This is a genomic window from Streptomyces luteolus (assembly GCF_029968015.1).
Lineage (GTDB): Bacteria > Actinomycetota > Actinomycetes > Streptomycetales > Streptomycetaceae > Streptomyces > Streptomyces luteolus.
On the sequence record NZ_JASCIS010000057.1, the window covers coordinates 1 to 46133 of the forward strand.

At 70.6% G+C, this 46133-nt stretch carries 46 protein-coding genes; 27 read left to right on the forward strand and 19 right to left on the reverse strand.

Annotated features, from left to right (window positions below; translation table 11 throughout):
- Both QIT00_RS34185 and QIT00_RS34190 read left to right on the forward strand, forming a co-directional pair.
- Positions 1 to 874, forward strand: an 874-nt coding sequence (locus QIT00_RS34185; RefSeq protein ID WP_282539378.1) for an acyl-CoA carboxylase subunit beta, incomplete at its 5' end; no start/stop codon positions are given.
- A 57-nt stretch (positions 875 to 931) separates the two neighbouring features.
- A complete protein-coding gene (locus QIT00_RS34190) occupies positions 932 to 1150 on the forward strand; it encodes an acyl-CoA carboxylase subunit epsilon (protein WP_282539379.1) in 219 nt (72 codons plus the stop codon).
- A gap of 236 nt (positions 1151 to 1386) precedes the next feature.
- On the opposite strand, the gene QIT00_RS34195 is transcribed toward QIT00_RS34190, so the two are convergent.
- The gene (locus QIT00_RS34195) at positions 1387 to 2592 is read right to left on the reverse strand and encodes an SGNH/GDSL hydrolase family protein (RefSeq protein WP_282539380.1); all 1206 of its coding nucleotides are present in this window, start codon (positions 2590 to 2592) and stop codon (positions 1387 to 1389) included.
- A gap of 179 nt (positions 2593 to 2771) precedes the next feature.
- Between QIT00_RS34195 and mmpB the strand changes: the two genes are divergently transcribed.
- The 4 genes from mmpB to QIT00_RS34215 all read left to right on the forward strand — a co-directional run bounded on the left by mmpB (position 2772) and on the right by QIT00_RS34215 (position 6224).
- On the forward strand, positions 2772 to 2900 hold the full coding sequence (gene mmpB, locus QIT00_RS34200; protein WP_282517072.1) for a morphogenic membrane protein MmpB: 129 nt from the start codon (positions 2772 to 2774) through the stop codon (positions 2898 to 2900).
- Between the two features lie 104 nt (positions 2901 to 3004).
- A complete protein-coding gene (locus QIT00_RS34205) occupies positions 3005 to 4471 on the forward strand; it encodes a peptidoglycan D,D-transpeptidase FtsI family protein (RefSeq protein WP_282539381.1) in 1467 nt (488 codons plus the stop codon).
- Positions 4472 to 4563: 92 nt separating this feature from the next.
- Positions 4564 to 5181 carry a Maf family protein gene (locus QIT00_RS34210; RefSeq protein WP_282539382.1) on the forward strand — a complete coding sequence of 206 codons (618 nt, stop codon included), beginning with the start codon at positions 4564 to 4566 and terminating at the stop codon, positions 5179 to 5181.
- 107 nt (positions 5182 to 5288) lie between these two features.
- Positions 5289 to 6224, forward strand: a complete 936-nt coding sequence (locus QIT00_RS34215) for an LppU/SCO3897 family protein (RefSeq protein ID WP_282539383.1) — start codon at positions 5289 to 5291, stop codon at positions 6222 to 6224.
- A 79-nt stretch (positions 6225 to 6303) separates the two neighbouring features.
- On the opposite strand, the gene QIT00_RS34220 is transcribed toward QIT00_RS34215, so the two are convergent.
- On the reverse strand, positions 6304 to 6765 hold the full coding sequence (locus tag QIT00_RS34220; RefSeq protein ID WP_282539384.1) for a hypothetical protein: 462 nt from the start codon (positions 6763 to 6765) through the stop codon (positions 6304 to 6306).
- Positions 6766 to 7121: 356 nt separating this feature from the next.
- On the opposite strand from QIT00_RS34220, the gene QIT00_RS34225 reads away from it, so the two are divergent.
- A complete protein-coding gene (locus QIT00_RS34225; protein WP_282539385.1) occupies positions 7122 to 8894 on the forward strand; it encodes an acetyl/propionyl/methylcrotonyl-CoA carboxylase subunit alpha in 1773 nt (590 codons plus the stop codon).
- Positions 8895 to 9057: 163 nt separating this feature from the next.
- Positions 9058 to 9660: a TetR/AcrR family transcriptional regulator gene (locus QIT00_RS34230; RefSeq protein ID WP_282539386.1), complete on the forward strand. Its 603-nt coding sequence runs from the start codon at positions 9058 to 9060 to the stop codon at positions 9658 to 9660.
- A 153-nt stretch (positions 9661 to 9813) separates the two neighbouring features.
- Here the strand turns inward: QIT00_RS34230 and QIT00_RS34235 are convergent, their stop codons facing one another.
- Both QIT00_RS34235 and QIT00_RS34240 read right to left on the reverse strand, forming a co-directional pair.
- The gene (locus QIT00_RS34235) at positions 9814 to 10752 is read right to left on the reverse strand and encodes a DeoR/GlpR family DNA-binding transcription regulator (protein WP_408909910.1); all 939 of its coding nucleotides are present in this window, start codon (positions 10750 to 10752) and stop codon (positions 9814 to 9816) included.
- 221 nt (positions 10753 to 10973) lie between these two features.
- The gene (locus QIT00_RS34240) at positions 10974 to 12452 is read right to left on the reverse strand and encodes an NAD(P)H-quinone dehydrogenase (RefSeq protein ID WP_282539416.1); all 1479 of its coding nucleotides are present in this window, start codon (positions 12450 to 12452) and stop codon (positions 10974 to 10976) included.
- Between the two features lie 164 nt (positions 12453 to 12616).
- Here QIT00_RS34240 and QIT00_RS34245 point away from each other — a divergent pair, with 164 nt between their 5' ends.
- The 6 genes from QIT00_RS34245 to QIT00_RS34270 all read left to right on the forward strand — a co-directional run bounded on the left by QIT00_RS34245 (position 12617) and on the right by QIT00_RS34270 (position 18609).
- Complete coding sequence (locus tag QIT00_RS34245; RefSeq protein ID WP_282539388.1) at positions 12617 to 13054, forward strand: gamma-glutamylcyclotransferase; 438 nt, start codon at positions 12617 to 12619, stop codon at positions 13052 to 13054.
- A gap of 418 nt (positions 13055 to 13472) precedes the next feature.
- On the forward strand, positions 13473 to 14285 hold the full coding sequence (locus QIT00_RS34250) for a purine-nucleoside phosphorylase (RefSeq protein WP_282539389.1): 813 nt from the start codon (positions 13473 to 13475) through the stop codon (positions 14283 to 14285).
- 35 nt (positions 14286 to 14320) lie between these two features.
- Positions 14321 to 15976: a phospho-sugar mutase gene (locus QIT00_RS34255; protein WP_282539390.1), complete on the forward strand. Its 1656-nt coding sequence runs from the start codon at positions 14321 to 14323 to the stop codon at positions 15974 to 15976.
- A 182-nt stretch (positions 15977 to 16158) separates the two neighbouring features.
- Positions 16159 to 17373 (forward strand): hypothetical protein, encoded by a 1215-nt coding sequence (locus tag QIT00_RS34260; RefSeq protein WP_282539391.1) that lies wholly within the window; start codon positions 16159 to 16161, stop codon positions 17371 to 17373.
- A gap of 5 nt (positions 17374 to 17378) precedes the next feature.
- Entirely contained in the window at positions 17379 to 17834 is a 456-nt protein-coding gene (locus QIT00_RS38810; protein ID WP_349017224.1) for a hypothetical protein, read from the forward strand.
- 1 nt (position 17835) lies between these two features.
- Positions 17836 to 18609: a helix-turn-helix domain-containing protein gene (locus tag QIT00_RS34270; protein WP_282539393.1), complete on the forward strand. Its 774-nt coding sequence runs from the start codon at positions 17836 to 17838 to the stop codon at positions 18607 to 18609.
- Positions 18610 to 18675: 66 nt separating this feature from the next.
- Here the strand turns inward: QIT00_RS34270 and QIT00_RS34275 are convergent, their stop codons facing one another.
- Positions 18676 to 19122 (reverse strand): hypothetical protein, encoded by a 447-nt coding sequence (locus QIT00_RS34275; RefSeq protein ID WP_282539394.1) that lies wholly within the window; start codon positions 19120 to 19122, stop codon positions 18676 to 18678.
- Between the two features lie 329 nt (positions 19123 to 19451).
- A complete protein-coding gene (locus QIT00_RS34280; protein ID WP_282539395.1) occupies positions 19452 to 19796 on the reverse strand; it encodes a hypothetical protein in 345 nt (114 codons plus the stop codon).
- A 148-nt stretch (positions 19797 to 19944) separates the two neighbouring features.
- Here QIT00_RS34280 and QIT00_RS34285 point away from each other — a divergent pair, with 148 nt between their 5' ends.
- The 4 genes from QIT00_RS34285 to QIT00_RS34300 all read left to right on the forward strand — a co-directional run bounded on the left by QIT00_RS34285 (position 19945) and on the right by QIT00_RS34300 (position 24121).
- Positions 19945 to 20676 (forward strand): PH domain-containing protein, encoded by a 732-nt coding sequence (locus QIT00_RS34285; RefSeq protein ID WP_282539396.1) that lies wholly within the window; start codon positions 19945 to 19947, stop codon positions 20674 to 20676.
- Positions 20677 to 20818: 142 nt separating this feature from the next.
- Positions 20819 to 21781, forward strand: a complete 963-nt coding sequence (gene deoC, locus QIT00_RS34290; protein ID WP_282539417.1) for a deoxyribose-phosphate aldolase — start codon at positions 20819 to 20821, stop codon at positions 21779 to 21781.
- A 5-nt stretch (positions 21782 to 21786) separates the two neighbouring features.
- Complete coding sequence (locus QIT00_RS34295) at positions 21787 to 23238, forward strand: aldehyde dehydrogenase family protein (RefSeq protein WP_282539397.1); 1452 nt, start codon at positions 21787 to 21789, stop codon at positions 23236 to 23238.
- On the forward strand, positions 23231 to 24121 hold the full coding sequence (locus tag QIT00_RS34300; protein ID WP_282539398.1) for an aldehyde dehydrogenase family protein: 891 nt from the start codon (positions 23231 to 23233) through the stop codon (positions 24119 to 24121). Before QIT00_RS34295 ends, QIT00_RS34300 begins: the two co-directional genes overlap by 8 nt.
- Before the next feature lie 118 nt (positions 24122 to 24239).
- On the opposite strand, the gene QIT00_RS34305 is transcribed toward QIT00_RS34300, so the two are convergent.
- The gene (locus QIT00_RS34305) at positions 24240 to 24653 is read right to left on the reverse strand and encodes a hypothetical protein (RefSeq protein ID WP_282539418.1); all 414 of its coding nucleotides are present in this window, start codon (positions 24651 to 24653) and stop codon (positions 24240 to 24242) included.
- Positions 24654 to 24733: 80 nt separating this feature from the next.
- Between QIT00_RS34305 and QIT00_RS34310 the strand changes: the two genes are divergently transcribed.
- Positions 24734 to 25459 carry a uridine kinase gene (locus tag QIT00_RS34310; RefSeq protein WP_282539399.1) on the forward strand — a complete coding sequence of 242 codons (726 nt, stop codon included), beginning with the start codon at positions 24734 to 24736 and terminating at the stop codon, positions 25457 to 25459.
- 304 nt (positions 25460 to 25763) lie between these two features.
- On the opposite strand, the gene QIT00_RS34315 is transcribed toward QIT00_RS34310, so the two are convergent.
- Positions 25764 to 26513 carry a SigE family RNA polymerase sigma factor gene (locus tag QIT00_RS34315; RefSeq protein ID WP_282539400.1) on the reverse strand — a complete coding sequence of 250 codons (750 nt, stop codon included), beginning with the start codon at positions 26511 to 26513 and terminating at the stop codon, positions 25764 to 25766.
- Between the two features lie 245 nt (positions 26514 to 26758).
- Between QIT00_RS34315 and afsQ1 the strand changes: the two genes are divergently transcribed.
- The 5 genes from afsQ1 (at position 26759) to QIT00_RS34340 (ending at position 30635) form a co-directional block, all read left to right on the forward strand.
- Positions 26759 to 27436 (forward strand): two-component system response regulator AfsQ1, encoded by a 678-nt coding sequence (gene afsQ1 / locus QIT00_RS34320; protein ID WP_282510855.1) that lies wholly within the window; start codon positions 26759 to 26761, stop codon positions 27434 to 27436.
- Positions 27334 to 29019: a sensor histidine kinase gene (locus QIT00_RS34325; RefSeq protein ID WP_349017225.1), complete on the forward strand. Its 1686-nt coding sequence runs from the start codon at positions 27334 to 27336 to the stop codon at positions 29017 to 29019. The genes afsQ1 and QIT00_RS34325 overlap by 103 nt, the downstream gene beginning before the upstream one ends.
- Positions 29016 to 29639, forward strand: coding sequence for a hypothetical protein (locus QIT00_RS34330; protein ID WP_282539401.1), 624 nt, complete (start codon positions 29016 to 29018; stop codon positions 29637 to 29639). The genes QIT00_RS34325 and QIT00_RS34330 overlap by 4 nt, the downstream gene beginning before the upstream one ends.
- A 217-nt stretch (positions 29640 to 29856) precedes the next feature.
- Positions 29857 to 30357 carry a VanZ family protein gene (locus QIT00_RS34335; RefSeq protein ID WP_349017226.1) on the forward strand — a complete coding sequence of 167 codons (501 nt, stop codon included), beginning with the start codon at positions 29857 to 29859 and terminating at the stop codon, positions 30355 to 30357.
- Between the two features lie 77 nt (positions 30358 to 30434).
- Positions 30435 to 30635, forward strand: a complete 201-nt coding sequence (locus QIT00_RS34340; protein WP_282539402.1) for a PspC domain-containing protein — start codon at positions 30435 to 30437, stop codon at positions 30633 to 30635.
- Between the two features lie 114 nt (positions 30636 to 30749).
- Here the strand turns inward: QIT00_RS34340 and QIT00_RS34345 are convergent, their stop codons facing one another.
- Complete coding sequence (locus tag QIT00_RS34345) at positions 30750 to 31073, reverse strand: ATP-binding protein (protein WP_282539403.1); 324 nt, start codon at positions 31071 to 31073, stop codon at positions 30750 to 30752.
- Positions 31074 to 31205: 132 nt separating this feature from the next.
- A complete protein-coding gene (locus tag QIT00_RS34350) occupies positions 31206 to 32360 on the reverse strand; it encodes an adenosine deaminase (protein WP_282539404.1) in 1155 nt (384 codons plus the stop codon).
- 137 nt (positions 32361 to 32497) lie between these two features.
- On the opposite strand from QIT00_RS34350, the gene QIT00_RS34355 reads away from it, so the two are divergent.
- Positions 32498 to 33256, forward strand: coding sequence for a prolyl oligopeptidase family serine peptidase (locus QIT00_RS34355; protein ID WP_282539405.1), 759 nt, complete (start codon positions 32498 to 32500; stop codon positions 33254 to 33256).
- A gap of 257 nt (positions 33257 to 33513) precedes the next feature.
- Here the strand turns inward: QIT00_RS34355 and QIT00_RS34360 are convergent, their stop codons facing one another.
- Positions 33514 to 34497 carry a LysR family transcriptional regulator gene (locus tag QIT00_RS34360; RefSeq protein WP_282539406.1) on the reverse strand — a complete coding sequence of 328 codons (984 nt, stop codon included), beginning with the start codon at positions 34495 to 34497 and terminating at the stop codon, positions 33514 to 33516.
- Positions 34498 to 34559: 62 nt separating this feature from the next.
- Here QIT00_RS34360 and QIT00_RS34365 point away from each other — a divergent pair, with 62 nt between their 5' ends.
- The gene (locus QIT00_RS34365; protein ID WP_282539407.1) at positions 34560 to 35873 is read left to right on the forward strand and encodes an MFS transporter; all 1314 of its coding nucleotides are present in this window, start codon (positions 34560 to 34562) and stop codon (positions 35871 to 35873) included.
- Between the two features lie 145 nt (positions 35874 to 36018).
- Complete coding sequence (locus QIT00_RS34370) at positions 36019 to 37020, forward strand: sigma-70 family RNA polymerase sigma factor (protein WP_282539408.1); 1002 nt, start codon at positions 36019 to 36021, stop codon at positions 37018 to 37020.
- Here the strand turns inward: QIT00_RS34370 and QIT00_RS34375 are convergent.
- From QIT00_RS34375 to QIT00_RS34410, 8 genes are all read right to left on the reverse strand, one after another.
- Positions 36916 to 37299, reverse strand: a complete 384-nt coding sequence (locus QIT00_RS34375; RefSeq protein ID WP_282539409.1) for an STAS domain-containing protein — start codon at positions 37297 to 37299, stop codon at positions 36916 to 36918. The genes QIT00_RS34370 and QIT00_RS34375 overlap by 105 nt on opposite strands.
- A gap of 109 nt (positions 37300 to 37408) precedes the next feature.
- Positions 37409 to 38686: a thymidine phosphorylase gene (locus QIT00_RS34380; RefSeq protein ID WP_282539410.1), complete on the reverse strand. Its 1278-nt coding sequence runs from the start codon at positions 38684 to 38686 to the stop codon at positions 37409 to 37411.
- A gap of 236 nt (positions 38687 to 38922) precedes the next feature.
- Positions 38923 to 39324, reverse strand: a complete 402-nt coding sequence (locus QIT00_RS34385) for a cytidine deaminase (protein ID WP_282539411.1) — start codon at positions 39322 to 39324, stop codon at positions 38923 to 38925.
- Positions 39321 to 40586, reverse strand: coding sequence for an ABC transporter permease (locus QIT00_RS34390; RefSeq protein WP_282539412.1), 1266 nt, complete (start codon positions 40584 to 40586; stop codon positions 39321 to 39323). Before QIT00_RS34390 ends, QIT00_RS34385 begins: the two co-directional genes overlap by 4 nt.
- Complete coding sequence (locus tag QIT00_RS34395; protein WP_282539413.1) at positions 40583 to 41755, reverse strand: ABC transporter permease; 1173 nt, start codon at positions 41753 to 41755, stop codon at positions 40583 to 40585. Before QIT00_RS34395 ends, QIT00_RS34390 begins: the two co-directional genes overlap by 4 nt.
- Positions 41755 to 43383, reverse strand: coding sequence for an ABC transporter ATP-binding protein (locus tag QIT00_RS34400; protein ID WP_282539421.1), 1629 nt, complete (start codon positions 43381 to 43383; stop codon positions 41755 to 41757). The genes QIT00_RS34395 and QIT00_RS34400 overlap by 1 nt, the downstream gene beginning before the upstream one ends.
- A 189-nt stretch (positions 43384 to 43572) precedes the next feature.
- Complete coding sequence (locus QIT00_RS34405) at positions 43573 to 44619, reverse strand: BMP family lipoprotein (RefSeq protein WP_282539414.1); 1047 nt, start codon at positions 44617 to 44619, stop codon at positions 43573 to 43575.
- 233 nt (positions 44620 to 44852) lie between these two features.
- Positions 44853 to 45926, reverse strand: coding sequence for a BMP family lipoprotein (locus QIT00_RS34410; RefSeq protein ID WP_408909909.1), 1074 nt, complete (start codon positions 45924 to 45926; stop codon positions 44853 to 44855).
- Positions 45927 to 46133 lie beyond the last annotated feature (207 nt).

Below are 46133 nucleotides of genomic sequence, written 5' to 3' on the forward strand. Positions count from 1 at the left end.
GGGCGATGAGAAGGACGCGATCGAGTACGTCAAGTCGCTGCTGTCGTATCTGCCGTCGAACAACCTCTCCGAGCCGCCGGCCTTCCCGGAGGAGGCGGATCTTCAGACGGGTGATGAGGACCGTGAGCTGGACACGCTGATCCCGGACAGTGCGAACCAGCCCTACGACATGCACACGGTGATCGAACACGTCCTGGACGACCAGGAGTTCCTGGAGACGCAGGCGATGTTCGCGCCGAACATCGTGACCGGTTTCGGGCGGGTCGAGGGCCATCCGGTGGGTGTGGTGGCGAACCAGCCGATGCAGTTCGCGGGCTGTCTGGACATCGACGCCTCGGAGAAGGCGGCGCGTTTCGTGCGGACCTGCGACGCGTTCAATGTGCCGGTGCTGACGTTCGTGGACGTCCCGGGCTTCTTGCCGGGGGTGGAGCAGGAGCACACCGGGATCATCCGGCGGGGTGCGAAGCTGATCTACGCGTACGCGGAGGCGACGGTTCCGCTGATCACGATCATCACGCGCAAGGCGTTCGGCGGGGCGTACGACGTGATGGGCTCCAAGCATCTCGGCGCGGATCTGAATCTGGCCTGGCCGACGGCGCAGATCGCGGTGATGGGCGCGCAGGGCGCGGTCAACATCCTGCACCGGCGCACGATCGCGGCGGCCGAGGAGTCCGAGCGCGAGGAGGTGCGCGCGCGGCTGATCCAGGAGTACGAGGACACGCTCCTGAACCCGTACACGGCGGCCGAACGCGGCTACATCGACGCGGTCGTGATGCCGTCCGAGACCCGCCGCCACATCGTCCGCGGACTGCGCACGCTGCGCAGCAAGCGGGAGTCCCTGCCGCCCAAGAAGCACGGCAACATCCCCCTGTAGACCCGTGCACCTGGAGACCCGTAGACCTGTAGACCCGTGGACCAGTCAGGAGGACCGATGATCAAGGTCGTACGGGGCAACCCGACCCCCGAGGAGCTGGCCGCCGCGTTGGCGGTGGTGCAGGCGCGGAGCGCCGCGCTGGCGTCCGATGGCGCGGGGGCGGAGGGTTCCGCCCCCGCGCCATCGGACGCGTGGTCCGACCCGGCGCGGGTGGCCCGCCACCGCCTGCCGCAGCCGGGGCCGTCGTCCTGGGCCCGCACGTACTGGCCCGGCTAGGGCGTTCTTCTCCCCTGCCCGCCCCTTCACGAAAGCTTGCAGCAGCTTCGGGGGCTACGCCCCCGGACCCCTGCTCCGTCGTTCGGCTGCCACGCCGCCGTAGCTGGTCGCGCAGTTCCCCGCGCCCCTGAAAACCAGCCCGTCCGGCGTTTGAGGACGAGCCCGAAGGGCGATCGGGGTCCGGGGCGGAGCCCCGGGAGCTGTCCGCAGGACTTCAGGGAAGGGGCGGGGAGGGGCTAGAGCACGCGGGCCAGCTCCCGCGCCATCCGCGCATACCCCGCATCGTTCGGATGCAGCGCGTCCCCGGAGTCGTACTCCGAAGCCAGCCGATCCGGATCGGACTTCGCGGCCAGCGCCTTGTCGAAGTCGACGTACGCGTCGTACTCACCGGACGTGCGGATCCAGTCGTTGACCTCGTCACTGACGCGCGCCGCGTGCGGACCCCAGTGGTCGGAGCCCTTCAGGGGCAGCAGCGTCGCGCCGACCACCCGGACTCCGCGCGCACGCGCCTGGCGGATCAACTCCCGGTGCCCGGCGATCAGTTCGCGGGCGGAGACGACCGGCGCCGGATGGAACGTCGGCCGGTCGTGCCCCTGCGCGTGGGCCTCGCTGAAGCCGATGTCGTTGAGGCCCTGGAGGACCACGGCCGTGGCGACGCCGGGCTGGTCCAGGACGTCCCGGGCGAAGCGCGCCGTGCCGCGTTCGCCGTACCAGGACGAGTCGTTGAGGACGAGGTTGCCGCCGATGCCCGCGTTGAGCACCGGCCCCTCGACGCGTTCGGCGAGCGCGTCGGACCAGCGGCGGTCGGCGCCCGGGGTGGAGCCGAAGCCGTCGGTGACGGAGTCCCCGAAGAGCACCACCGCGCCCGGGCCGGGCGCACCCCCGGCGACGTCGACCCCCGCGAGGTAGTACCAGGACTCGGTCCGCTCGGTGAACGCGTCGCCCGACACGGCGTCCAGCCGGTCGCCCTCGGCCCGGTAGGAGTCCGTGAAGCCCTGCGCGTGGAACGTGGCGGGTCCGGTCGTACCCGCGAAGTACAGCGTGACCGCCACCGGCTCGCCCCTGCCGAGCGGGAGTCGGACCGCGTCACTGGCGATCCGGCCGTACGCGGGGATCTCGGCCGAGCGCGCCCCGCCGAACGTGAGCCGCCCGACCGTGCCGGGCTCGACGGCCGCGCCGCCCGCGCCTCGGGCCACGGTGGCCCCGGTGATCCGCAGCGGCGCCGTGCCGTACGCGTTCGACAGCCGGACGCGGATCTCGTCGCCGGCGTGGGTGACGCGGACGATCTGACGCACGCTCTGGTGCGAGAAGCCCTGCTGCGACCAGTTCGGCGTGAAGCCGGTGCTGGGCGACTGCGGCGCGGCGGTCCAAGCGGCGGCCCAATCCTGCTGCGGGTTGACGAGGTCCCGCATGACGACGTCCTGCATGACGAGGTTCTGCATCACAAGATCCCTATCTCTCATCGGGGAGCCCTAACGGGTCTTGAGTTCCCTTAAGGCGCTCCGTACGGTAGCACCACACCTCGCACTAAAGGAACTGCGTTCCCGTTTAATTGGGTGAGGGCTCAACTGAGTACGCGTACTCAGGCGCCCCCGCCCCCGCAGCCGCGACCATCGACCTCATGCTCTGGTCCGACCCGAAAGACGAGCCACCGGAGGAACTCCGGGAAACTCAGGCGATGTTGAGGCGCGCCGGGCTCGTCCTCGCCCTCGCGATGATCCTGGCGATGCTCGTCCTCGGCGCACCCTGACCGGGACCGCCCCCGGCACGGCCCGCGGGCACCGGCGCAACCAAGGGGCCGTACCCTTCGTCCTACTTCCTCGGGATGGACAGATCGAAAGGGTTCGGTAGCCGGTGAACAGGCCACTGCGGCACATAGCCGTGTTCTGCGGGCTGCTCGTGCTCGCACTGCTGATACGCGCCAACTGGATCCAGTACGCGCAGAGCGAGCCGCTCGCCAAGCACGAGAAGAACCGGCGCGTGTCCATCGAGCGGTACGCGAAGGAGCGCGGCAACATCATCGTCGCCGGCAAGCCGATCACCGGCTCGAAGGCGGTCGAGGGCACGGACTTCAAGTACAAGCGCACCTTCAAGGACGGCGCGATGTACGCCCCGGTCACCGGGTACGCCTCACAGGCCTTCGGCGCCAACCAGCTGGAGGCGCTCAACGACGAACTGCTCTCCGGCACCGACGACCGGCTGTTCCTGAAGAACACCCTCAACATGTTCACCAACGACAAGCCGCGCGGCGGCGACGTCGTCACCACCATCGACCCGGCCGCGCAGAAGGCCGCCTACGAGGGCCTCGGCGACCTCAAGGGCGGCGTCGCGGCGCTCGACCCCGACACGGGCCGTGTCCTCGCCCTCGCCTCCACGCCGTCGTACGACCCGTCCACGTTCGCGGGCATGTCCGAGAAGGACTCGAAGGCCTGGCAGAAGCTCAACAAGGACAAGGACAAGCCGCTCCTCAACCGGGCCCTCAAGGAGACCTACGCGCCCGGCTCGACCTTCAAGGTGCTCACCGCGGCCGCCGCCATCGAGTCCGGCCGGGTCAGCGACATCAACGCCCCCACGGACACCCCCGAGCCGTGGACGCTGCCGGACACCAGGACCGAGCTGCCGAACCTGAACAAGAGCGGCGTCTGCGAGAACGCTTCGCTCAAGGTCGCCATGCAGTACTCCTGCAACACCGTCTTCGCCAAGCTCGCCGCCGAGATCGGCAAGGACGAGATGCGCGAGACCGCCGAGAAGTTCGGCTTCAACAACGGCGAACTGGACATTCCGGTACGGGCCGGCAAGTCCATCTACCCGACCGACATCAACAGGCCGCAGACCGCCCTCACCGGCATCGGCCAGGGCTCCCTGACCGCCAGTCCGCTGCAGATCGCCATGATCGCCTCCGCCATCGCCAACGACGGCAAGCTGATGGAGCCGCACATGATCGACGAGCTGCGCGGCCCGGACACGGACATTCTGGAGAAGACCGACCCCAAGGAGATGGCGCAGCCCATCTCCGCGGAGACCGCGGACAAGGTCCGCGAGGCCATGGTCTTCACCGCCGAGCAGGGATCGGGACAGCCCGCCCTGATCGACGGCATCGAGGTCGGCGCCAAGACCGGCACGGCCCAGCACGGCGTCGACAACAAGCTGCCGCCGTACGCCTGGTTCATCTCGTACGGGAAGAACGCGGAGGGCAAGAAGGTCGCCGTGGCCGTCTTCGTCGACCCGGGGCAGGACATTCCGCGCGACCAGATCGCGGGCGGCAAGCTCGGCGGTCCGATCGCGAAGGCGGTCATGGAGGCCGTCCTGAAGAAGGGCTGACGCCCTCTCGGCACCCACGGACCGGGCGCCCCACGAACCCTCTCGCTCGGGGAGGGAGTTCGTGGGGCGCTTGACGTCGATACCCTCTCCCCATGACCGATCAGCGCCGCCGCCTCGTCCTCGCCTCCCAGTCCCCCGCCCGGCTCGGGCTGCTCCGCCAGGCCGGACTCGAACCCGAGGTGATCGTCAGCGGGGTGGACGAGGACGCGCTCTCCGCGCCCACCCCCGCCGAACTGGCCCGCGTCCTGGCCGAGGCCAAGGCGAGCGCGGTCGCCGGGCGTGCGGAGGCCGCGGGCGCCCTGGTCGTCGGCTGCGACTCGGTGCTCGAACTCGACGGCGAGGCGCTCGGCAAGCCCGCCGACGCCGAGGAGGCCACCGCCCGCTGGAAGTCGATGCGCGGCCGCGCGGGCGTGCTGCAGACCGGGCACTGCGTGATCGACACGGCCACGGGACGCCGCACCTCGGCCACCGCCTCCACCACAGTCCGCTTCGGGGAGCCGTCCGACGCGGAGATCGCCGCGTACGTCGCGAGCGGTGAACCCCTGTACGTGGCAGGGGCGTTCACGCTCGACGGCCGCTCGGCGCCGTTCATCGACGGCATCGAGGGCGACCACGGCAACGTCATCGGCCTCAGCCTGCCGCTGCTGCGCAAGCTGCTCGCGGAGCTCGGCGTCGGCATCACCGAGCTGTGGAGCCCGGCCGCCTCCTGACCGGCCGTCTCCGGGGTGGCCGACCTCCCGGTCACCCCCTCACCCCCTGGATCCGGGTGCGGATAACATCCTCGGGCCAACCGCGTCGCACGTTCCGGGGGAGAAAGATGAGCAACTCGTTCGGCCCGCCCGAGGGCCAGTTCGGCCCGCCTCAGGGTCCGCCGGGACCGCCGCAGGGCGGCTCGGGCTTCGGACCCCCGCAAGGCCCTCCGCAAGGCCCTCCGCAGGGACCCCCGCAAGGCCCTCCGCCCGGCGCGCCGTTCGGCGGCCCGCCGCAGGGGCCGTTCCCGCCTCCGCCGCCGCGCCGCAACAACAACGCGGGGCTCGTCATCGGCATCGTCGGCACGCTGGTGCTCGCCCTGATCGTGGTCGGCGGACTCGCCTTCTGGTTCTTCGTACCCGGGAGCAGTGGCAGCAACAGCTCGTCCGACGCCCCCAGCGCCTCCGCCACCGACAGCACCTCCGGCACGTCCGGCTCCGGCGGCCTCGACTCCAAGCCCGGCACCGACGCCACCTCGGCCGCCCCCGACCCGACCGAGAGCGCCTTCAAGGACGTCACATCCGGCGACTGCCTGCCCCTGTGGGACACCGGCCACGGCGGTACGAGCACCGTCGAGTGGAGCTCCGAGCAGCCCCCGGACCCGGTCTCCTGCAAGAGCGACGACGCCCTGGTCCAGGTCACCGGCACCTCCGGCAGCTGCGACAGCGGTACGAACCAGGCCACCTGGACGTACTCCTCGCCCAGCTCGGGCGAGACCACCCGGCTCTGCCTCTCGCGGGTCTACCACAAGGGCGGCTGCTTCCTGGCCAACCAGAGCAACGGCAAGATCACCGGCATGGGCCCGATGACCGCCGTGGACTGCACGGCCAAGAAGGTGCCCAGCTCGTACAACCAGATCATGCACATCACGGGCGTCTACAACACGTCCAAGGGCACCGACGCCAGCCTCTGCCGACGCGTGCAGAACGACCAGACGACGTACTGGTCCTGGACCGTGGACGACGGCGACACCCTGCTCTGCACGATGGTCTACCAGGGCTGATCTCTTCGCAGGGCGATCAGGTCTCTGCGCAGGGCGATCAGGTCTCCGCGCAGGCCGATCAGGTCTCTTCGCAGCCGACTCAGGCGGGGTTCGGGCCGTTCACGGCGGCGGTCGCCTGCGTACCGTCCGAACCCTCCTCGTCCGCCCCGGCGCCCTTCCCGTACGCGACCAACGTCAGTACGAGCAGGCCGAGTACGACCATCAGGAACGCGAAGGCCGTCCAGCCCACCAGGCCCACGGAGAACGCGCCGAGCACCGCGTGCAGCACCGCGGCCGAGATCAGCAGGACGCGGCCGACGCCGCCGGGTGCCCGGTCGCGTACGCCCGTACGCAGCAACACCAGGCCGCACAGCAGGAGATAGAGCCCCATCAGGCCGCCCGCCACCCACGAGCCGACGGTCATCGCGTGCGGATCAAGGCCGGCCAGGGACATCTTCTGGTTGTCCACGACCAGCCCCAGGAACCAGTTCAGCCACGCGATGCCGGCCGCTTCCACGACGAGCACGAGCGCGGCCACCAAGGCCACCGGTCTGCGCGCCACCGCGCCCCACCCACTTCCCCACGCCGTTACCCCCGGTAGGTCCGAGGGCGCCGCAAACGCTACTAACGGGTAAACCGCGGGACAAGACTCCGCGGAGGGGCAAAGATTGCTACCGCCATTCGTAGGGACTCCACAAAGAAACCAGATCGGCCCTTGCTCTCGCAGACAGAGACCTGCGCCACACCGTCCCGTTACTGTGCGGTTCAGGATCCCGTCGTACCGTGGTGCGACAAGGGATTTCGGGACTCGAGCGCCCCTCGAATAACGCTCCGTGTGGGCAAGCTCACTATTGGGGACGGGTCGATACGCCGTGTCGGCAGTCCCTAAACTCAGCTTGTTTCAAGGAGGGAGCCAACGTGCGCAAGGTGCTCATCGCCAACCGTGGCGAAATCGCTGTCCGCGTGGCCCGGGCGTGCCGGGATGCTGGGATCGCGAGTGTGGCCGTCTACGCCGATCCGGACCGGGACGCCCTGCATGTCCGTGCGGCCGACGAGGCGTTCGCTCTGGGCGGTGACACCCCGGCCACCAGCTATCTGGACATGGCCAAGGTGCTGGCCGCGGCGAAGGACTCGGGTGCGGACGCGATCCACCCCGGTTACGGGTTCCTCTCCGAGAACGCGGAGTTCGCGCAGGCGGTCCTGGACGCGGGTCTGATCTGGATCGGCCCGGGACCGGCGGCGATCCGTGACCTGGGTGACAAGGTCGCCGCCCGGCACATCGCGCAGCGTGCGGGTGCTCCGCTGGTGGCGGGCACCCCGGACCCGGTCTCGGGTGCGGACGAGGTGGTGGCGTTCGCCGAGGAGCACGGTCTGCCGATCGCGATCAAGGCCGCCTTCGGTGGTGGCGGTCGTGGTCTGAAGGTGGCCCGCACCCTTCAGGAGGTGCCGGAGCTGTACGACTCGGCGGTGCGTGAGGCGGTCGCGGCGTTCGGCCGGGGTGAGTGCTTCGTGGAGCGCTACCTGGACAAGCCGCGGCATGTGGAGACGCAGTGCCTGGCCGACACCCACGGCAACGTGGTCGTGGTCTCCACGCGTGACTGCTCGCTGCAGCGCCGCCACCAGAAGCTGGTCGAGGAGGCCCCCGCGCCGTTCCTGTCCGAGGCGCAGAACGCGGAGCTGTACCGGGCGTCGAAGGCCATCCTGAAGGAGGCCGGTTACGTCGGTGCGGGCACCGTGGAGTTCCTGGTCGGCCTGGACGGCACGATCTCCTTCCTGGAGGTCAACACCCGTCTGCAGGTCGAGCACCCGGTCACCGAGGAGGTCACCGGGATCGACCTCGTACGCGAGATGTTCCGGATTGCCGACGGCGAGGAGCTCGGCTACGGCGACCCGGAGATCCGCGGGCACAGCTTCGAGTTCCGTATCAACGGTGAGGACCCGGGCCGTAACTTCCTGCCCGCGCCCGGCACGGTCACCGAGTTCGTGGCGCCGACCGGTCCGGGTGTGCGCCTGGACGCGGGCGTGGAGTCCGGTTCGGTGATCGGTCCGGCCTGGGACTCGCTCCTTGCCAAGCTGATCGTCACCGGTGCGAGCCGTCAGCAGGCGCTGCAGCGTGCAGCGCGTGCGCTGGCGGAGTTCAGGGTCGAGGGCATGGCGACCGCGCTGACGTTCCACCGGGCGGTGGTGGTCGATGAGGCGTTCGGGCCCGAACTGGGCGGCTCCAGCGAGCCGTTCAAGGTCCACACCCGCTGGATCGAGACGGAGTTCGTCAACGAGATCAAGCCGTTCACGGCCGGTCCCGCCGAGGCGGAGGAGGACGAGACGGGCCGTGAGACCGTCGTCGTCGAGGTCGGCGGCAAGCGCCTGGAGGTCTCGCTGCCCTCGTCGCTGGGGATGAGCCTGGCGCGTACGGGTCTGGCGGCGGGTGCGAAGCCCAAGCGTCGGGCGGCGAAGAAGTCCGGTCCGGCCGCCTCCGGTGACACCCTGGCGTCCCCGATGCAGGGCACGATCGTCAAGGTCGCCGTGGAGGAGGGCCAGGAGGTCAAGGAGGGCGACCTCGTCGTCGTCCTGGAGGCCATGAAGATGGAACAGCCCCTCAACGCCCACAAGTCCGGCACCGTCAAGGGCCTGACCGCGGAGGTCGGCAACTCCCTCACCTCCGGCGCCGCGATCTGCGAGATCAAGGACTGACGTCCGAGACGCGCGTACGACGAAGGGCTCCCGGTTCCGTACCGGGAGCCCTTCGTCGTACCCACGCGCCCCTGGGTGCGTCCGGTGACCGGCCGTTCGCGCACCGTACGGGGTGGCATCCTGGAAGCAGACCAGGGCCGAGGGGCCAGGGAGGACGGCTGTGATGACGACCAGCACCGGGCGAACCGGCGCGGTGCCCGCCGCGGCGCGTCCGATGCGTGCGGATGCGCGGCGCAACTACGACCGGCTGCTCGCCGAGGGCCGTGCCGCGTTCGCCGAGCACGGCACGGACGCGTCCCTGGAGGACATCGCGCGCCGCGCGGGCGTCGGGATCGGCACGCTGTACCGGCACTTCCCGAACCGGCAGGCGCTGCTGAGCGCGGTCTTCGAGGACGCGGTGCGCGCGCTGCTCACCCGCTCGCGCGAGCTGCTCGACGACCCGCAGCCGTGCGCCGCGCTCGTGGAGTGGCTGCGGGCGCTCGTGACGCACGCGGGCGAGTACCGCGGCCTGTCCCGGGCCCTCATGTCGGTCTCGCGGGACGACAGTTCGGCCCTGGCGCGGTGCAGCGCGCCGATGCGCGAGGCGGGCGGCGCCCTGCTCGTACGGGCGCAGGAGGCCGGGTCGGTGCGCTCGGACATCACGATCGGCGATCTGCTCCAGCTGACCAACGCGATCGCGCTGGCCGCTGAAGAGACGCCGGGGGACCCGGAGTTGGCGGATCGGTTGCTGATGCTTACGCTGCGCGGGCTCAAGTCGGGTACGTAGGCTTACGTGGACCGATCGGCGCCGTCGACCTGCGCGCCCTCGATCGCCCTTCGGGCTCGTCCTCAAGCGCCGGACGGGCTGATATTGCCGACCGTGGCCGACAGCGCCGCCCTGCGACGCCGCACAACAAGCAAGCAGCAGAAGGCAGTAGATCTACCTGCGCCTCAAGTCCGCCACCCTGGCCGCCCGTTCGCGTTCCCGGTCGCCCGGGGCCGGGTCGGTCAGGGCGCTCGCCGCGCGCAGGGTCGGCGGGCCCGGTGTGACGTTCCTCCGCTGGCCCGGCAGGGGGACGTCCCGGCGCTGTGGAGGGCCCGGCTGCACCGGGTCGGCGGCGCCGCCCGATGGAGTCGCGCCCGCCACCGCGACCTGGACGCCCTGGTCGGCGAGGGCCTGCAGTTCGGTGGCCGCGCGTTCGTCGTGCACCGGGGGTTCGTCCGTGACGAGCCGGGTGATGACGTCCGTGGGCACCGTCTGGAACATGGTGTCGGTGCCGAGCTTGGTGTGGTCGGCGAGGACCACCACCTCCGCGGCGGCCTGCACCAGGGCCCGGTCGACGCTCGCCGAGAGCATGTTGGACGTGGACAGGCCGCGCTCCGCGGTCAGCCCGCTCCCGGAGAGGAAGGCGCGCGACACCCGCAGCCCCTGGAGGGACTGCTCGGCTCCGCTGCCCACGAGGGCGTAGTTGGAGCCGCGCAGGGTGCCGCCGGTCATGACGACCTCCACGCGGTTGGCGTGCGCCAGCGCCTGGGCGACGAGCAGGGAGTTGGTGACGACGGTCAGGCCGGGGACGCGGGCGAGCCGGCGGGCCAGCTCCTGGGTCGTGGTACCCGCGCCGACGACGATGGCCTCGCCCTCTTCGACGAGGCCCGCGGCGAGATCGGCGATGGCCGTCTTCTCGGCCGTCGCGGACAGCGACTTCTGCGGGAAGCCGGACTCACGCGTGAATCCGCCCGGGAGGACCGCGCCGCCGTGGCGGCGGTCGAGGAGTCCTTCGGCCTCCAGCGCCCGCACATCCCGCCGTACGGTCACTTCGGAGGTCTGGACTACGCGGGCGAGCTCCCGGAGCGAAACCGCTCCGTTGGCCCGCACCATTTCGAGGATCAATTGGCGACGTTCTGCAGCGAACACGAAACTGACAGTAACCCCAACGACCGTCTGCTTTCAGCAGTTTGCGCCGAATAACAGAAGTTGTTCGCATGGTCCGACGCGAAGTGGTATACGCAAGGCCCAGTCCCCCGGCATAGTCCGGGCGACTGGGCCAATGACGTCGTACGAGGGTCAACGCACCCTCGGAGCAGGGGCTTTACGGGCTGCTACGCCTCGCCCGCCGTCTTGCGCGTGTGCAACTGCCGGGCGACCTCGGCGATCGAGCCGGACAGTGAGGGGTAGACGGTGAACGCATTCGCGATCTGTTCCACCGTCAAGTTGTTGTCGACCGCGATCGAGATGGGGTGGATCAGTTCCGAAGCGCGCGGCGAGACGACCACGCCGCCGACGACGATGCCGGTGCCGGGACGGCAGAAGATCTTCACGAAGCCGTCCCGGATGCCCTGCATCTTGGCGCGCGGGTTGCGAAGCAACGGCAGCTTCACCACGCGGGCGTCGATCCTGCCGCCGTCGACGTCGGCCTGGCTGTAGCCGACCGTGGCGATCTCGGGGTCGGTGAAGACGTTCGCGGAGACGGTCTTGAGGTTCAGCGGCGTCACCGCGTCGCCCAGGAAGTGGTACATCGCGATCCGGCCCTGCATGGCGGCGACCGACGCGAGCGCGAAGACACCGGTCACGTCACCGGCCGCGTACACGCCGGGGGCGGTGGTGCGGGACACCTTGTCGGTCCAGATGTGGCCCGAGTCCTTCACGCGGACCCCGGCCTCCTCCAGGCCCATGCCGCTGCTGTTCGGGACCGCGCCGACCGCCATCAGGCAGTGCGTACCGGTGATGACGCGGCCGTCGGCGAGCGTGACCTCGACGCGGTCGCCGACGCGCTTGGCGGAGGCGGCGCGCGAGCGGGCCATAACGTTCATGCCGCGGCGCCGGAACACGTCCTCCAGGACGGCGGCGGCGTCCGGGTCCTCGCCGGGCAGCACGCGGTCGCGGGAGGAGACGAGCGTGACCTTGGAGCCGAGCGCCTGGTAGGCACCGGCGAACTCGGCGCCCGTGACACCGGAACCGACCACGATGAGCTCCTCGGGAAGCTCGTCCAGGTCGTACACCTGCGTCCAGTTGAGGATGCGCTCGCCGTCCGGCAGGGCGTCGGGGATCTCGCGCGGCTGGCCGCCGGTCGCGATCAGGACGGCGTCGGCGGTGAGGATCTCCTCGCTCCCGTCCGCCGCGGTCACGACGACCTTCCGCGATCCGTCCATCGCCTGCTGCCCGTCGAGCCGGCCGCGGCCGCGCATCACCCGGGCGCCGGCGCGTGTCACGGACGCCGTGATGTCGTGCGACTGGGCGAGCGCGAGCCGCTTCACGCGCCGGTTGACCTTGCCGAGGTCCACGCCGACGACGCGAGCGGCCTGGTCGATGTGCGGGGTGTCGTCCTCGACGATGATGCCCAGCTCTTCGTACGAGGAGTCGAAGGTGGTCATCACCTCGGCCGTCGCGATGAGGGTCTTGGACGGCACGCAGTCGGTGAGCACCGACGCCCCGCCCAGACCGTCGCAGTCGACGACGGTCACCTCCGCGCCGAGTTGGGCGGCCACCAGGGCCGCCTCGTATCCGCCGGGTCCGCCGCCGATGATCACGATCCGGGTCAAGGGATTTACGCCTCGCGCTCTCGTTTCCGGCCCGCCCAGCGCGGTTCCGGCCGGGGGTCCGGGGGTCGCCCCCCGGGCAGATGCAGTACGTACTCCATTGTCCCGCACGCTTCAAGCTGCTTCTCCCCGGGGCCCTCCAGTGGGGTACGACGGGCTCGCGAGACCGCACGACCTGCGGCGGTCACTGTCGTACCCTCGGTCCCATGTCGCTCTACGCCGCGTACGCCGGCAATCTCGACGCGCGGCTCATGTCCCGCCGCGCCCCGTACTCGCCGCTGCGCGCCACTGGCTGGCTCAACGGCTGGCGGCTGACGTTCGGCGGCGAGCACATGGGCTGGGAAGGCGCGCTCGCCACGATCGTGGAGGCCCCGCGCTCCCAGGTCTTCGTCGCGCTCTACGACATCGCGCCCATGGACGAGGAGTCCATGGACCGCTGGGAGGGCGTCGGCATGGACATCTACCGCCGCATGCGGATCCGGGTGGAGACCCTGGAGGGCGAGATGCCCGCCTGGGTGTACGTCCTGAACGGCTACGAGGGCGGCCTCCCCTCGGCCCGCTACCTCGGCGAGATCGCCGACGCGGCGGAGTCGGCGGGGGCGCCGCACGATTATGTGATGTCTCTGCGGAAACGGCCCTGCTGAGGTCGGCAGCTGGTCGCCCTCCGGGGGCTCCGCCCCCCCGAACCCCCGCTCCTCAGACGCCGGAGGGGCTGAATTCTCCGCCCGTCGTCCGGCTGCCGCGCCGTCGTGGCCGGTCGCGCAGTTCCCCGCGCCCCTGAAAAACGAGCCCGTCCGGCAAATCCAGCCCGTCCGGCGTTTGAGGACGAGCGCGCAGCGCGATCAGACGGCGCCGCAGGCTTTCGGGAAGGGGCGGGGAGGGGCACCCATCCAGCCTGTCCGGCGCTTGAGGACGAGCACGATGGGCGATCGGGGGTCCGGGGGCGGAGCCCCCAGGGACGGCGCTCCACGACCACCTTGGCGGAACGTACAACGCAACGATCGCGACACTGTTTGCGGCAGCATCTACGCGCGTAGGACGACAACAGCTACCCTCAACCGCGTGAACGCTTCCGTAACCCCCACCGACCCGTACGCCGCCGCAGACGCCGCCGCCGCGCGGCTGCGTGAGATCACCGGCGCTGAGACCCATGACGTCGCCCTCGTGATGGGGTCGGGCTGGGCCCCCGCCGTGGACGCGCTCGGCACGCCCGAGGCCGAGTTCCCCGTCACCGAACTGCCCGGCTTCCCGCCGCCCGCCGTCGAGGGCCACGGCGGCAAGATCCGGTCGTACAAGACCGGTGACAAGCGCGCCCTGGTCTTCCTCGGCCGCACCCACTACTACGAGGGCCGCGGCGTCGCCGCCGTCGCGCACGGTGTGCGTACGGCCGTGGCCGCGGGCTGCAAGACCGTCGTCCTGACCAACGGCTGCGGCGGCCTGCGCGAGGGCATGCGCCCCGGTCAGCCGGTCCTGATCAGCGACCACCTGAACCTGACGGCGACGTCGCCGATCGTCGGCGCCAACTTCGTCGACCTCACCGACCTGTACTCGCCGCGCCTGCGCGCCCTGTGCAAGGAGGTCGACGCGAGCCTGGAGGAGGGCGTGTACGCGCAGTTCCCCGGCCCGCACTACGAGACCCCGGCCGAGGTCCGCATGGCCGGTGTCCTCGGCGCCGACCTGGTCGGCATGTCCACGGTCCTGGAGGCCATCGCCGCCCGCGAGGCCGGCGCCGAGGTGCTCGGCATCTCCCTGGTCACCAACCTGGCCGCGGGCCTGTCCGGCGAGCCCCTCAACCACGAGGAGGTCCTCCAGGCCGGCCGCGACTCCGCCGCCCGCATGGGCGCCCTGCTCACCCAGGTCCTCGGCCGGATCTGAGACGCGCACCCGTACGAGGAGAGGCTGAGGCAGACGTGCAGGCAGACACACCCGACGACGAGCTGATCACCCGGGCCAGGGCCTGGCTGGCCGAGGACCCCGACCCCGAGACCCGGGAGGAGCTGGCCAAGCTCATCGACGCCGAGGCGCACGAGGAGCTGGCCGACCGGTTCTCCGGCACCCTCCAGTTCGGCACCGCCGGACTGCGCGGCGAGCTGGGCGCGGGCCCGATGCGGATGAACCGCTCCGTCGTCATCCGCGCGGCCGCGGGCCTGGCCGCGTACCTGCGCGCGCAGGGCGAGGCGGGCGGGCTCGTGGTCATCGGGTACGACGCGCGGTACAAGTCGGCGGACTTCGCGCGGGACACGGCGGCCGTGATGACGGGCGCCGGGCTGCGCGCGGCGGTCCTCCCCCGCCCGCTGCCCACCCCCGTCCTGGCCTTCGCCATACGGCACCTGGGCGCGGTCGCGGGCGTGGAGGTCACGGCCTCGCACAACCCGCCGCGCGACAACGGCTACAAGGTGTACCTGGGCGACGGCTCGCAGATCGTGCCCCCGGCCGACGCGGACATCGCCGCCGAGATCGACGCGGTGGGCGCCCTGGCCGACGTACCGCGCCCTTCGGAGGGCTGGGAGACGCTGGGCGAGTCGGTCCTGGAGGCGTACCTGGCGCGTACGGACGCGGTGCTCGCCGCCGGCTCCCCCCGTACGGCCCGTACCGTCTACACGCCCATGCACGGCGTCGGCAAGGAGACCCTGCTGGCCGCGTTCGCGCGGGCCGGGTTCCCCGAGCCGGTCGTGGTGCCCGAACAGGCCGAGCCGGACCCGGACTTCCCGACGGTTGCCTTCCCGAACCCGGAGGAGCCGGGCGCGATGGACCTGTCCTTCGCGGCGGCCCGTTCCCAGGCTGAGGCTCCGGACCTGGTCATCGCCAACGACCCGGACGCGGACCGCTGCGCGGTGGCGGTGCACGACTCCTCGGCGAGTGGCTGGCGGATGCTGCGCGGCGACGAGGTGGGCGCGCTCCTCGCTGCGCACCTGGTCAAGCGGGGCGTGACCGGGACCTTCGCGGAGTCGATCGTCTCGTCGTCCCTGCTTGGCCGGATCGCTTCGGCGGCGGGTCTGGCGTACGAGGAAACCCTCACCGGCTTCAAGTGGATCGCCCGCGTGGACGGCCTGCGGTACGGCTACGAGGAGGCGCTCGGCTACTGCGTCGACCCCGAGGGCGTACGCGACAAGGACGGCATCACGGCCGCGCTGCTCGTCACGGAACTGGCCTCGGAGCTGAAGGACCAGGGCCGTACGCTGCTCGACCTCCTCGACGACCTGGCCGTCGAGCACGGCGTGCACGCGACGGACCAGCTGTCGGTGCGGGTCGAGGACCTGTCGGTCATCGCGGCGGCGATGCGGCGCCTGCGCGAGCAGCCGCCGACGGAGCTGGCGGGCCTGCCGGTGACGCTGGCGGAGGACCTGACGCAGGGCACGGCCACGCTGCCCCCGACGGACGGCCTGCGCTACACCCTCTCCGGCGCCCGGGTCATCGTCCGGCCCAGCGGTACGGAGCCGAAGCTGAAGTGCTACTTGGAGGCGGTCGTTCCGGTCGCTTCGGATGGCCTGGTCGCTGCCCGGGCGAAGGCGGCGGAGCTGCTTGCGGCGCTGAAGCGGGATCTGGCTGCGGCGGCGGGTATCTGAGCCTGCTCGATGCTCTCGGGGCGGCGGTGACTTCGACATCACCGCCGCCCTTTCCCGTACCGCCCGGCCACCTGAACGGGTGATTCCCGCAGGGCACTTGACGCAGCGGGGCGGGAGGGGTGGTGGCCCGCAAGGAAGGTGGACCGGTCCGCGCCCGACCGAACCCCAGGAGCTGCCCGCCCGTGTCCGCCCCCACCGAGGCCGTCCGCCGCGCCCTCCCCACCTCCCGGCGCCCCCGCCCCCGTCCCCGTCCCCGGGGCGCGCCCCCACCCCGCGCGGACCTCCCCCGCCGCATCGTCCGCGCCCTGCGCCACGCGGCCCCCGCGCTCTACGGCTACGCCTGCGTACGCCTCTTCTGCCTCCTCGCCGTCTCCCTCTGGGCCCACCGGGAGGGCCAGGGCCTCTGGCCGATCCTGGCGAACTCCTGGGACTCGTCCTGGTACCTGGGCATCGCGGAGAACGGCTACGCGCGGGAGCTGGGCACGGCGTACGACACGAACAACCTGGCGTTCTTCCCGCTGTACCCGTTGGCGGTACGGGCCCTGTCGTGGGCCCTGCCCGGTTCGTCGGCGAGCGTGGGCCTGCTGGTGGCGGTGGTGGGGTCGTTCTTCGCGGCCTGGGGCATCTTCGCGGTGGGCGCGCGGCTGCACGGCCGCAGGGTGGGTGTGTGCCTGGCACTGCTGTGGGGCGGACTGCCGGTCGGCCTGGTCCAGTGGATGGGCTACACGGAGTCCCTGTTCACGGCCTTCGCGGCCTGGTCGCTCTACGCCTGCCTGACGGGCCGCTGGGTGTGGGCGGGCACGCTGGCGTCGCTGGCGGGGCTCACTCGGCCTACGGGGCTGGCGCTGGCGGCGGCGGTGTCGTTGGGAGCGCTTTCGGCTCTGCGGCGGGGCTTCTCGTGGCGTGCGCTGGTGGGCGGGTTTCTGGCCCCTCTGGGCTGGCTGTCGTACGTGGGCTGGGTCGGCCTCCGACTCGGCCGCTGGGACGGCTACTTCGCGGTCCAGAAGCTGTGGCACAACCATGTGGACGGCGGCGCGTACACATTGCGCAGACTGGACGACCACTTCCTCGACGACTCGACACCCGAACTGTTCCTGATCCTGGTCTCGTTGGTGCTGATCGCGTCGGCAATCCTCTTCGTACGCTCCGTACTGGACCGCCAGCCCCTGGTACTCCTCGCCTTCACGGGCCTGCTGCTGGCCATCGTGCTGGGCAGCGGAGGCGTCTACTTCTCCCGAGCCCGCTTTCTGCTACCGGGCTTCCCCCTGCTGCTGCCCTTGGCATTGCTATTGGCCCGCGCCTCGCTGCGGCATGCGGTGGCTTGGGTGGGGGGTGTTGTGCTGGTGGCGGCTTATTGCGGGGGGTACATGGTTTTGGTTTGGCGTAGTGCGCCTTGAGGGGCGTGGGCGTTGCTGGGCAGCCCTCGACTCTCGGCTACGCGCAAGGCATCGGTGAGCGCCTCGCTCAACCGCCGCCCGAGAAAGCGAAGTTCGCCGACGGAGACCCGTGGGCACTCCAACAGCTCTCGCGCATGCCCCAACAACTGCTGTGCCATGGCGAGTTGGACGCACTCGATTTCGTCGGCGATACGGGACACCGGACCGTTGCCGTCACCGAGAACGAAGCACGGCTTGCCGTCATCGCTGCTCCAGGGGAGGAGGCGCAGGGCGGTGCGGTGATCCCGGTCGGGGAAAGGGACTTGGCTCATCGATTGCGGCTCCCGCTTCCGTCGAGGTTGTGTCCCGCCATCGTCGGTGGCGGGGAGTGCCCTTGCGACGGCTTTGGCGGCGTCATCGGGGTGTCACTCGAAGGCGTCAAACCGGTGTCATCGGCGACCGGCGGCCGCTACGGTCAATGACATGACGACTGAGCTGCACGCGACGAACGACGTGCTCCGGGCCGTACGGATCAGCCTGCGCATGAGCCAGGACGACCTGGCGAAAGCATTGCGTCGCGCGGGGGAAGAGCTGGGCGAACCCAACGACGCGAGCAAGCGACTCGTACAACGCTGGGAGTCAGGAGTCAGCCGCGCCCCACGCCCCGTGTACGCGCGGGCACTTGAGCACGTCACCGGCCGCCCGGTGGAGTCCCTCGGCTTCGCCCTCCCTGTGCCGGTGGCGCGCGTGCACTCCGACGGAAAGGGAGGCCATGACATGGACGCCGCCGCCCCGGATGGTGCCGCCGCGGAGACCGAGTCCCCTCAACCCGCCACAGCCACGGCGAACTACTCCGGAATCTGGCTGTCCCGCTACGAGTACTACAGCTCGGGCCGAGGCGAGACCTTCGAGGCCAAGCACTACGTCGTAGTACTCCAGCACGGCGACAAGCTGACCGGCCAAAGCCTCCCCGGGGCATCGAGCAACCCCGACAGTCCTCTGACTCTCGACCTCACCCTGGACCGCAACGTGGTCACGGGCACCTGGACCGAACAAACAGCCCGCGCCGGCTACTACCAGGGCGCGCGCTACCACGGAGCGGTCCAGATGCTGATCGAGCCGACTGGCCGCCGTATGGCTGGGAAGTGGATCGGCTTCGGCAAGGACTTCGACGTGAACTCTGGGCCTTGGGAGTTGCTGCTTGTGGAGACGTCTACAAATAAGGCGACACTGGAAGGGTTTAAACGTGCACCTTAATTAGCACCGGCGGCCGCCCTCTCGACACGCGCTTATACCTGAATGCCCGATTCGACAATCACGAAATCACTCCCTGTGCACCGAATGGAACCACACGACAGGGCCGTCCTCTGTATTCGCGCATCCAACTTCGAAAGATTTGGACGGGAATGATTCACGGAGAGCGATCCCCCAGGACTTGGCGGTCATCTCTGCAAGCTCCATCAACACTGCCCGATCCTCCGGCAAGTCATCATTCTCGATAATATCGCCCAGGATAAGCCGGTTAAGGGTGGCCTCCACCGCCGGAACATCACCTTCAAACCGGCGGAACCACTCCCTAAAATTGCTCACCTCATATGAGCGACGCCAAAGAACACAACCTTCGACCTCCACAAAGTCTGGCCAAATAACGTGATAGATGGCCAACCATGTACCCAATGATGCGTTGCGCGTGAGAAAATCGACAGAGTCAAGGCTTCCAGAGTGCTCCTCAATCCAGGACTTGACCTCTGGATAGGCAGCCGGGTCCATAAAGTCGCTCCCCTTTCCGATTGATTCACAGAGGCAATTCGTCAGGCCGAGCAGGCCGTGGCATCTTCTTCCACGTTACAAACTCTTCCCCGGTCCTCGGGTTTCTGTGCCTCTCAGTCTCAAGTACGTGAGGTGCGGGCACTCGAACGTCGTGATCGCGCCCGCAGCCCGTTCGCGCCTCACGGTCGGCGCCCTTGAGCCCGTAGACGAGGACGTACTCATGGCCCCTGCCCCTGGCCCCCGCACACATCCGTCTGCCCAGGCGCTCGGCCTGCCCTGGAGCGAGCGGCAACGGTACGACCCTGCCGCCGCCATCCCCACGTCCACCGTCACCCGCCTTCCCACGACTCGACCGCCGCCTCCAACTCGTCCAGCGCGTAGCCCGTACGCAAGAACAGTTCGCGCGGGCTGAGGGAGACGAGGACTCTTCGGAAGAAGGCGGCCCAGAGCGAGCGTCGCTGCGGTGGGATCTCCTCGAACCGGGCGCCGCCCGCAGCCGAACCCAGTTGCGCCTCGGTGCGCCCGAACACAGCGAGAAGAACCTTCAGCTCCCGCTGCGAGCAGCCCCATTCGGCGAGTCTCGTCTCCGAGTACTCCGGAAGCTGCCAGGCGATCTGTCGGAGCACCTCGAACCGTTCCTCGCGCGGTACGTCGACACCGTCCACGCTGCTCACCTCCCCCGCACCCATGACTCCCCGGATGCCGCATCGGCGCAGCGTGGTCGCAGCCGTGCGGCGTGGGCTCGCGCGTCAGCCGCCCCTCGGCACATCGTCGCCCAGCCCCGGTGACACTCTCACCCCCCGCTGAGTAACAATCACCCCCATGACGAGCCCGGACCCCACTCCCGATCCGCAGCCCGATCCGCGACCCGACGGGCAGCCCGATCGGGCCCCCGAGGGTGAGCAGCGTTCCGACGCCAAGCCCGACGCCAAGCCCGCGCCGCAGCCCGAATACGCCGACCGAACCCACCGCTCCCCCGGCGCCATCGCCGGCGGCGTCCTCCTGCTCGGGCTCTGCGCCTGGCTCGGTGCGGACGCGCTCGTGCGGGGGACCGGGCGGACGCCGTGGCTGGCGCTGGCCGGGCTGCTGTTTCTCGTGCCGTTGATCGTCGCGTACACCGTGCGGCCCGCCGTGTTCGCGAATCAGGTGCGGCTGCGGGTGCGGAACCCGTTCCGGACGATCACGCTGCCCTGGGGCGCCGTCGAGGGGCTGCGGGCCGGGTACTCAAGCGAGGTGTTCGCGAAGGACGGCGGCAAGTACCAGCTGTGGGCGATCCCCGTCTCGCTGCGGGCGCGCAAGAAGGCCGCGCGGCGGCAGGTGCGGGCCGCCGTGGACGATCCGCACGGGCGTACGTCCGCCGTCCTGTCCGGGCGCGACGCCGGCCACACCCGCGCCCCCGCCGACCAGGCCCTGGACGACCTGCGCGAGCTCGCCGAGCGGCACGCGGGGGCCCCGGGGGCGCAGGGTGAGCCGGCCGTACGCTGGGCGTACGAGATCCTCGCGCCGAGTGTCGCGGGGGCGCTGCTGCTCGTGGTGCTGTTGCTGATCGGCTGAGGTCGGCAGCCATACATGCGCGCGTGGCCGGGGCCCGAGAACGAGACGGGTCCCGGCCGCTCTCCTGTCCGGCCTGTCCGGGCCAGATTCACCCCACCCCTGTACAAGCCGCTACGCGCGTAGATATGCTCGTCTGGTGACCATGCCCACCACTGCACATGCCACTGCATCTGCCTTCGCCGACGCCTCCGCGTCCGACAGTGCGCTGCGCCGCTTCCTGCACGGGCTGCCCGGCGTGGACGCGGTCGGACTCGAGGCGCGCGCCGCCGCGCTCGGGACGCGTTCCATCAAGACGACGGCCAAGGCGTACGCCATCGACCTGGCCATCTCGATGATCGACCTGACGACCCTGGAGGGCGCCGACACCCCGGGCAAGGTCCGGGCGCTCGGCGCGAAGGCCGTCCACCCCGATCCGACCGACCGTACGACCCCTCGGACCGCCGCCGTCTGCGTGTATCCAGACATGGTTGCGACCGCGAAGGAGGCGGTCGCCGGGTCCGGCGTGAAGGTGGCGTCCGTCGCGACCGCCTTCCCCGCCGGGCGGGCCGCCCTCGCCGTGAAGCTGGCCGACGTCCAGGACGCGGTCTCCGCGGGGGCCGACGAGATCGACATGGTCATCGACCGCGGCGCCTTCCTCGCGGGCAAGTACCTGAAGGTGTACGAGGAGATCCGCGCCGTGCGGGAGGCCTGCGGCGAGCGGGCCCGGCTCAAGGTGATCTTCGAGACCGGCGAGCTGTCGACGTACGACAACATCCGGCGCGCCTCCTGGATCGGGATGATGGCCGGGGCCGACTTCATCAAGACCTCGACCGGCAAGGTCGGTGTGAACGCCACTCCGGCCAACACGCTCCTCATGCTCGAAGCCGTGCGCGACTTCAAGCAGCAGACCGGGGTACAGATCGGAGTGAAGCCCGCCGGTGGCATCCGGACGTCCAAGGACGCCGTGAAGTTCCTGGTGCTCGTGAACGAGACGGCCGGGTCCGACTGGCTCGATAACCACTGGTTCCGGTTCGGCGCCTCCAGCCTGCTGAACGATCTCCTGATGCAGCGGCAGAAGCTGGCCACCGGCCGCTACTCCGGTCCCGACTACGTGACGGTGGACTGAGACCCATGACCATCGAGAAGCAGACATCCGTGTTCGAGTACGCACCCGCCCCCGAGTCGCGTTCCGTCGTCGACATCGCCCCGTCGTACGGCCTGTTCATCGACGGCGAGTTCACCGACGCCGCGGACGGCAAGGTCTTCAAGACCGTCTCGCCCGCGACCGAGGAGGTGCTCTCCGAGGTCGCCCAGGCCGGGGCCGAGGACGTGGACCGGGCCGTGAAGGCGGCGCGCAAGGCCTTCGAGAAGTGGTCCGCCCTGCCGGGTGCCGAGCGGGCCAAGTACCTGTTCCGGATCGCCCGGATCATCCAGGAGCGCTCCCGCGAGCTCGCCGTCCTCGAAACCCTCGACAACGGCAAGCCGATCAAGGAGACCCGGGACGCGGACCTCCCCCTGGTCGCCGCGCACTTCTTCTACTACGCCGGCTGGGCCGACAAGCTGGACCACGCGGGGTACGGAGCGAATCCCCGGCCCCTCGGCGTCGCTGGCCAGGTCATTCCGTGGAACTTCCCGCTGCTGATGCTCGCGTGGAAGATCGCCCCGGCGCTCGCCACCGGCAACACGGTCGTCCTCAAGCCCGCCGAGACCACCCCGCTGTCCGCCCTGTTCTTCGCGGACATCTGCCGCCAGGCCGGGCTGCCGAAGGGCGTCGTCAACATCCTTCCGGGGTACGGGGACGCGGGCGCGGCGATCGTCGCGCACGACGGCGTGGACAAGGTGGCGTTCACCGGTTCCACGGCCGTCGGCAAGGAGATCGCCCGTACGGTCGCGGGCACGGACAAGAAGGTCACGCTCGAACTGGGCGGCAAGGGCGCCAACATCGTCTTCGACGACGCCCCGATCGACCAGGCCGTCGAGGGCATCGTCTCCGGCATCTTCTTCAACCAGGGGCAGGTCTGCTGCGCCGGGTCCCGGCTGCTCGTACAGGAGTCGATCCAGGACGAATTGCTGGACTCGCTGAAGCGGCGGCTCTCCACGCTGCGCCTCGGCGACCCGCTCGACAAGAACACCGACATCGGCGCGATCAACTCCTCCGAGCAGCTCGCCCGGATCACCTCGCTCGTCGAGACCGGCGAGGCGGAGGGCGCCGAGCGCTGGTCCGCGCCCTGCGAACTCCCCTCGTCCGGCTACTGGTTCGCGCCCACGCTGTTCACCAACGTCACGCAGGCGCACACCGTCGCGCGGGACGAGATCTTCGGCCCGGTCCTCTCGGTGCTGACGTTCCGTACGCCGGAGGAGGCCGTCGCGAAGGCCAACAACTCGGCGTACGGCCTGTCGGCGGGCATCTGGACCGAGAAGGGCTCGCGGATCCTCGCGGTCGCGGACCGGCTGCGCGCCGGGGTCGTCTGGGCCAACACGTTCAACAAGTTCGACCCGACCTCGCCCTTCGGCGGCTACAAGGAGTCGGGCTTCGGCCGCGAGGGCGGCCGCCACGGCCTGGAGGGTTACCTCGATGTCTGACGCACGCCTCAGTGTCTTCAAGACCTACAAGCTGTACGTGGGCGGGAAGTTCCCGCGATCCGAGAGCGGCCGGGTGTACGAAGTGACCTCACGCAAGGGTGAGTGGCTGGCCAACGCCCCGCAGTCGTCCCGGAAGGACGCGCGGGACGCGGTCGTCGCCGCCCGCAAGGCCTTCGGCGGCTGGGCCGGGAAGACGGCCTATCTGCGCGGCCAGATCCTGTACCGCGTCGCGGAGATGCTGGAGGGCCGCCGCGAGCAGTTCGTCCGTGAGGTCGCGGACGCCGAGGGCCTGTCGAAGCCCAAGGCCGCCGCGCAGGTGGACGCAGCGATCGACCGCTGGGTCTGGTACGCGGGCTGGACCGACAAGATCGCGCAGATCACCGGCGGCGCCAACCCGGTCGCCGGGCCGTACTTCAACCTGTCCTCGCCGGAGCCGACGGGCGTGGTCACCGTCGTCGCCCCGCAGGACTCGTCGTTCCTGGGCCTGGTCTCGGTGATCGCCCCGGTGATCGCCACCGGCAACACGGCGGTCGTGGTCGCGAGCGAGGCGGCGCCGCTGCCCGCGCTCTCCCTCGGCGAGGTCCTCGCCACCTCCGACCTGCCGGGCGGCGTGGTGAACATCCTGTCCGGCCGTACGGCGGAGATCGCGGCCCCGCTCGCCGCGCACCAGGACGTCAACGCCCTTGATCTGTGCGGCGCGGACGAGGTGCTCGCCAAGGACCTTGAAGTCGCGGCGGCCGACAACCTGAAGCGCGTACTCCGTCCACAGCCTGTGGACGACTGGACGGCCGACCCGGGCACGCACCGCCTCACCGCGTTCCTGGAGACGAAGACGGTCTGGCACCCGACGGGATCGCTCGGGGCGTCCGGCTCCGCGTACTGACAAGGGCTGCTCAGCGCGACGAAGGCTGCTCAGCGCGACAAGGGCTGCTCACGGACGAGCGCCGGGCGGGACCGACTGCGGTCCGCCCGGCGCTCGTTCGCGTATGCGGAAGTACGGCTCAGCCCGGCAGCAGGCCCGTCGCCGTGCCCACCACGGGCAGGGTGCCCAGCGTGCCGCCGTCCGTGACCGGGTCGGTCACAGCCGCCGTGGACACCGGCTGGAAGTCGGCGACCTGCGTGCCCACCGCGTTGTCCAGCGGGTCGACGCCGGTCTTGGCCAGCGGGTCGAGCTGCAGGTTCTTGAGCGGGCCCGTCGTGTACGGCAGCGACCCCGTGAGCGCCTGACCGGCCGCCAGCACGTCCAAGTCACCGAGTGGTACGGGCAGTTGGGCCGGGACGGCCGCGGGCAGGGGCTGCGCGGCCGCCGTCGCCGCGCCTCCCGCGCCGAGGGCCGCGCCGGCCGCGGCGAGGGTGAGTCCGGCGCGCATCAGCGTGCGGTGCGCGGGCCTTCGGGATGCTGCATGTCGTGCCATCTGCCGTGCCATGGGTACGCCACCTGTCCAGGCCGTGATCGTTGCGTAATCGACTGGGCACGTAGCGTAATTGAGATGTGATGCGGCTTTCAAAGAACCGCCCGCGGGGGTCGCCTGTGCGAGGGAATGCAGCACACTGGTGTTCCGTGAGCGCCCATCCCCCGATACCGACGCGCGTCGTCCTCCTCACCGGCCCCTCCGGCGCCGGCAAGAGCCGACTCGCCGCCCGCTCCGGCCTCCCGGTGCTGCGCCTCGACGACTTCTACAAGGAGCACGACGACCCCACGCTCCCGCTGGTCGCGGGCAGTCGGGACGTCGACTGGGACTCCCCCGACTCCTGGGACGCGGACGTCGCCGTGGCCGCGATCGCCGAGCTGTGCCGTTCGGGGCGTACGCGGGTGCCGGTCTACGACATCTCGGTCAGCGCGCGGGTCGGCCGGGAGACGTTCGACATCGAGCGCACGCCGCTGTTCATCGCCGAGGGCATCTTCGCCGCGGACATCGTGGAGCGCGTACGTGAACTGGGCGTCCTGGCCGACGTGTTGTGCCTGCGGGGGCGGCCGACGACGACGTTCCGGCGGCGGCTGCTCCGCGATCTGAAGGAGGGCCGCAAGTCGGTGCCGCTCCTGCTGCGGCGCGGCTGGCGCCTGATGCGCTCGGAGCGTTCGGTGGTGGCCCGGCAGGCTGCGCTCGGCGCGCACCCGTGCGGCAAGGAGGAGGCCCTCGGCCGGCTCGCGTCCGCGGCGGCGGGGCGGTGCGTGTCCAGACGCGGTACGCGGCGGAGTTCGGCGCCGGATCCGGTGTGACGTGACGTGGCGTGACATGGCGTGACGTGGCATGACGTGGCGTGGCGTGGCGTGACGTGGCGACGGGACCGGTAAGACCCCTCGGCCTTCCGGTCCCGCTGCCTGTTTCTCCCCGTTTCCCCCGTGCTCCCCCTGTTCCCCCGTTCCCCCGTCGGGATCCCCGTTCCCGTACTCCCCCGTACTCCCCCGTGGAATCCCGCTTCCCTGTTCCCCCGTTGTTCCCCCGTTGTTCCCCCGTGGCCCCCTGGGCCCTTTCCGTCGCGTCCCCCGATGCGACGGCCCCCGTACCTTCGACGTGCGGCGGCTATGCCACCAGTTCGCCGAAGGACTCCTCCAGGTCACGGCCGAAGCTGAGGACCTCGTCCTCGCGCAGCCGGCGCAGGGAGCGCCAGATGCTGGACTTCACCGTGCCGACACTGATGTCGAGAATGTCCGCGATCTCCGGGTCCGTACGGCCCTCGTAGTAGCGGAGCACGAGCATCGTCCGCTGCAGTTCCGGAAGGCGGGCCAGGGCCTGCCAGAGAACCGCGCGCAGCTCCGTGCCGCGCATCGCGTCCGTGTCGCCCACCGTCTCCGGCAGCTCCTCGGTCGGGTACTCGTTCAGCTTGCGGCGGCGCCACGCGCTGATGTGCAGATTGGTCATGGTGCGGCGGAGGTAGCCCCCGACCGCGGCCTTGTCGGTGATCCGGTCCCAGGCGCGGTACGTCGAGAACAGCGCGCTCTGCAACAGGTCCTCGGCCTCGAAGCGGTCACCGGTCAGGTGGTACGCGGTGGCGTACAGGGAGGCGCGGCGCTCCTTTACGTAAGCGGTGAACTCCACTTCCGACAGGGACGTCCGCTCCCCCGAGTCCTCCCCGTACGATCCCCCGTTGCCGACGCCGCCCGTGGGGCGGGCGTCGACCACCGTCATGTACCCAGTGTGCTGCCGTCCGGTACCGCGAGCGCACCCCCGCACTCCCGCACCGGACTTCTCGTGCTGGCCGGCGCTCCGCGTGGTGATGTCGTGCAGACGCGTGACAACTGCGCTCGCGCTGGTGCCGTGCAGTGTGTTCATCTCGCGCCCCCCGTCGTGGAGTACTGGTCCAGACGCACCGTCCGAAGGTCCGTGGCCGGTGCGTTCCGTGTGACCAAAAGCCTGCCCTTCGACTTTCATCGCGGTGTCTGTCGACTGTCACAGGCCTGTCACAGCGCCTGTCGGTCGCGGAGATCGAGGCGAGATCGCCGGGTGAACGGCCTGGTCGGCGGCGGGAGCGTCCCAACAGTCGAAACACCACCGCACCATGCGACAGAATGACCGACGTGCCTTCCCTGTTGCTGATCGAAGACGACGACGCCATCCGCACGGCCCTTGAGCTGTCGCTGACGCGCCAGGGGCATCGTGTGTCCACCGCCGCCACCGGCGAGGACGGTCTGAAACTGCTGCGCGAACAGCGCCCGGATCTGATCGTTCTCGACGTGATGCTGCCCGGCATCGACGGGTTCGAGGTGTGCCGCCGCATCCGGCGCACCGACCAGTTGCCAATCATCCTGCTCACCGCGCGCAGCGACGACATCGACGTGGTGGTCGGCCTGGAGTCCGGCGCCGACGACTACGTGGTCAAGCCCGTGCAGGGCCGGGTCCTCGACGCCCGGATCCGTGCCGTCCTGCGCCGCGGCGAGCGCGAGGCCAACGACGCGGCGGCCTTCGGCTCACTCGTCATCGACCGCTCCGCGATGACGGTCACCAAGGACGGCGAGGACCTGCAGCTCACGCCGACCGAGCTGCGACTCCTGCTCGAACTCAGCCGCAGGCCCGGCCAGGCCCTCTCCCGCCAGCAGCTGCTCCGCCTGGTGTGGGAGCACGACTACCTCGGCGACTCCCGCCTGGTGGACGCGTGTGTGCAGCGGCTGCGCGCCAAGGTCGAGGACGTGCCGTCGTCGCCGACCCTGATCCGCACGGTCCGTGGCGTCGGGTACCGCTTGGACACGCCTCAGTGACATCCGCGCAGGAGGGCCCCGGGACTCCTCCCAGGACCTGGAGCCGCTCCCTCTTCACCAGCCTCCGCCTGACCAGCCTGCGGCTGCGCCTCGTCGTCGTGTTCAGCCTGATCGCGCTGACCGCGGCCGTCTCCGCCTCCGGCATCGCGTACTGGCTCAACCGCGAGGCCGTGCTCACCCGCACCCAGGACGCGGCGCTCGGCGACTTCAAGGAGGCCATGCAGGACCGCGTGGCCGCGCTGCCGCGGCAGCCCACGAAGGACGAACTCGACCGCGCGGCGCGGAACATGGCCCACGGCAGTCAGGGCTACAGCGTCGTCCTGATCGGCGAGAACCCCGACGGCAGGACCGTCGTCGGCACCTCCGAGCTGGACGCCTTCACCGTCGACGACGTCCCGGCATCGCTGCGCAAGGCCGTCAACAAGCCGGTCGCCGAGAAGTCGGACGACGGCGCGGACGAGGAGACGTACCGGCTGTTCTGGCAGCGTGAGGTGGAGGGCGGAACTCCGTATCTCGTGGGCGGTACGCGGGTGATGGGCGGCGGGCCCACCGGGTACATGCTGAAGTCCCTCGAACCGGAGGCGAAGGATCTCAACTCCCTCGCCTGGTCCCTCGGGATCGCCACCGCGCTTGCCCTGATCGGCGCCGCGCTGCTCGCCCAGGCCGCCGCGACGACCGTGCTCAAGCCGGTGCACCGGCTCGGCGTCGCCGCCCGCCGCCTCGGCGAGGGCAAGCTCGACACCCGCCTCAGGGTCTCCGGCACCGACGAACTGGCCGAGCTGTCACGGACGTTCAACTCCACGGCCGCGTCCCTGGAGAAGAAGGTCGCGGACATGAGCGCCCGCGAGGAGTCCAGCCGCCGCTTCGTCGCCGACATGTCGCACGAGCTGCGCACCCCGCTCACCGCGATCACCGCCGTCACCGAGGTGCTCGAAGAGGAGGAGGACAGCCTCGACCCGATGATCGCCCCGGCCGTACGCCTGGTGGTCAGCGAGACCCGGCGCCTCAACGACCTCGTCGAGAACCTGATGGAGGTCACCCGCTTCGACGCCGGCACCGCCCGTCTGGTCCTGGACGACGTGGACATCGCCGACCAGATCACCGCCTGCATCGACGCCCGCGCCTGGCTGGACGCCGTCGACCTGGACGCCGAGCGCGGCATCACCGCCCGCCTCGACCCGCGCCGCCTCGACGTGATCCTCGCCAACCTGATCGGCAACGCCCTCAAGCACGGGGGGTCGCCGGTGCGTGTCTCCGTGCACCAGGAGGGCGACGAGCTGGTGATCTCGGTACGGGACCAGGGGCCCGGCATCCCCGAGGAGGTGCTGCCGCACGTCTTCGACCGCTTCTACAAGGCCAGCGCGTCCCGTCCGCGCTCCGAGGGCAGCGGCCTCGGCCTCTCCATCGCCCTGGAGAACGCCCATATCCACGGCGGCGAGATCACGGCCGCCAACTCCCCGGGCGGCGGCGCGGTGTTCACCCTCCGGCTGCCGAGCGGCGAGGGCACCGGCAGCGGTGACGACGCCGGTGACGGCGGAGACGACGGCGGTACGGACCAGCAGGCGAAGAAGGCGGACCGATGACGGCACGTACGCGCACCCGGAGGCTACTGGCCCGGGGTGCCCTGGCCGCCTTGCTCGCCGCGGGCGTCGCGGGCTGCGGCATCCGCGCCACGGAGGTCCCGACGGAATTCGGCCCGGCCCCGTCGCGGGTGCCGTGCGTGAGCACCGCGGCCGACATCACGACCACTCGGGCGCAGACCGGCACCGTCCCGCAGGAGATCTTCCTCGTCTGCGGTTCACAGCTGGTACGCGTGGACCGCGCGGTACGCCTCTCCGACTCGGCCGCCCAGGACCCGGTGCAGGTCGCCCAGGCCCTCCTCGCCGAACTCGGGGAGCCGCCCACCGAGGCCGAGGACCAGGCCGGGTTCACCTCGGACGTCAAGGGCCACCCGAAGGTCACGGGCCCGCGCGGCGACGACCCGTCGAGGGCGCTGCGGATCAGCACCCCGCCCGAGCGGATGTCGCCGTACGAACTGGCCCAGATCGTCTGCACCTTCGCCCAGAGCGTGGCCGCGGAGCGGGACGATTCGGTCCTGCTCGGTGGGACCGGGCAGGACTCCCCCCTCCGGCGGTACGAGTGCACGGAGGAACTCCGGGCCCGCCCCGGCACGGTGCCCGCCCCGGCGGAGACGGTTCGCTGATAGGGGTGCCCCGTCAGGGGCGCGGGGAACTGCGCGCTCAGCCACGACGAAAGCCGCAGTCGCATCTGCGTGGAGCATGCGCAGACGCGACTGCGGCTTTTCGCGGGTTGCTCGCGCAGTTCCCCGCGCCCCTATCGGGGCGGGAACCGATGTGCACGGAAGACGCGTCTTCGACGGCGTGCAGTGTCAAGGCCAAAGCGGCAGCGTGCCCCTTCGCGTGGCGGGAGCCGCCCTCCTCCTCGCGCATCTTCTGTTCGTCGCCTGGGTGACGCTGCGTCCCCTGGACGTGCCCTGGGTGAGCGCGCCCAACCTGCAGCCGATGGCCGGGATCAGAGCGGACCTGGCGCTCGCGCCGCGGGAGGCGGTGCGCCGGATCGGCGAGCAGATGCTGCTCCTGGCTCCGCTCGGGGTTCTGCTCCCGCTGGTCGGCGGGCGCCTGTGCGCCTCGCCCCTGATGTCGCTGACCCGTACCGTCGCCGCGGGTGGCCTCGTCTCCCTCGGCATCGAGCTGCTGCAGACCGGCGTGCCGGGGCAGGTCGTCGACGTCGACTCGCTGCTGCTCAACACCCTCGGGGTGGCCCTGGCGCACGTGGCCGTCGTGCCCGCGGCCCGCGCACGGCTGCGCCGGAGGCCGCTCGGCCCGGCGCGTGCCCGACCCAGGGACGAGGGCTCTCAGGGTTCGACCCCGACGATTCCCAGGGTCGGGATCGCCCCGTAGTCCGACGCTTTGCACCGCTTCGCGGACGTACCGTCGAAGACACACAGACGATTTCCTCGTACCGCGAAGGAGCCACCATGACCGCCCTTGTTCGCCCCAGGAACGGACGGATGATCGGCGGAGTGTGCGCAGCGCTGGCCCAGCGCTTCGGCACCTCCGCGACGACGATGCGCGTGATCTTCGTGGCCTCGTGCCTGTTGCCCGGACCGCAGTTCCTGATCTATCTCGCGCTGTGGCTGCTGCTGCCGTCGGAGAAGCGGGCCACCGCCGCCTGGTAGCCCGTGGCCGTACGCACACACAACAGCGGCGGGGTGCGCACTCGCCCGGGAGTGCGCACCCCGCCGTCCGTCGTTGCCCGCGACCGGGAAGGGGCCGGTCGCGGACCGGCGGGATCAGCCGCCGACGGGCAGGCCCTTGCCGACCGGCAGACCGCCGAGCAGGCCGCTGACCGGGTCACCCTCGCCCGAGGCGGCGGCGTCCGGGGTCTGGGCGGCGGACAGCCCGCCCGCGAGGGCCTGCTGCCCCTGGGCCAGGGACTCGCCGGCGGGCAGGTTCTTCGCGACCTCACCGACCGGCAGGGCGGAGGCCACGTTGCCGACGGTCCCGGCGGCGTCGGTCAGGCCCGGGACCACGGCCGACGCGCTGCCCGCACCGGCAGCGGCGAAAGCGGCACCGAGAGCGGCGACACCGAGGGTCTTGGCGGCAGAGTGCTTCATGGTGAATACGTCCTTGTGACGGGGATGGAGCGGTTTGGCAAGCTATCCACGGGCCGTACGCGCTCGCAAACACCAAAACGCCGGGAAAAAGGGCCGGGAACAAACGTCCCGGCCCTTTCCGATTTCCCCGAATCAGCTCGCTGAGGCCACAGAACCCCTGGTCGAGGCGGTCTGCTGGAACAGCCACTCGGATTTCAACTCGGCGTAACCCGGCTTGATCACGTCATTGATCATGGCCAGTCGTTCATCGAAAGGAATGAACGCTGATTTCATCGCATTGACTGTGAACCACTGCATGTCGTCGAGCGTGTAACCGAAAGCGCCGACCAGGTGCTCGAATTCGCGGCTCATGCTCGTGCCGGACATCAGGCGGTTGTCCGTGTTGACCGTGGCCCGGAAATGCAGCCGGCGGAGCAGCCCGATGGGGTGCTCGGCGTACGAGGTGGCCGCGCCCGTCTGCAGGTTGGACGTCGGGCACATCTCCAGCGGGATGCGCTTGTCGCGTACGTACGAGGCGAGGCGGCCGAGCTCGACCGTGCCGTCGTCGGCGATCTGGATGTCGTCGATGATGCGGACGCCGTGGCCGAGGCGGTCCGCGCCGCACCACTGCAGGGCCTGCCAGATGGACGGCAGCCCGAAGGCCTCGCCCGCGTGGATCGTGAAGTGGTTGTTCTCGCGCTTGAGGTACTCGAACGCGTCCAGGTGCCGGGTGGGCGGGAAGCCCGCCTCCGCGCCCGCGATGTCGAAGCCGACCACGCCGAAGTCTCGGTAGCGGTTGGCGAGTTCGGCGATCTCCAGGGCGCGGGCCGCGTGCCGCATCGCGGTGAGCAGGGCGCCCACGCGGATGCGGTGGCCGCTCTCCTTCGCGCGCCGCTCGCCCTCGCGGAAGCCAGCGTTGACGGCCTCGACGACCTCTTCGAGGGTGAGCCCCTTCTCCAGGTGCTGCTCGGGCGCGTACCGGATCTCCGCGTAGACGACACCGTCCTCGGCGAGGTCCTGGGCGCACTCGGCGGCGACCCGGAAGAGGGCCTCCTTGGTCTGCATGACGGCGCAGGTGTGGGCGAACGTCTCGAGGTAGCGCGGCAGCGAACCGGAGTCGGCGGCCTCGCGGAACCAGACGCCGAGCTTGTCGGCCTCGGTCTCGGGGAGTGCCTCGTACCCCACTTCGCGGGCGAGGTCGATGATCGTGCCGGGGCGCAGGCCGCCGTCGAGATGGTCGTGGAGCAGCACCTTCGGGGCCCGCCGGATCTGCTCCGGGGCCGGTGCGGGAGTGGTCTGGCTCGTCATCTCGGCACTGTAACGCCTACGCGCGTAGATGTCTCGGGTCGTACCGCTCTTCGATACGGAACCGTGGCTCGCGTCGATACGCAACAGTGACCGGTGCTTGGGGCTCCGTACACCCGCGCTTCTGAGAGTGTTCTGTCATGGCACAGCAAGCAATGCCCTTACCGGGCACCCGACTTGGGCGCCTCATCGGCGCGGAGAACTCCGCCGTCAGCGGTGTCGTGCTGCTGCTGCCCGGCGGCACCGAGACCTCCATGCGCCGCCCCTCGCCGCTGGCGGTGAACACGGCCCGGGTCCTTACCCGGAACCTGGTGCGGGCGGGGCGCGCGGAGGGGCTCGTCGGGCATGTCGTGCGCGGCGGCCGACGCGGCTGGAACGGCTCGGACGCGCTGCCGGCGCGCGATGCCCGCTGGGCGGTGGAGGAGGTCGTACGGCGCTACGGGGACGTGCCGGTCTGCCTCGCCGGGATCGACATGGGCGGGCGGGCAGCGCTGCACGCCGCGGGTCATCCGGCCGTCGACTCCGTGCTCGCGCTGGCTCCTTGGCTGCCGGAGGACGATGTCGCGGTGGCGCCCGAACCGGTGAAGCAGCTGAGTGGCCGGCACGTGCTGATCGTGCACGGCACGAACGATGAGCGGACCGATCCGGAATTGTCGTTCCGGTTCGCCGAGCGGGTGAAGAAGGCGAACCGGGACACGTGCCGGTTCGAGGTGCACTCGGACGGGCACGGCCTGCATCAGCATCGGGCCGAGGTGGCGGCGCTCTCGGCGGACTTCGTCCTCGGCACGCTGTTCGGGCGGGCCTTCTCCCGCCCCCTCACCGACGCGCTCGCGGCGCCGCCGCCGCTGGGGCTGCGCATGCCTCTTGCCTCCGGGTTCGGGCGGTCGTTGCGGGGGTAGTCGGGTGTTCGCCCCGGAGATTGTCCCCTACCCGCCCCTTCCCGAAAGCCTGCGGCGCTTCGGGGGCCAGCCCCCGGACCCCCTCCCCCAAGCTCTCGGCTTCGCTCGAGCAGGGGGGACCCCCATCTCAAACGCCGGAGGGGCTGAATTCACGTGCCCCGACAGGGGCGCGGGGAACTGCGCGAGCGACCACGACGGCGGGAAAGCCGAAAGACCGCTGCTGCAAGCTTTCGGGAAGGGGCGGGGTGGGGAAAAACTCACGGCAGCAAGCGGCCCCGTCGGCCCAGCAAGAAGCGGCGGAAGGCCATCACCGGAGGTGGGGACGGGCGGTCGGCCAGCCACGCCACGCCGATCTCCCGTACCGCCCGCGGCGCCGTCACCGTGAGTTCGACAACCCCCGGACGGGCAAACGCCGGCGGCGGCAGCAGAGCCACGCCCAGGCCCGCCGCGACGAGCCCGCGCAGCGTCTCCGCCTCCTCCCCCTCGAACGCGACCCGCGGCCGGAACCCCGCCCGCGCGCACAGGTCGTCCGTGATCCGCCGCAGTCCGAAGGGCGGTTCGAGCGTGACGAACGCTTCCTCCGCGGCCTCCGCGAGCCGGACCCGCTTGCGGGAGGCGAGCCGGTGGTCCTCCGGTACGACGAGCCGCAGCCGCTGCTCGTCCAGGCGGCGGGCGACGAGGTCCGGCGCGTCCGGCACCGGCGAGGTCAGGCAGAGGTCCAGCTCGCCCGCCCGCATCCGCTCCAGCATCCACTCGCCGTAGTTCTGCACGAGCGAGAACCGCACGCGCGGATGGTGCACGCGGAACTCCCGGATCAGCGCGGGCACGGTCTCCGAGCCCATCGTGTGCAGAAAGCCGAAGGCGACCTTGCCGGCCTCCGGGTCCGCGTCAGCGCGTACCGCCTCCGCCGCGCGCTCCACCTCGCCGAGCGCGCGCTCCACCGAGGCGAGGAACGTACGGCCCGCGGGGGTGAGCGAGAGCGTACGGCCGTGCCGGGCGAACAGGTCGACGCCCAGGTCCTGTTCGAGCCTGACCAGCGCACGGGACAGCGTCGACTGCGGCACCTGCATCTCCTGTGCCGCGCGCGTGACGTGCTCGGTGCGGGCGACCCCGGCGAAGTACGCGAGGCGCGGCGCGAGCACGGCCGGCCAGGAGTCGGGGGTGGTCTCGACGGTCCCGCGGATGTCTTGCGGGTAACTGTTCTGCGACAGCCTCCGCCGTGAGCTGCTCTCATGCGCCATGGGAACGATTGTCGCCTGTTCATGCATTGGACGCATCAGGCGCGCGTGCCTACTTTCGACGTATGCCACCTGCCAGTAGCAAGGCGTCCGCCCAACCCGCGGGCGCCCTCACCTCCGCGTCCCCCTCCGACTCCGCTCCCGCCCCGGCCGAGACCGACACGCGTCTCACGCCCGGTGGCCCCGGCTACCGCCGGATGAGCTTCGCCCTGTTCGCCGCGGGGCTCGCCACCTTCGCCCTGCTGTACTCCACGCAGGCCCTGCTCCCCGCGATCTCCGCGGACTTCGCCGTCACCGCCGACACGGCGAGCTGGACGGTCTCCGCCGCGACCGGCGCCCTCGCCCTGTTCGTCCTGCCGCTGAGCGCGCTCTCCGAGCGGTTCGGGCGGCGCACGCTGATGACGGTGTCCCTGACTGTCGCCGTCGTGGTGGGCCTGCTCGTGCCGTTCGCGCCCGACCTCGGCTGGCTGATCGCGCTGCGCGCCGTGCAGGGCGCCGCGCTCGCCGGTCTGCCCGCCTCGGCCATGGCGTACCTGGCGGAGGAGGTACGCCCCAAGGCGCTGGTCGCCGCGATCGGCCTGTTCGTCGCGGGCAACTCCATCGGCGGCATGAGCGGCCGCGTCCTGACCGGCTGGGTCGCGCAGGCCTGGGACTGGCGGGCGGCGCTCGCCGCGGTGGGCCTGATGGCCCTGGTGTGCGCCCTCGCCTTCCGGCTGCTGCTGCCCGCCCCCCGGCACTTCCGGGCCGGTTCGCTGCGCCCCCGGGTGCTCGCCCGGACCGTGCGCGGCCACCTCGCCAACCCGCTGCTCTGCCGCCTGTACGTGATCGGCGCGCTGTTCATGACGGTTTTCGGCGCGGTCTACACGGTGATCGGCTACCGGCTCGTCGGCGCCCCGTTCTCGCTCCCGCAGGGCGTGGTCGGCTCGATCTTCCTGGTCTACCTGGTCGGCACGGCCTCCTCGGCCGCCGCGGGCAGGCTCGTCGGTCGGCTCGGGCGGCGCGGCGCGCTGTACCTGGCCGTCGGCACGACGGCGTCCGGCCTGCTCCTGTCCCTGTCCGACGGCCTCGCCGCCGTCCTGCTCGGCCTGGTCCTGATCACCGCCGGCTTCTTCGCGGGGCACGCGGTGGCGTCCTCGTCGGTGAGCCGTACGGCGACTCAGGGGCGTGCGCAGGCCTCCGCCCTGTACCAGTCCGCGTACTACTTCGGCTCCAGCGTGGGCGGCACGCTCGGCGCGTTCGCGTTCCACACCGGGGGCTGGGCCGGCACCGTCCTGCTCGGCCTGCTCGCGGTGCTCGGCGTCGTCTCGGTGACCCTGTACGGCTCGCACGCGGCCCGCGCGGAACGCCGCGTCCTGGTCGCCGCCGCGGCCCACCGCTGAGCGGTCCCCGACCACGCACTGTCAACCCCAACTGCCGCTTCGTACTTGGTTTTCCCAGCTCCCGCGCGATTGTCAGTGGGCTCCTGTAGCTTCCAAAGAGACGGGTCGGGACAGGCCGTACGAAGCGGTGGTTGAGGTGGACTCCATGAGTGATCTGGCATCGACGCAGAGCGAACTCGACGCCGGCATGCAGAAGTACCGGACGGAGCTGACGGGGTACTGCTACCGCATGCTCGGCTCCAGCTTTGAGGCCGAGGACGCGGTGCAGGACGCCTTCGTCCGCGCCTGGAGGGCGTACGACAAGTTCGAGGGCCGCTCCTCGCTGCGCTCCTGGCTCTACCGCATCGCGACGAACGTCTGCCTGGACATGCTGAACGCCGGGAACAAGCGCGCTCTGCCCATGGACCTCACCGAGCGCGGCCGCCAGGCCACGGCACAGCTCAACCCGCACCCGGAGGCCACCTGGCTGGAGCCGATCCCCGACAGCCGCGTCCTGTCGTCCACCGCGGACCCGGCGGACACGGCCGTGGTCCGGGAGTCCGTGCGGCTCGCCTTCATCGCCGCGCTCCAGCATCTGCCGCCCAAGCAGCGCGCGGTGCTGATCCTGCGCGAGGTCCTCGCCTGGCGGGCGAGCGAGGTCGCGGAGCTCCTCGACACCTCGGTCGCCTCGGTGAACAGCGCGCTGCAACGCGCCCGCGCGACCCTCAACGAGTCCCCGGTCAAGGACTCCGACCCGGCGGATCCGCTCGACGAGGAGCAGCAGGACCTGCTGAAGCGCTACATGGACGCGTTCCAGGGGTACGACATGAAGGCCCTGGCCGCCGTGCTGCACGACGACGCGATCATGACGATGCCCCCGTTCGACCTGTGGCTCAAGGGGCACGACGACATCCTGGCGTTCCTCGTCAACCAGGGTGCGGGCTGCGAAGGCTCCAAGCTGCTGCCGACCTTCGCCAACGGCACCCCGGCCTTCGCGCACTACAAGCCGGACCCGGAGGGCTCGGACGCGATGGTGCCCTGGGCGCTGCAGATCATCGAGACGTCAAACGGCCGGATCAGTGGGTTCCACTGCTTCCTCGACACCAAGCGGTGGTTCCCGCTCTTCGACTTCCCCGAACAGCTCAGCAAGGCCGACCAGGGCGAGTAGCCCGGCAAGGCGGGGGCCTGGGTCCCGGATGCGCATCCCGGCTCCCGCTCTTCGCGCGGTGAGGCGCATCCGGGCCAGGGCCTCGACGGCGGCCATGTCGGGCACGGCGAGCGCACCGGCGTCGCAGACCACCTCGGTGGCGCCGGTGGCCTGCAACCCCGCGAGCATCTGCTCGCACAGCTGCGGGACCTCGTCCCGGGCGACCCGGGCGCCGAGGCCGACAACGAGCGGTTCTGATGCCTTCACACAGAGGAGACCGGCGGACCGCCCGGAACTCATCGCAGGGTGCGGAGCCTTCACGGTACGTGCACGAGGCCGCCGCACCCCGGGGCTCCCCGCCCCCGGGTGCGGCCGGTGGTGCGTTGGTGGTGCGTTGGTGGTGCGTTTCTCAGGCGATGCGGTCGATGACGATCGGCCGCGCGGTGAAGTCGGTGCCGGCGGGGGCGATGTCGTACGCCGAGTCCAGCGCTTGGAGGGCGTAGTCGAAGCGGTCCGGGGTGTCGGTGTGCAGGGTGAGCAGCGGCTGTCCCTTCGTCACCGTGTCGCCCGGCTTGGCGTGCAGTTCGACGCCCGCGCCGGCCTGCACCGGGTCCTCCTTGCGGGCCCTTCCGGCGCCCAGACGCCAGGCGGCGACACCCACGTCGTACGCGTCGAGGCGGGTCAGCACGCCGTCCGAGGCCGCCTCGACGATCTGCTGTTCGCGGGCGATGGGAAGGTCCGCGTCCGGGTCGCCGCTCTGGGCCGCGATCATGCGGCGCCATACGTCCATCGCCGAGCCGTCCGCGAGGGCCTTGGCCGGGTCGGCGTCCTTCAGGCCCGCCGCGTCCAGCATCTCGCGGGCGAGGGCGAGGGTCAGTTCAACGACGTCGGCGGGGCCGCCGCCCGCCAACACCTCGACGGATTCCCGTACTTCGAGGGCGTTGCCGGCGGTGCGGCCGAGCGGGGTCGCCATGTCGGTGAGCAGGGCGACGGTGCGGACGCCGTGGTCGGTGCCCAAGCCGACCATGGTTTCGGCGAGTTCACGCGCGTCCGCCTCGGTCTTCATGAACGCGCCGGAGCCGACCTTCACGTCGAGGACGAGTGAGCCCGTGCCCTCGGCGATCTTCTTGCTCATGATGGAGGAGGCGATCAGCGGGATGGCCTCGACGGTGCCGGTGACGTCGCGCAGCGCGTACAGCTTCTTGTCGGCCGGGGCGAGGCCGTCACCCGCGGCGCAGATGACGGCGCCGGTGCTGTTCAGTACGTCGAGCATCTCGGCGTTGGAGAGCAGTGCGCGCCAGCCGGGGATGGCCTCCAGCTTGTCGAGGGTGCCGCCGGTGTGGCCGAGGCCGCGGCCGGACAGCTGCGGCACGGCGGCGCCGCAGGCCGCGACGAGCGGGGCGAGCGGGAGCGTGATCTTGTCGCCGACGCCGCCGGTGGAGTGCTTGTCGGCGGTGGGGCGGGCGAGGCTCGAAAAGTCCATCCGCTCACCGGAGTTGATCATCGCCGCGGTCCAGCGGGCGATCTCGGGGCGGGTCATGCCGTTGAGGAGGATCGCCATCGCGAGGGCGGACATCTGCTCGTCCGCGACGTCGCCTCGGGTGTAGGCGTCGATGACCCAGTCGATCTGGGCGGGGGTCAGCTCTTTGCGGTCGCGCTTGGTGCGGATGATGCTGATGACGTCCATGGGTTCACCTTCCGGGTGCGGGTGGTTGGTGGTTGCGGTGTTTTCGATCCCCTCCCCGCCCCTTCCCGAAAGACTGCTGTCGGCTGCGGGGGCTCCGCCCCCGGACCCCCGCTCCTCAAACGCCGGAGGGGCTGATTTTGCCCCGATAGGGGCGCGGGGAACTGCGCGACCAGCCACGACGGCGCCGCAGCCGAAAGACAGCCGCTGCAAGCTTTCGGGAAGGGGCGGGGAGGGGATCAAGAGAGGTGCCCGGGGCCGAAAGGCTGGGGGAGCATCTCCGCGAGGGGGAGGACCCCCTCGGGCGTCTCCAACAGCAGCTCGGCGCCGCCGAATTCGTACAGCAACTGACGACACCGCCCGCACGGCACGAGCACCGCCCCCTCCCCGTCCACACACGTGAAGTGCGTCAACCGCCCCCCGCCGGAGAGGCGAAGCGCCGACACAAGCCCGCACTCCGCGCACAGCCCGAGACCGTACGACGCGTTCTCCACGTTGCAGCCGCTGACGACGCGGCCGTCGTCGACCAGGGCCGCCGCGCCGACCGGGTAGCCCGAATACGGGGCGTACGCACGGGACATGGCATCCCGGGCGGCGACGCGCAGGGCGTCCCAGTCGACGTCGACGGCGGCCGGTGTCACGTGCCCTGTCCCCTTCGGTACGGCTTGCCGTTCGCCCTCGGCATCCGCAGGCGCTGCGCGGACAGGGCGAGGACGAGGAGGGTGACCACGTACGGCGTGGCGGTGACGACCTGGGTCGGCACCTCCGTCGTGGTCGCGTACCAAGCAAACACCAGAGCCGAGACGGCGACGGAGATGGCCGCGCCGACGTACTTCTTGCGGACCGCGAGCCAGACCGCGCCGATCAGCACGAGGATCGCGATCAGGAGCAGCAGCGCGTGCACGTTCTCGGTGCCGCCGCGGAGCTTGAGGCTGTCGGTGTAGCCGAACAGGCCCGCGCCGAGGGCGAGTCCGCCGGGCATCCAGTTGCCGAAGATCATCGCGGCGAGGCCGATGTAGCCGCGGCCGCCGGTCTGGCCCTCCAGGTAGAAGGGGTTGGCGACGATGGAGAGGAACGCGCCGCCGAGGCCCGCCAGACCGCCGGAGATGATCACGGCCAGGTACTTGTACTTGTAGACGTTGACGCCGAGGGACTCGGCGGCGATCGGGTTCTCGCCGCACGAGCGCAGGCGCAGGCCGAACGAGGTGCGCCACAGGATCCACCAGCTGGCCGGGACCAGGGCGAGGGCGACCAGGGTCAGCGGCGACATGTTGGTGACGAGGCCGCCGAGCAGTCCGGCGACGTCGGAGATCAGGAACCAGCCCTTGTCGTTCAGGGCCTCCAGTCCCTCGGAGAGCCCTGGTACCGAGAACTGGCCGAGGGACTCCACCGGCGGCGACTGCTTGGACGTGCCCTGCGGGACGCCTTCGAAGGCGAACGCGGAGACGTACCGGGTGACGCCCAGGGCGAGGATGTTGATGGCCACACCGGAGACGATGTGGTTGACGTTGAACGTGACCGTGACGATCGCGTGCAGCAGGCCGCCGAGCGCGCCGCCCGCGATGCCGGCGAGGACGCCGATCCACGGGCCCCACTGGTAGCCCGCCCAGGCGCCGAACCAGGTGCCGAGGATCAGCATGCCTTCGAGGCCGATGTTGATGACACCGGAGCGCTCGGCCCACAGTCCGCCGAGTCCGGCCATGCCGATCGGCACGGCCAGCTTGAGGGCGGTGGACATCTGGCTGACGTTGGTGATGCCGTCGGCGCCCGTGACGATGCGGACGATCGAGGTGAGTGCCAGGACGCCCGCGATGATCAGCAGGAGGACGGGCAGCGAGACGCGGCGGCGGCCGGTCGTGGACGCGGCGGCGGGCCGCTTGTCGAGGGCGGGTGCCGTGCTCATCGGCCGGCCACCTCCTTGTCGGAGTCGTTGCCGGAGGAGCCGGAGGTGCCGGAGGAGTCGGAGGAACCCGAGTCGCCGTCGGCGCCGATGACGTGGCCCGCGGCGATCTCCTCGCCGACCCGCTGCTGCTGGCGGCGCAGGCCCCAGCGGCGTACGGCCTCGTAGCTGACGACGACCGCGATGACGATCAGGCCCTGCATGATGACGGCGATCTCGGTGTCGTAGCCGCGGTAGTCCAGCTCCGCTGAGGCCTTGTCGAGGAAGGCCCAGAGCAGCGCGGCAAAGGCGATGCCGGCGGGGCCGCCGCGGCCGAGGAGCGCGATGCCGATGGCGGTGAAGCCGAGCGAGGTCGGGAACGACAGGCTGTACGTGTGCGTGTCGTTGAGCAGCGTCGGCATGCCCGCGAGGCCCGCGACCGCGCCGGAGAGCAGCATCGCCGTGAGGACCATGCGCTTGGCGTTGACACCGCTGGCTGCGGCGGCGGACTCGGAGGCACCGGTGGCCCGCAGGTCGAAGCCGAAGCGGGTGCGGTTCAGGACCACCCAGTACGCGACGCCGAGGGCGACGGCCACGAAGACGAAGCCGTAGAGCTCGCCGGCCGGGCCGAGGTCCAGGTTCGGGAACCAGCCGGAGTCGTGCATCTCGCCGGTGGTCTTGTTGTTGCCCTGCCGGACGCCGAAGAGCGAGGGCAGCGTGAAGTAGCCGATGACGGAGGTCGCGATGGAGTTCAGCATGATCGTCGAGACGACCTCGCTGACGCCGCGGGTGACCTTGAGGAGGCCCGCGATCCCGGCCCAGAACGCGCCGGTCAGCGCGGCCACCAGGATCAGCACCGGCAGCTGCAGCGCGCTCGGCAGCGCGACCTTGGCGCCGACGACCGCGGTGACCATGGCCGCGAGCCGGTACTGGCCCTCGACGCCGATGTTGAAGAGGTTCATGCGGAAGCCGATGGCGACCGCGAGCGCCGCGATGTAGTACCCGGAGGCGGCGTTGACGATCAGTACCTGGATGTCGGCGAAACCGGCCTGCTCCAGCATGATCACGTACGGCTCGAACGGGCTCTTGCCCGAGGCGAGCAGCACGACCGAGGTGAGCAGCACGGCGACGACCAGCGCGATCACCGGTCCCGCCAGGCCGAGGAGCAGCCGCTCCCTGTCGAACTTCTTCATCAGGCCTCGTCCTCCGGGGCGGCGGCTTCGGTGGGGGACTGCTCGGCGTCGTCGGCGTGTTCCAGGTGGCCGGAGGCCGCACCTGTCATCGCCGAGCCCAGCTCCTCCGGGGTGATGGTGGCCGGGTCGGCGTCGGCGACGAGCCTGCCGCGGTAGATCACCCGCAGCGTGTCGGAGAGGCCGATCAGCTCGTCCAGGTCGGCGGAGATCAGGAGGACGGCGAGGCCCTCGCGGCGGGCCTCGCGGATCTGGTCCCAGATCTGCGCCTGCGCGCCGACGTCCACGCCGCGGGTCGGGTGGGCGGCGATCAGGAAGCGCGGCTTGTGGCTCATCTCGCGGCCGACGATCAGCTTCTGCTGGTTGCCGCCGGACAGCGAGGACGCGGTGACGTCGATGCCGGGCGTGCGTACGTCGTACTCCTCGACGATGCGCCGGGTGTCCGCCTGGGCCGACTTGAGGTCGAGCCAGACGCCCTTGCTGTTGGGCTTCTCGGTGACGTGGCCGAGGATGCGGTTCTCCCAGAGCGGGGACTCCAGGAGCAGGCCGTGGCGGTGCCGGTCCTCGGGGATGTAGCCGACGCCCTGCTCGCGGCGCCTGCGGGTGGACCAGGAGGTGATCTCCTCGGTCCCGCCGCCGGGCTCCACCTCGACCGCGGCCATGCGGAGCGTGCCGGAGTCGGCGTGCTTGAGGCCGATGAGCGCGTCGACGAGTTCGGTCTGGCCGTTGCCCTCGACGCCCGCGAGGCCGAGGACCTCGCCCTCGTTGATGGTGAACGAGATGTCGTCGAGGAGCGGGCGGCCGCCCTCGCCGAGCAGCTTGAGGTTCTCGACCTCGATGACCGGGCGGTCGGTGACGGTGGACTCGGCGGTCTCGGGCGTGGGCAGTTCGCTGCCGACCATCAGCTCGGCGAGCTGCTTGGTGGTGGTCTCGGACGGTACGACGGTGCCGACGGTGGTGCCGCGCCGGATCACCGTGATCTCGTCGGCCACGGAGAGGACCTCGCCGAGCTTGTGCGAGATGAAGATGACGCTGAGGCCCTCGGCCTTGAGCTCGCGCAGGTTGTCGAAGAGCGCGTCGACCTCCTGCGGGACGAGCACCGCGGTGGGCTCGTCGAGGATCAGGGTGGTGGCGCCGCGGTAGAGGACCTTGAGGATCTCCACGCGCTGCCGGTCGGCGACGCCGAGGCTCTCCACGAGGGCGTCGGGGCGGGCGCCGAGGCCGTACCGCTCGGAGAGTTCGACGATCTTGGCGCGGGCCTTGGAGCCGATGCCGTGCAGCCTCTCGCTGCCGAGGACGACGTTCTCCAGGACGGTGAGGTTGTCGGCGAGCATGAAGTGCTGGTGCACCATGCCGATGCCGCGCTCGATGGCGTCGCCGGGCGAGGCGAAGGTGACCTGCCGCCCGTCGACGGCGATGGTGCCCTCGTCGGGCTTCTGCATGCCGTAGAGGATCTTCATCAGGGTGGACTTGCCGGCGCCGTTCTCCCCGCAGAGGGCGTGCACGGTGCCCTTGCGGACGGCGAGGTCGATGTCGTGGTTGGCGACGACACCGGGGAACCGCTTGGTGATTCCGGTGAGTTCGACGGCGGGGGCCGTTCCCGCCTCCGGCGGGCTGCTGGACGTGGCGATGGCGCACTCTCCTGGGAAAGGGGGCCATCTACACGCGTAGCGCCCCTACTTGATGTCAGAGGGTCGGCCGACGGGGCCGGTCCTGGCCTCCGGCCTGCCGCCGTCGCCCGTAGCGCGGCAGGCGGCAGGCCGGAGGGCAGGGCCGAGGGAATCCTCCCCGCGCCCCGTTCCGTACCCGCGTCCCTGTGGTTACGGCTTGTCCTTGACCTTGATGTCGCCGTTGACGATGCCCTCCTCGGCCTTCTTCACGGCTTCCTGGATCGCGGTGTTCTTCGCGAACTTCGGGTTGGAGTCGGACAGAGCCACCTCGCCCGACTTCAGGTCACCGCGCACGACGCCGGTGGTGGGCTTGCCATCCTGCACCGACTTGGCCAGGTTGAACACGGCCTTCGCGACGTCCTTGGTGGCGGACGTCAGGATGTACTCCTTGTACGCGGCCAGGGGCTTCTGCTCGTACTGGTCCGAGTCCACCCCGATGGCCCACTTCTTGGCCTTCGCGGCGGCCTCGATCACGCCCTGACCGGAGAGGCCCGCGGCGTGGTACACCACGTCGGCGCCCTTCTCGATCTGCGCCTCGGCGGCGGCCTTGCCCTTGTCGGGGCTGGTGAAGCCGCCTTCGGCGGCGGTCTCCGTGAGGTACTGCTTCTGGACCTTGATCTTCGGGTCGGTGTCCTTGACGCCCTGCGCGAAGCCGGCCTCGAACTTGTGGATCAGCGGTACGTCCACGCCGCCCACGAAGCCGACGTTCTTGGACTTGGTGGCCTTGGCGGCGGCGACACCGGCCAGGTACGAGGCCTCCTGCTCGCTGAAGACCAGGGACGCGACGTTCTTCGCCTTGATGGTGGCGTCGTCGACGATGCCGAAGGTGACCTTCGGGAACTTCTCCGAGGCCTCCTTGACCGCGGGGGCGTAGGCGTAACCGACGCCGATCACCGGGTTGTAGCCCTGCTTGGCCAGGGAGATCAGGCGCTGCGTCTTGTCCGCGTCGGACTCGCCGTCCTTGGGCTCGACGGCCGTGCCCTTGTAGTTGAACTCCTTCTTCGCCCGCTCCATGCCGGCGGTCGCGGCGTCGTTGAAGGACTGGTCGCCCTTGCCGCCGACGTCGTACGCGATGCCGACGCCCTTGGACTTGCCGCTGCCGGACGCGTCGGCTGACGTGCCGCCGCAGGCGGAGACGGAGAGGGCGAGAGCGGCGGACGCCACGCCCGCGACCGCTATTCGGGAAACCCGGCGCATGTGAAGTGCTCCTTCGTACAAGCGCCGACACGGATCGGAGGGGTTCGACGCTGACTCCGCCGCAGATTAACGCGCGTAGACCGACGGGAGAAGACCTTCCGGCAAACCCGTTATCGGGCTGTGTCGAAGGGGCCCTCCGGGGCCCTCCGGGGCTCGCCCGGGCTCGCTGTACGCGAACGGGCGGGCACCCGGAGTCCTCCCGGATGCCCGCCCGCCGACGGTCGGTGTCCGCGCTACGGCGTGGTCGCGACCTTGATCTTCCCGGCGACGATGTCCTTCTCGGCCTGGTCGACGGCCGCCTTGAGCCCGGGGATCTGACCGAACTTCGGGTTGGACTCGGTGACTCCGACGCCACCCTCCTTCAGCGAGAACCGCTGCTCACCGCTGAGCGGCTTGCCGTCCTCGACCGACTGGGCCAGGGCGAACACGGCACCGCCGACGTCCTTCGTGGCGGACGTCAGGATGTACTCCTTGTACGCGCCCAGGGCCTTGTGCTTGTACTGGTCGGAGTCGACGCCGATCGCCCACTTCTTCTCCTTGGCGGCGGCCTCGACGACGCCCTGACCGGAGAGCCCGGCGGCCTGGTAGATGACGTCGGCGCCCTTCTCGATCTGCGCCTCGGCCGCGGCCTTGCCCTTGTCCGGGCTGGAGAAGCCGCCCTCCTCCGCGGTCTCGGTCAGGTACTGCGTGATGACCTTGATCTTCGGGTCGGTGTCCTTGACGCCCTGCGCGAAGCCCGCCTCGAACTTGTGGATCAGCGGGACGTCCACACCGCCCACGAAGCCCACGGTCTTCGACTTGCTCGCCTTGGCGGCGGCGACACCGGCGAGGTACGAGCCCTGCTCCTCGTTGAAGACAAGGGAGGCGACGTTCTTCACCTTGACCGTCGCGTCGTCGACGATGCCGAACGTGGTGTCCGGGTAGGCCTCCGCGGCCTCCTTGGTGGCGTTGGCGTAGATGAACCCGATGCCGACGACCGGGTCGTACCCCTGCCTGGCCAGCTGCTTGAGGCGCTGCACCTTGTCGGCGTCGGACTCGCCGTCCTTGGGCTCGACGGCCTCGCCCTTGTAGCCGAATTCGGCGCGCGCCTTCTCCAGGCCCGCGTAGGCGGCGTCGTTGAAGGACTGGTCGCCCTGGCCGCCGATGTCGAAGGCGATGGCCATGCCCTTGTCGCCCTGCTCCCCCGCCCCTTCGCCCGAGGTGCCACCGCAGCCGGTGGCGATCAGTGCGAGCGCGGCGACGGCCACGGCGGTACGGCTACATCTGCGGGTGACACGAGACTGAGTGATACGAGGCATTCGACGCATTGGAAGCACCCCTTCATCCCCGACGCGCCGCTGCGGGCGCCGATTTGGGCGCACCGTAACGCGCGTAGAAGCAACGGTCGGTCCTCTTGTCCGGGCCGTTACCGAAACGTGGGGGGGGGGGGGGCGCGCCCCCCCGGGGCGCGGCGGGGGGGGGGGGGGCGGGCCCCCCCCCCACCCCCGGCGGGGGGGGCCCCCGCCGGGGGGGGG

What these genes read in the sequence shown, in the direction of transcription:
- QIT00_RS34330 (WP_282539401.1), top strand. Translation starts at nt 29,016, where the DNA reads ATGACGGCACGTACGCGCACCCGGAGGCTACTGGCCCGGGGTGCCCTG.
- QIT00_RS34395 (WP_282539413.1), bottom strand. Translation starts at nt 41,755, where the DNA reads ATGAAGAAGTTCGACAGGGAGCGGCTGCTCCTCGGCCTGGCGGGACCG.
- QIT00_RS34190 (WP_282539379.1), top strand. Translation starts at nt 932, where the DNA reads ATGATCAAGGTCGTACGGGGCAACCCGACCCCCGAGGAGCTGGCCGCC.
- QIT00_RS34345 (WP_282539403.1), bottom strand. Translation starts at nt 31,073, where the DNA reads ATGAAGCACTCTGCCGCCAAGACCCTCGGTGTCGCCGCTCTCGGTGCC.
- QIT00_RS34315 (WP_282539400.1), bottom strand. Translation starts at nt 26,513, where the DNA reads ATGAACACACTGCACGGCACCAGCGCGAGCGCAGTTGTCACGCGTCTG.
- QIT00_RS34305 (WP_282539418.1), bottom strand. Translation starts at nt 24,653, where the DNA reads ATGGCACGACATGCAGCATCCCGAAGGCCCGCGCACCGCACGCTGATG.
- QIT00_RS34300 (WP_282539398.1), top strand. Translation starts at nt 23,231, where the DNA reads ATGTCTGACGCACGCCTCAGTGTCTTCAAGACCTACAAGCTGTACGTG.
- QIT00_RS34245 (WP_282539388.1), top strand. Translation starts at nt 12,617, where the DNA reads ATGTCGCTCTACGCCGCGTACGCCGGCAATCTCGACGCGCGGCTCATG.
- QIT00_RS34195 (WP_282539380.1), bottom strand. Translation starts at nt 2,592, where the DNA reads ATGCAGAACCTCGTCATGCAGGACGTCGTCATGCGGGACCTCGTCAAC.
- QIT00_RS34380 (WP_282539410.1), bottom strand. Translation starts at nt 38,686, where the DNA reads ATGGACGTCATCAGCATCATCCGCACCAAGCGCGACCGCAAAGAGCTG.
- QIT00_RS34390 (WP_282539412.1), bottom strand. Translation starts at nt 40,586, where the DNA reads ATGAGCACGGCACCCGCCCTCGACAAGCGGCCCGCCGCCGCGTCCACG.
- mmpB (WP_282517072.1), top strand. Translation starts at nt 2,772, where the DNA reads ATGCTCTGGTCCGACCCGAAAGACGAGCCACCGGAGGAACTCCGGGAA.
- QIT00_RS34370 (WP_282539408.1), top strand. Translation starts at nt 36,019, where the DNA reads ATGAGTGATCTGGCATCGACGCAGAGCGAACTCGACGCCGGCATGCAG.
- QIT00_RS34375 (WP_282539409.1), bottom strand. Translation starts at nt 37,299, where the DNA reads ATGAGTTCCGGGCGGTCCGCCGGTCTCCTCTGTGTGAAGGCATCAGAA.
- deoC (WP_282539417.1), top strand. Translation starts at nt 20,819, where the DNA reads ATGCCCACCACTGCACATGCCACTGCATCTGCCTTCGCCGACGCCTCC.
- QIT00_RS34405 (WP_282539414.1), bottom strand. Translation starts at nt 44,619, where the DNA reads ATGCGCCGGGTTTCCCGAATAGCGGTCGCGGGCGTGGCGTCCGCCGCT.
- QIT00_RS34270 (WP_282539393.1), top strand. Translation starts at nt 17,836, where the DNA reads ATGACGACTGAGCTGCACGCGACGAACGACGTGCTCCGGGCCGTACGG.
- QIT00_RS34275 (WP_282539394.1), bottom strand. Translation starts at nt 19,122, where the DNA reads ATGGACCCGGCTGCCTATCCAGAGGTCAAGTCCTGGATTGAGGAGCAC.
- QIT00_RS34285 (WP_282539396.1), top strand. Translation starts at nt 19,945, where the DNA reads ATGACGAGCCCGGACCCCACTCCCGATCCGCAGCCCGATCCGCGACCC.
- QIT00_RS34410 (WP_408909909.1), bottom strand. Translation starts at nt 45,926, where the DNA reads ATGCGTCGAATGCCTCGTATCACTCAGTCTCGTGTCACCCGCAGATGT.
- QIT00_RS34310 (WP_282539399.1), top strand. Translation starts at nt 24,734, where the DNA reads ATGCGGCTTTCAAAGAACCGCCCGCGGGGGTCGCCTGTGCGAGGGAAT.
- QIT00_RS34360 (WP_282539406.1), bottom strand. Translation starts at nt 34,497, where the DNA reads ATGGCGCATGAGAGCAGCTCACGGCGGAGGCTGTCGCAGAACAGTTAC.
- QIT00_RS34215 (WP_282539383.1), top strand. Translation starts at nt 5,289, where the DNA reads ATGAGCAACTCGTTCGGCCCGCCCGAGGGCCAGTTCGGCCCGCCTCAG.
- QIT00_RS34230 (WP_282539386.1), top strand. Translation starts at nt 9,058, where the DNA reads ATGACGACCAGCACCGGGCGAACCGGCGCGGTGCCCGCCGCGGCGCGT.
- QIT00_RS34235 (WP_408909910.1), bottom strand. Translation starts at nt 10,752, where the DNA reads ATGGTGCGGGCCAACGGAGCGGTTTCGCTCCGGGAGCTCGCCCGCGTA.
- QIT00_RS34210 (WP_282539382.1), top strand. Translation starts at nt 4,564, where the DNA reads ATGACCGATCAGCGCCGCCGCCTCGTCCTCGCCTCCCAGTCCCCCGCC.
- QIT00_RS34350 (WP_282539404.1), bottom strand. Translation starts at nt 32,360, where the DNA reads ATGACGAGCCAGACCACTCCCGCACCGGCCCCGGAGCAGATCCGGCGG.
- QIT00_RS34355 (WP_282539405.1), top strand. Translation starts at nt 32,498, where the DNA reads ATGGCACAGCAAGCAATGCCCTTACCGGGCACCCGACTTGGGCGCCTC.
- QIT00_RS34295 (WP_282539397.1), top strand. Translation starts at nt 21,787, where the DNA reads ATGACCATCGAGAAGCAGACATCCGTGTTCGAGTACGCACCCGCCCCC.
- QIT00_RS34365 (WP_282539407.1), top strand. Translation starts at nt 34,560, where the DNA reads ATGCCACCTGCCAGTAGCAAGGCGTCCGCCCAACCCGCGGGCGCCCTC.
- QIT00_RS34340 (WP_282539402.1), top strand. Translation starts at nt 30,435, where the DNA reads ATGACCGCCCTTGTTCGCCCCAGGAACGGACGGATGATCGGCGGAGTG.